This is a genomic window from Stappia indica (genome assembly GCF_001696535.1).
In the GTDB taxonomy this organism is placed as follows: domain Bacteria; phylum Pseudomonadota; class Alphaproteobacteria; order Rhizobiales; family Stappiaceae; genus Stappia; species Stappia indica.
In genome coordinates this window covers 1-54,930 of sequence record NZ_MBQE01000001.1, presented here as the reverse complement: position 1 = coordinate 54,930, position 54,930 = coordinate 1, and the positions used below count along the sequence as shown (strand labels likewise).

Annotated in this window: 60 protein-coding genes (1 of these 60 only partly in view); 30 read left to right on the top strand and 30 right to left on the bottom strand. The window is 65.8% G+C overall.

Annotated features, from left to right (window positions below; translation table 11 throughout):
• From BBX35_RS00290 to BBX35_RS00275, 4 genes are all read left to right on the top strand, one after another.
• Positions 1 to 448 carry the 3' portion of a YceI family protein gene (locus BBX35_RS00290; protein ID WP_067214709.1) on the top strand. It extends 119 nt beyond the left edge of the window, so the window shows 448 of its 567 coding nt (coding positions 120–567); the start codon falls outside the window, past its left edge; its stop codon occupies positions 446 to 448.
• A gap of 143 nt (positions 449 to 591) precedes the next feature.
• Positions 592 to 2,226 carry a fumarate hydratase gene (locus tag BBX35_RS00285; RefSeq protein ID WP_067214708.1) on the top strand — a complete coding sequence of 545 codons (1,635 nt, stop codon included), beginning with the start codon at positions 592 to 594 and terminating at the stop codon, positions 2,224 to 2,226.
• Between the two features lie 324 nt (positions 2,227 to 2,550).
• Complete coding sequence (locus BBX35_RS00280; protein WP_244271542.1) at positions 2,551 to 3,141, top strand: L,D-transpeptidase; 591 nt, start codon at positions 2,551 to 2,553, stop codon at positions 3,139 to 3,141.
• Positions 3,142 to 3,273: 132 nt separating this feature from the next.
• On the top strand, positions 3,274 to 3,735 hold the full coding sequence (locus BBX35_RS00275; protein WP_067214705.1) for a hypothetical protein: 462 nt from the start codon (positions 3,274 to 3,276) through the stop codon (positions 3,733 to 3,735).
• Between the two features lie 2 nt (positions 3,736 to 3,737).
• Here the strand turns inward: BBX35_RS00275 and BBX35_RS00270 are convergent, their stop codons facing one another.
• Both BBX35_RS00270 and BBX35_RS00265 read right to left on the bottom strand, forming a co-directional pair.
• On the bottom strand, positions 3,738 to 4,451 hold the full coding sequence (locus BBX35_RS00270; protein WP_244271541.1) for a L,D-transpeptidase: 714 nt from the start codon (positions 4,449 to 4,451) through the stop codon (positions 3,738 to 3,740).
• A gap of 73 nt (positions 4,452 to 4,524) precedes the next feature.
• Positions 4,525 to 4,896 (bottom strand): gamma-butyrobetaine hydroxylase family protein, encoded by a 372-nt coding sequence (locus BBX35_RS00265; RefSeq protein ID WP_067214685.1) that lies wholly within the window; start codon positions 4,894 to 4,896, stop codon positions 4,525 to 4,527.
• A gap of 225 nt (positions 4,897 to 5,121) precedes the next feature.
• Between BBX35_RS00265 and moaA the strand changes: the two genes are divergently transcribed.
• Together moaA and BBX35_RS00255 are read left to right on the top strand one after the other, a co-directional pair.
• Positions 5,122 to 6,123, top strand: coding sequence for a GTP 3',8-cyclase MoaA (gene moaA, locus BBX35_RS00260; RefSeq protein WP_067214684.1), 1,002 nt, complete (start codon positions 5,122 to 5,124; stop codon positions 6,121 to 6,123).
• 1 nt (position 6,124) lies between these two features.
• Positions 6,125 to 6,463 carry a hypothetical protein gene (locus tag BBX35_RS00255; protein ID WP_067214681.1) on the top strand — a complete coding sequence of 113 codons (339 nt, stop codon included), beginning with the start codon at positions 6,125 to 6,127 and terminating at the stop codon, positions 6,461 to 6,463.
• 20 nt (positions 6,464 to 6,483) lie between these two features.
• On the opposite strand, the gene BBX35_RS00250 is transcribed toward BBX35_RS00255, so the two are convergent.
• Positions 6,484 to 7,236, bottom strand: a complete 753-nt coding sequence (locus BBX35_RS00250) for a DUF3306 domain-containing protein (protein WP_067214678.1) — start codon at positions 7,234 to 7,236, stop codon at positions 6,484 to 6,486.
• Positions 7,233 to 7,769: a DUF3305 domain-containing protein gene (locus tag BBX35_RS00245; protein ID WP_171900661.1), complete on the bottom strand. Its 537-nt coding sequence runs from the start codon at positions 7,767 to 7,769 to the stop codon at positions 7,233 to 7,235. The genes BBX35_RS00250 and BBX35_RS00245 overlap by 4 nt, the downstream gene beginning before the upstream one ends.
• 249 nt (positions 7,770 to 8,018) lie before the next feature.
• On the opposite strand from BBX35_RS00245, the gene BBX35_RS00240 reads away from it, so the two are divergent.
• Entirely contained in the window at positions 8,019 to 10,058 is a 2,040-nt protein-coding gene (locus BBX35_RS00240; RefSeq protein ID WP_067214673.1) for a 4Fe-4S dicluster domain-containing protein, read from the top strand.
• A gap of 49 nt (positions 10,059 to 10,107) precedes the next feature.
• On the opposite strand, the gene BBX35_RS00235 is transcribed toward BBX35_RS00240, so the two are convergent.
• From BBX35_RS00235 to BBX35_RS00160, 18 genes are all read right to left on the bottom strand, one after another.
• Positions 10,108 to 10,410: a DUF3144 domain-containing protein gene (locus BBX35_RS00235; protein ID WP_067214670.1), complete on the bottom strand. Its 303-nt coding sequence runs from the start codon at positions 10,408 to 10,410 to the stop codon at positions 10,108 to 10,110.
• Between the two features lie 58 nt (positions 10,411 to 10,468).
• Positions 10,469 to 11,770 carry a multicopper oxidase family protein gene (locus tag BBX35_RS00230; protein WP_208979728.1) on the bottom strand — a complete coding sequence of 434 codons (1,302 nt, stop codon included), beginning with the start codon at positions 11,768 to 11,770 and terminating at the stop codon, positions 10,469 to 10,471.
• A gap of 226 nt (positions 11,771 to 11,996) precedes the next feature.
• Positions 11,997 to 13,220: a multidrug effflux MFS transporter gene (locus BBX35_RS00225; RefSeq protein ID WP_067214663.1), complete on the bottom strand. Its 1,224-nt coding sequence runs from the start codon at positions 13,218 to 13,220 to the stop codon at positions 11,997 to 11,999.
• A 57-nt stretch (positions 13,221 to 13,277) separates the two neighbouring features.
• On the bottom strand, positions 13,278 to 14,180 hold the full coding sequence (locus BBX35_RS00220; protein WP_067214662.1) for a DMT family transporter: 903 nt from the start codon (positions 14,178 to 14,180) through the stop codon (positions 13,278 to 13,280).
• 44 nt (positions 14,181 to 14,224) lie between these two features.
• Positions 14,225 to 15,238 (bottom strand): DUF6352 family protein, encoded by a 1,014-nt coding sequence (locus tag BBX35_RS00215; RefSeq protein WP_067214659.1) that lies wholly within the window; start codon positions 15,236 to 15,238, stop codon positions 14,225 to 14,227.
• Positions 15,238 to 15,726 (bottom strand): DUF6505 family protein, encoded by a 489-nt coding sequence (locus tag BBX35_RS00210; protein WP_067214657.1) that lies wholly within the window; start codon positions 15,724 to 15,726, stop codon positions 15,238 to 15,240. Before BBX35_RS00210 ends, BBX35_RS00215 begins: the two co-directional genes overlap by 1 nt.
• Positions 15,723 to 16,538: a biotin/lipoate--protein ligase family protein gene (locus tag BBX35_RS00205; RefSeq protein ID WP_083205942.1), complete on the bottom strand. Its 816-nt coding sequence runs from the start codon at positions 16,536 to 16,538 to the stop codon at positions 15,723 to 15,725. Before BBX35_RS00205 ends, BBX35_RS00210 begins: the two co-directional genes overlap by 4 nt.
• A 58-nt stretch (positions 16,539 to 16,596) precedes the next feature.
• Complete coding sequence (locus BBX35_RS00200; RefSeq protein WP_067214654.1) at positions 16,597 to 16,788, bottom strand: DUF6494 family protein; 192 nt, start codon at positions 16,786 to 16,788, stop codon at positions 16,597 to 16,599.
• Positions 16,789 to 16,879: 91 nt separating this feature from the next.
• Positions 16,880 to 17,800 carry a S1C family serine protease gene (locus BBX35_RS00195; protein WP_067214652.1) on the bottom strand — a complete coding sequence of 307 codons (921 nt, stop codon included), beginning with the start codon at positions 17,798 to 17,800 and terminating at the stop codon, positions 16,880 to 16,882.
• Entirely contained in the window at positions 17,797 to 17,961 is a 165-nt protein-coding gene (locus tag BBX35_RS23535) for a hypothetical protein (protein ID WP_171900659.1), read from the bottom strand. Before BBX35_RS23535 ends, BBX35_RS00195 begins: the two co-directional genes overlap by 4 nt.
• A complete protein-coding gene (locus BBX35_RS00190) occupies positions 17,958 to 19,346 on the bottom strand; it encodes a c-type cytochrome (RefSeq protein WP_208979727.1) in 1,389 nt (462 codons plus the stop codon). Before BBX35_RS00190 ends, BBX35_RS23535 begins: the two co-directional genes overlap by 4 nt.
• Before the next feature lie 13 nt (positions 19,347 to 19,359).
• Positions 19,360 to 20,520 carry a formate dehydrogenase subunit gamma gene (locus BBX35_RS00185; RefSeq protein ID WP_244271540.1) on the bottom strand — a complete coding sequence of 387 codons (1,161 nt, stop codon included), beginning with the start codon at positions 20,518 to 20,520 and terminating at the stop codon, positions 19,360 to 19,362.
• Between the two features lie 55 nt (positions 20,521 to 20,575).
• Positions 20,576 to 20,746 (bottom strand): hypothetical protein, encoded by a 171-nt coding sequence (locus tag BBX35_RS23265; protein ID WP_171901362.1) that lies wholly within the window; start codon positions 20,744 to 20,746, stop codon positions 20,576 to 20,578.
• Between the two features lie 131 nt (positions 20,747 to 20,877).
• Positions 20,878 to 21,477, bottom strand: coding sequence for a formate dehydrogenase FDH3 subunit beta (gene fdh3B, locus BBX35_RS00180; protein WP_067214644.1), 600 nt, complete (start codon positions 21,475 to 21,477; stop codon positions 20,878 to 20,880).
• Between the two features lie 12 nt (positions 21,478 to 21,489).
• Entirely contained in the window at positions 21,490 to 24,471 is a 2,982-nt protein-coding gene (locus BBX35_RS00175; protein ID WP_067214641.1) for a formate dehydrogenase subunit alpha, read from the bottom strand.
• Between the two features lie 119 nt (positions 24,472 to 24,590).
• On the bottom strand, positions 24,591 to 24,782 hold the full coding sequence (locus tag BBX35_RS00170) for a twin-arginine translocation signal domain-containing protein (RefSeq protein ID WP_067214637.1): 192 nt from the start codon (positions 24,780 to 24,782) through the stop codon (positions 24,591 to 24,593).
• Positions 24,783 to 24,862: 80 nt separating this feature from the next.
• Positions 24,863 to 25,534 (bottom strand): TorD/DmsD family molecular chaperone, encoded by a 672-nt coding sequence (locus BBX35_RS00165; RefSeq protein WP_244271539.1) that lies wholly within the window; start codon positions 25,532 to 25,534, stop codon positions 24,863 to 24,865.
• Between the two features lie 452 nt (positions 25,535 to 25,986).
• Positions 25,987 to 27,168 carry an Mrp/NBP35 family ATP-binding protein gene (locus BBX35_RS00160; protein ID WP_067214634.1) on the bottom strand — a complete coding sequence of 394 codons (1,182 nt, stop codon included), beginning with the start codon at positions 27,166 to 27,168 and terminating at the stop codon, positions 25,987 to 25,989.
• Between the two features lie 205 nt (positions 27,169 to 27,373).
• Here BBX35_RS00160 and BBX35_RS00155 point away from each other — a divergent pair, with 205 nt between their 5' ends.
• The 10 genes from BBX35_RS00155 to BBX35_RS00110 all read left to right on the top strand — a co-directional run bounded on the left by BBX35_RS00155 (position 27,374) and on the right by BBX35_RS00110 (position 35,819).
• Positions 27,374 to 27,895: a BLUF domain-containing protein gene (locus BBX35_RS00155; protein ID WP_141687786.1), complete on the top strand. Its 522-nt coding sequence runs from the start codon at positions 27,374 to 27,376 to the stop codon at positions 27,893 to 27,895.
• 132 nt (positions 27,896 to 28,027) lie between these two features.
• Positions 28,028 to 28,486 carry a BLUF domain-containing protein gene (locus BBX35_RS00150; RefSeq protein ID WP_067214629.1) on the top strand — a complete coding sequence of 153 codons (459 nt, stop codon included), beginning with the start codon at positions 28,028 to 28,030 and terminating at the stop codon, positions 28,484 to 28,486.
• A gap of 128 nt (positions 28,487 to 28,614) precedes the next feature.
• Complete coding sequence (gene fdhD / locus BBX35_RS00145; RefSeq protein ID WP_067214626.1) at positions 28,615 to 29,535, top strand: formate dehydrogenase accessory sulfurtransferase FdhD; 921 nt, start codon at positions 28,615 to 28,617, stop codon at positions 29,533 to 29,535.
• A complete protein-coding gene (gene mobA / locus BBX35_RS00140; RefSeq protein WP_067214625.1) occupies positions 29,532 to 30,158 on the top strand; it encodes a molybdenum cofactor guanylyltransferase MobA in 627 nt (208 codons plus the stop codon). The genes fdhD and mobA overlap by 4 nt, the downstream gene beginning before the upstream one ends.
• Positions 30,155 to 30,709 carry a molybdopterin-guanine dinucleotide biosynthesis protein B gene (gene mobB / locus BBX35_RS00135; protein ID WP_067214623.1) on the top strand — a complete coding sequence of 185 codons (555 nt, stop codon included), beginning with the start codon at positions 30,155 to 30,157 and terminating at the stop codon, positions 30,707 to 30,709. Before mobA ends, mobB begins: the two co-directional genes overlap by 4 nt.
• Entirely contained in the window at positions 30,684 to 31,973 is a 1,290-nt protein-coding gene (locus tag BBX35_RS00130) for a molybdopterin molybdotransferase MoeA (protein ID WP_067214622.1), read from the top strand. The genes mobB and BBX35_RS00130 overlap by 26 nt, the downstream gene beginning before the upstream one ends.
• 197 nt (positions 31,974 to 32,170) lie before the next feature.
• The gene (locus BBX35_RS00125; protein ID WP_067217955.1) at positions 32,171 to 32,947 is read left to right on the top strand and encodes an ABC transporter substrate-binding protein; all 777 of its coding nucleotides are present in this window, start codon (positions 32,171 to 32,173) and stop codon (positions 32,945 to 32,947) included.
• A 64-nt stretch (positions 32,948 to 33,011) separates the two neighbouring features.
• A complete protein-coding gene (locus BBX35_RS00120) occupies positions 33,012 to 33,725 on the top strand; it encodes an ABC transporter permease (protein ID WP_067214619.1) in 714 nt (237 codons plus the stop codon).
• Positions 33,722 to 34,558: an ABC transporter permease gene (locus BBX35_RS00115; protein WP_067214616.1), complete on the top strand. Its 837-nt coding sequence runs from the start codon at positions 33,722 to 33,724 to the stop codon at positions 34,556 to 34,558. Before BBX35_RS00120 ends, BBX35_RS00115 begins: the two co-directional genes overlap by 4 nt.
• Positions 34,559 to 34,655: 97 nt before the next feature.
• A complete protein-coding gene (locus BBX35_RS00110; protein ID WP_067214608.1) occupies positions 34,656 to 35,819 on the top strand; it encodes a trans-sulfuration enzyme family protein in 1,164 nt (387 codons plus the stop codon).
• Here BBX35_RS00110 and BBX35_RS00105 read toward each other — a convergent pair.
• Positions 35,816 to 36,691 carry a LysR substrate-binding domain-containing protein gene (locus BBX35_RS00105; RefSeq protein ID WP_208979726.1) on the bottom strand — a complete coding sequence of 292 codons (876 nt, stop codon included), beginning with the start codon at positions 36,689 to 36,691 and terminating at the stop codon, positions 35,816 to 35,818. The two genes, BBX35_RS00110 and BBX35_RS00105, sit on opposite strands and share 4 nt — an antisense overlap.
• A 115-nt stretch (positions 36,692 to 36,806) precedes the next feature.
• Here BBX35_RS00105 and BBX35_RS23530 point away from each other — a divergent pair, with 115 nt between their 5' ends.
• The 4 genes from BBX35_RS23530 (at position 36,807) to BBX35_RS00085 (ending at position 39,565) form a co-directional block, all read left to right on the top strand.
• Positions 36,807 to 36,950 carry a hypothetical protein gene (locus BBX35_RS23530; RefSeq protein ID WP_171901361.1) on the top strand — a complete coding sequence of 48 codons (144 nt, stop codon included), beginning with the start codon at positions 36,807 to 36,809 and terminating at the stop codon, positions 36,948 to 36,950.
• A 169-nt stretch (positions 36,951 to 37,119) separates the two neighbouring features.
• Positions 37,120 to 37,998, top strand: coding sequence for an NAD(P)-dependent oxidoreductase (locus BBX35_RS00095; RefSeq protein ID WP_067214589.1), 879 nt, complete (start codon positions 37,120 to 37,122; stop codon positions 37,996 to 37,998).
• A gap of 130 nt (positions 37,999 to 38,128) precedes the next feature.
• Complete coding sequence (locus BBX35_RS00090) at positions 38,129 to 39,073, top strand: helix-turn-helix domain-containing protein (protein ID WP_083205940.1); 945 nt, start codon at positions 38,129 to 38,131, stop codon at positions 39,071 to 39,073.
• A 72-nt stretch (positions 39,074 to 39,145) separates the two neighbouring features.
• Complete coding sequence (locus BBX35_RS00085) at positions 39,146 to 39,565, top strand: VOC family protein (protein WP_067214587.1); 420 nt, start codon at positions 39,146 to 39,148, stop codon at positions 39,563 to 39,565.
• Positions 39,566 to 39,577: 12 nt separating this feature from the next.
• Here the strand turns inward: BBX35_RS00085 and BBX35_RS00080 are convergent, their stop codons facing one another.
• Positions 39,578 to 40,009, bottom strand: a complete 432-nt coding sequence (locus BBX35_RS00080) for a DUF302 domain-containing protein (RefSeq protein ID WP_208979725.1) — start codon at positions 40,007 to 40,009, stop codon at positions 39,578 to 39,580.
• A 97-nt stretch (positions 40,010 to 40,106) separates the two neighbouring features.
• Positions 40,107 to 40,601 carry an Lrp/AsnC family transcriptional regulator gene (locus tag BBX35_RS00075; RefSeq protein ID WP_067217950.1) on the bottom strand — a complete coding sequence of 165 codons (495 nt, stop codon included), beginning with the start codon at positions 40,599 to 40,601 and terminating at the stop codon, positions 40,107 to 40,109.
• Between the two features lie 228 nt (positions 40,602 to 40,829).
• On the opposite strand from BBX35_RS00075, the gene BBX35_RS00070 reads away from it, so the two are divergent.
• On the top strand, positions 40,830 to 41,804 hold the full coding sequence (locus BBX35_RS00070) for a sulfurtransferase (protein WP_067214581.1): 975 nt from the start codon (positions 40,830 to 40,832) through the stop codon (positions 41,802 to 41,804).
• A gap of 106 nt (positions 41,805 to 41,910) precedes the next feature.
• Here the strand turns inward: BBX35_RS00070 and BBX35_RS00065 are convergent, their stop codons facing one another.
• Complete coding sequence (locus BBX35_RS00065; RefSeq protein WP_067214578.1) at positions 41,911 to 42,546, bottom strand: uracil-DNA glycosylase family protein; 636 nt, start codon at positions 42,544 to 42,546, stop codon at positions 41,911 to 41,913.
• A 158-nt stretch (positions 42,547 to 42,704) separates the two neighbouring features.
• Between BBX35_RS00065 and BBX35_RS00060 the strand changes: the two genes are divergently transcribed.
• Positions 42,705 to 44,273 carry a sensor histidine kinase gene (locus BBX35_RS00060; protein ID WP_067214575.1) on the top strand — a complete coding sequence of 523 codons (1,569 nt, stop codon included), beginning with the start codon at positions 42,705 to 42,707 and terminating at the stop codon, positions 44,271 to 44,273.
• 35 nt (positions 44,274 to 44,308) lie between these two features.
• Here the strand turns inward: BBX35_RS00060 and BBX35_RS00055 are convergent, their stop codons facing one another.
• Entirely contained in the window at positions 44,309 to 45,355 is a 1,047-nt protein-coding gene (locus BBX35_RS00055; RefSeq protein ID WP_067214572.1) for an alpha/beta hydrolase family protein, read from the bottom strand.
• Between the two features lie 148 nt (positions 45,356 to 45,503).
• Here BBX35_RS00055 and BBX35_RS00050 point away from each other — a divergent pair, with 148 nt between their 5' ends.
• Positions 45,504 to 46,532, top strand: coding sequence for an AraC family transcriptional regulator (locus BBX35_RS00050; protein WP_067214571.1), 1,029 nt, complete (start codon positions 45,504 to 45,506; stop codon positions 46,530 to 46,532).
• Between the two features lie 12 nt (positions 46,533 to 46,544).
• Here BBX35_RS00050 and cobT read toward each other — a convergent pair whose 3' ends face one another.
• Positions 46,545 to 47,567, bottom strand: coding sequence for a nicotinate-nucleotide--dimethylbenzimidazole phosphoribosyltransferase (gene cobT, locus BBX35_RS00045; RefSeq protein WP_067214568.1), 1,023 nt, complete (start codon positions 47,565 to 47,567; stop codon positions 46,545 to 46,547).
• A gap of 107 nt (positions 47,568 to 47,674) precedes the next feature.
• Here cobT and cobS point away from each other — a divergent pair, with 107 nt between their 5' ends.
• The 4 genes from cobS (at position 47,675) to BBX35_RS00025 (ending at position 50,713) form a co-directional block, all read left to right on the top strand.
• On the top strand, positions 47,675 to 48,502 hold the full coding sequence (gene cobS / locus BBX35_RS00040; protein WP_067214566.1) for an adenosylcobinamide-GDP ribazoletransferase: 828 nt from the start codon (positions 47,675 to 47,677) through the stop codon (positions 48,500 to 48,502).
• 130 nt (positions 48,503 to 48,632) lie between these two features.
• Complete coding sequence (locus BBX35_RS00035) at positions 48,633 to 49,763, top strand: alpha/beta hydrolase (RefSeq protein WP_067214563.1); 1,131 nt, start codon at positions 48,633 to 48,635, stop codon at positions 49,761 to 49,763.
• 51 nt (positions 49,764 to 49,814) lie between these two features.
• Positions 49,815 to 49,997 carry a DUF1289 domain-containing protein gene (locus BBX35_RS00030; RefSeq protein ID WP_067214562.1) on the top strand — a complete coding sequence of 61 codons (183 nt, stop codon included), beginning with the start codon at positions 49,815 to 49,817 and terminating at the stop codon, positions 49,995 to 49,997.
• A complete protein-coding gene (locus BBX35_RS00025; protein WP_067214559.1) occupies positions 49,997 to 50,713 on the top strand; it encodes a retropepsin-like aspartic protease family protein in 717 nt (238 codons plus the stop codon). Before BBX35_RS00030 ends, BBX35_RS00025 begins: the two co-directional genes overlap by 1 nt.
• Before the next feature lie 6 nt (positions 50,714 to 50,719).
• Here BBX35_RS00025 and BBX35_RS00020 read toward each other — a convergent pair whose 3' ends face one another.
• Together BBX35_RS00020 and dusA are read right to left on the bottom strand one after the other, a co-directional pair.
• On the bottom strand, positions 50,720 to 51,550 hold the full coding sequence (locus BBX35_RS00020) for a sulfite exporter TauE/SafE family protein (RefSeq protein ID WP_067214558.1): 831 nt from the start codon (positions 51,548 to 51,550) through the stop codon (positions 50,720 to 50,722).
• A gap of 66 nt (positions 51,551 to 51,616) precedes the next feature.
• A complete protein-coding gene (gene dusA, locus BBX35_RS00015; RefSeq protein WP_067214556.1) occupies positions 51,617 to 52,636 on the bottom strand; it encodes a tRNA dihydrouridine(20/20a) synthase DusA in 1,020 nt (339 codons plus the stop codon).
• Between the two features lie 346 nt (positions 52,637 to 52,982).
• Between dusA and BBX35_RS00010 the strand changes: the two genes are divergently transcribed.
• Both BBX35_RS00010 and BBX35_RS00005 read left to right on the top strand, forming a co-directional pair.
• The gene (locus tag BBX35_RS00010; RefSeq protein WP_067214549.1) at positions 52,983 to 53,813 is read left to right on the top strand and encodes a phage tail protein; all 831 of its coding nucleotides are present in this window, start codon (positions 52,983 to 52,985) and stop codon (positions 53,811 to 53,813) included.
• A 243-nt stretch (positions 53,814 to 54,056) separates the two neighbouring features.
• On the top strand, positions 54,057 to 54,930 hold an 874-nt coding region (locus BBX35_RS00005), incomplete at its 3' end, for an Ig domain-containing protein (RefSeq protein ID WP_171901360.1).

The window sequence follows — 54,930 nt, the reverse complement described above, 5'->3', positions numbered from 1 at the left end:
CTTCGTCGCCACACAGAACGGCAGCCCGGTGGAAGGTCGGTTCGAGAACTGGACGGCCGAGATCTCGCTGGCCCCGGAGAATGTCGCAGATGCCCGCATCCGCGCCGTCATCGACACCGCGACGGCCGGCACCGGTCAGCCGCAGATCGACCAGACCCTGTCGAGTGCCTCCTGGTTCGACCCGTCCAGCCATCCGCAGGCGGTCTTCGAATCCTCGCAGATCACCGCACTTGGCGACGGACGCTTCGAGGCCGCCGGGGAGCTGTCGATCAAGGGCAAGGCCGTCCCGCTCACCCTGCCCTTCACGCTTGAAGTCGAGAACGACACCGCCCGCGCCCAGGCCGAGGTACCGTTGATGCGACTGGTCTTCGGCATCGGCTCCGACATCCCGGCCTCGACGGTCGGCGACGAGGTCGCAGTGAAGATCGACATCACAGCGAAGCGGTAAGGCCGACAGGCCGAGAGAGGAGCACCAACACCTGCGCTCCTCTTCCGCGCCGCCTCCGGCGCAAGTCGACTTGGCGGGCGGCAAGGTGATGGCGTAAAAGGCATCCAAACCTATCCACCTCAGCTTCCAGCCAAGGCAGACCGATGTCCGAGACCACGCCTCCCGACTATCGCCACTCCACGCTGTTTCCCCTGGGCGCAGACCCCACACCCTATCGCAAGCTCACCTCCGATTACGTCTCGACCGCGACGTTCCAGGGCGAGGAGGTGCTGGTGGTGGAGCCGGAGGGCCTGCGCATCCTGGCCGAGGAAGCGTTTGCCGATATCAACCACTACCTTCGCCCCGGGCACCTGGAGCAGCTGCGCAAGATCCTCGACGACCCCGAGGCGACCGAGAACGACAAGTTCGTGGCGTTCGACCTGCTGAAGAATGCCAACATTTCTGCCCATGGCGTGCTGCCGATGTGCCAGGACACCGGCACCGCCATCATCATGGGCAAGAAGGGTCGCCGCGTGTGGACCGACGGCAGCGACGAGGCCAAGCTCGCCGAGGGCGCGCGCGACGCGTATTTCAAGAAGAACCTGCGCTATTCGCAGCTCACCCCGCTATCGATGTTCGAGGAGAAGAATACCTCCAACAACATGCCGGCGCAGGTCGAGCTCTATAGCGAGGGCGACGACGCCTACAAGTTCCTGTTCATGGCCAAGGGCGGCGGCTCGGCCAACAAGACCTTCCTCTACCAGGGCACCCCGTCGCTGCTGACGCCGGATCGGCTCGTCGAGTTCATCAAGGAGAAGATCCTGACGCTCGGCACGGCCGCCTGCCCGCCCTATCACCTTGCCATCGTCATCGGCGGCACTTCGGCCGAGACCACGCTCAAGACGGTCAAGCTCGCCTCCGCCCGCTACCTCGACCAGCTGCCGACGACAGGCTCGGAACTCGGGCATGCCTTCCGCGACCTGGAGATGGAAGAGCAGATCCACAAGCTGACCCAGGCGACCGGTGTCGGAGCGCAGTTCGGCGGCAAGTATTTCTGCCACGACGTGCGCGTCATCCGCCTGCCCCGTCACGGCGCCTCGCTGCCCATCGGCATCGGCGTCTCGTGCTCGGCAGACCGGCAGGCGCTGGGCAAGATCACCCGCGACGGCATCTATCTGGAGCAGCTGGAGCGCGAGCCGCACAAGTACATGCCCGAGGTGACGGACGACACCCTGTCCGATCACGTCGTCAAGGTCGACCTGACCCGGCCGATGCCGGAGATCCTGGCCGAGCTGACCCGGCATCCGATCAAGACCCGCCTGTCGCTGAGCGGACCGCTTATCGTGGCGCGCGACCTTGCCCATGCCAAGCTGCGCGAGCGGCTGGAGAAGGGCGAACCGCTTCCCGACTATTTCAAGAACCATCCGATCTATTACGCCGGCCCGGCGAAGACGCCGGAGGGCTATGCTTCCGGTTCCTTCGGCCCGACCACGGCCGGGCGCATGGATGCCTATGTCGACCAGTTCCAGGCAGCCGGCGGATCGATGGTGATGCTCGCAAAGGGCAACCGCTCCGCACAGGTGCGCCGCGCCTGCCAGGCGCATGGCGGCTTCTATCTCGGCTCCATCGGCGGCCCGGCCGCCCGTCTTGCCCAGGACTGCATCAAGAAGGTCGAGGTCGTGGAGTTCGCCGAACTCGGCATGGAGGCGATCTGGCGCATCGAAGTCGAGGACTTCCCGGCCTTCATCGTCATCGACGACAAGGGCAACGACTTCTTCAAGGAGCTCAACCTCGGCTGACGGCCGAGCCCTACCTGCGGACGTGACGGCGGATCGACGCCACCCTCGGGCGGCGAACTCACGATCATGTGACCGTCGTCACGCCAACCATTTTTCGAATATGGCAGTTTCCTGTCTGTCGAGACCTTTGCATTAACCGCATCGCAAGGGACAATGGGAAGTATCGTTTCCGAGCCAGATCGTTAAACAGCGCCACGCGAGCCACGCACCGGAGCACTCTCCGCAGCATCGCCTCTCTCGAGACGAGTTGCCATTCGAGTTTCATCGCGTTGTCGCTTGGGTTCAGAGGATGGTTCGGACGACCACCGGATGGGGAAACTGGATATGCGCCTTTTCAACCTGATTGCCGCAACGCTCGTTGCTGCGACCATCGCGACGCCTGCGGCCGCGAACAGCTTCTTTGATCCTGCTACCCGCAAGTGGGTGGACTTCAGCAACCACGGCGCACCGAGCGGCAAGTCGCCGATCCGCCGCGAGACCGTGCGTTACGATGGCCCCTATGCGCCTGGCACGATCATCATCGATACCGGCGAGCGCCGCCTCTACCACGTCCAGGAAAATGGCCGGGCGATGAAGTACGGCATCGGCGTCGGCCGCGAAGGCTTCCAGTGGGCCGGCACCCAGCGCATCAGCCGCAAGGCCGAGTGGCCGGGCTGGACCCCGCCGCCGCAGATGCGTGCCCGCGAGCGCGCCAAGGGCCGCGTGCTGCCCGCGCATATGCCGGGCGGACCGAACAACCCGCTGGGCGCGCGCGCCATGTATCTCGGCAACACGCTGTACCGCATCCACGGCTCCAACGAGCCCTGGACCATCGGCACCGCCGTCTCGTCAGGCTGCATCCGCATGGCCAATGACGACGTTGTGCATCTCTACGACCGCGTCGATGTCGGCGCGCGCGTGGTGGTCAAGCGCTGAGTCTTCGGCTCACACGGCAAGACTTCCCGAAATGACGAAGGGCCGGCGAATTCGCCGGCCCTTTTTCGTTGATCCGCCTGCACTGCCGCGTAATCCTTGATCTGTTCACGCGCGCACAGGGAGGCCGCAGGGATGGCCGGGCACGAGACGCAGACGCAGTGGAAGACCGCCACCTCACGCGAACTGACACTGACAACGATCGCTGCCGGAACCCTGATCACACTCGGGCTCGTCCTTGGACTTCTTGCGCCCGAGCAGGCCCTTGGCCAGTCATCGGACGATGCGCTGGCGCAGCGCGGCAAGGCTGTGGCGCAGCTGCATTGCGCGCGCTGTCACGTGGTATCGCCGGAGAACCGGATGACCGGCATCTCCTCCACCCCGTCCTTCATGATCATGGTCTCAGCACTGGAAGACTGGCACGACCGGTTCGCGACTTTTCTCGCGCGCCGTCCTCACCCTGCGCATCTGCGGTTCGAAAACGAACCGCCGCGCCCGCAGGACAGCCCTGCCACGCTGGCCGAGGTCGTCCTGTCACAGGACGACCTCGAAGCGATCCTCGCCTATGCCGAAAAGCTGGCGGCTACCGCACGCTGATCTCAGCCGAGCACGACCACCTTGGCGCCGACCTCGACCCGGTCGTAGAGGTCGATGATATCCTGGTGCCACATGCGGATGCAGCCCGAGGATGCATTCGTGCCGATGGAACGCGGCTGATTAGTCCCGTGAATGCGGTAGAGCGTGTCGACATTGCCCTGCCAGAGGTAGAGCCCGCGCGCGCCGATAGGATTGCGGGGGCCGCCATCCTGTCCGTCGCGGTACTTTTCAAGAGACGGATCGCGGTCGATCATCTCCGCCGGCGGGAACCACTTCGGCCATTCGCGTTTGAAGCGGATCGTCGCATCGCCAGACCAGGCGAAACCGGCACGGCCGACACCGATGCCGTAGCGGATCGCCTTGCCGCCCGGCTGGATCAGATAGAGAAACTTGGCATGCGGATCGACGACCACGGTGCCCGGCTCGTGGCGGCTCATGTAGCGGACCGACTGGCGGAGGTAGCGCGGATCGAACTCCTTCCACGGGATCGCCGGGATATTGAAGCCGCCGTCGCGCCGCGCGGCATAGGCCAACGCGTAATTCGGGGTGCCTTCCGTCGTAACCTCGAGACCGGCATTCTTGATCGCGCCGCTCTTGGTCTGGCATGCCGCAAGCAGCAGGGGCAGACCAGCCAGAAGCGTCCGGCGGCTCAACCCACTCGCATGGCCCGGGTTCTGCTGTCCGGCAGACCGGACTGTCGCTTCATCACCGCTCACGATTCGCACTCTCCGAAGTGATTCCATCCGTCGCAACTATGCAGACGATTCCAGACAGCTGTCGACGGCAGTTTCAGCGGCGCGGCTCGCGGGAAAGCCCTTTTTCTTCCATTTCGCGAAGATAGCCGCCCCACAGTTCCTCGCGCTCGTTCGCCAGCTTGACGAAATAGTCCCAGGAAAAGATCCCGGTGTTGTGAAGGTCGTCGAAATGGATGCGCACCGCATAGTTGCCGACCGGATCGAGCTGCAGGATCCCGACCTCCATCTTGCCGGGCACCGTCTTGCGCTGCGCCGGCGAGTGGCCCTGCACTTCGGCGGAGGGAGAACAGACGCGCAGATACTCGGCGGAGTACTCGTGCGCCTCGCCAGTGTCGAAGGTGACGGTCAGCCGCTTGCGGTCCTTGCTGAGGCGGAGTTCCGTCGGCCAGGGCTTGCTGTCGGTCACGTTGCCAATCCTTCCAGGTTGCGTTGCATCGATTGCCGGCGACGATAGTAGGGCTGCGCCAAACTGCAAGCGCGACCGCGGCCGGTGATGTCTCCTCCCTGCGCACAATTGACGCAAGGCTTCTTTCCGCTACCTTCATACCCAAATGGAGGGAGCCCGGAGGCGGCAGGCGTCCGGCGTCCGCATATCAAGGGGCCGCACAGGCGGCCGAGCAAGGAACACACGATGTCCCAGCAGATGATCGACCCCTTCGGGCGAACCGTCAGCTATCTCCGCGTTTCCGTTACTGATCGTTGCGATTTCCGTTGCGTCTATTGCATGGCCGAAGACATGACCTTCCTGCCCAAGCGGGAAGTCCTCAGTCTCGAGGAGCTCGATCGGCTGTGCTCCGCCTTCATCGTCAAGGGCGTGCGCAAGCTGCGCCTGACCGGCGGCGAGCCGCTCGTGCGAAAGAACATCATGAGCCTGATCCGCTCGCTCTCGCGCCATATCGACAGCGGCGATCTGGAGGAGCTGACGATCACCACCAACGGGTCGCAGCTCGCTCGGTATGCGTCCGAGCTCTACGACTGCGGCGTCCGGCGGATCAACGTGTCCATCGACACGCTGGACCCTGCGCGGTTCCGCGCCATCACCCGCTGGGGCGATCTTGCCAAGGTGATGGACGGGATCCGAGCGGCGACGGAAGCCGGCCTCTCGGTGAAGATCAACATGGTCGCCCTAAAAGGCGTCAACGAGCACGAGATCGTGCAGATGCTCGAATGGTGCCACGGCAACGGCTACGATCTGACGCTGATCGAGACCATGCCGCTCGGCGAGATCGAGGAAGACCGGACGGACCAATACCTGCCGCTTTCGCTCGTGCGGGCCAACCTGGCCGAGCGCCTGACGCTTGAGGACATTCCCTACAAGACGGGAGGCCCGGCCCGCTACGTGCGCATCGCGGAAACCGGTGGGCGGCTCGGCTTCATCACTCCGATGACCCACAATTTCTGCGAGAGCTGCAACCGCGTCCGCGTGACCTGCACCGGCATGCTCTACATGTGCCTCGGTCAAGACGACAGCGCCGACCTTCGTGCCGCGCTGCGCGCTTCGGAAAGCGACGAGCTGTTGTACAACGCCATCGACGAGGCGATCGGACGCAAGCCGAAGGGCCATGACTTCATCATCGACCGGCGCACGCGCCAACCGGCGGTATCCCGCCACATGAGCGTGACGGGCGGCTGACATGACGGAGGCTCCCGTCTCCCGCTCCCCTCGCCCGCGTGCCATCGACGGCGCCGGTGCGCGCATCGCTGCGCTCGCGATTGCCGCGGGACTGGCGGGAGCCATGGTCTGGATCGGGAAGGTCGGCTTCGCAGGCGTCGCCATGACGCCGTTCGAGAGTTCCGGCACCGTCAGTGCCGGCATGACCTCCTCGGGCAATCCGCAGCTCGACGCCTGTCTCGCAGAGCGTGTCGGTGCCGTCGACAAGATGCGCGAGGAAGGGCTGGTGGATGCAGCGCGCTACGATACGTTCCGTTCGCGCGCGGTCAGTTATTGCGAGAGCCAGTTTCCGGCGCAATAAGCGCGCAGCTGGCTGTCTTTTCAGGTAAAGCGCACCCGCCTGCGGGTAGGCCGAACAGGCTCTTCAACGGACGGCACGCGGCGTGGCCGAACCATGTCGTCGTCGTTCACTATCGGCGCGGCAAGCGACAGGACTTCTTCCTCCTGAACTGCCTCTGCCGGATCCCCCGCGAGGACAGGTTCCTCGTCGCCCGGCGTCTCTGCGAGATCGCAGTCCTTATCCTCAAGACTGTCGGGGGCATCCGGTTCTGTCCCTCCGGAAGCAGGTTCGGCAACGTGGTCCGAAGCAGGCTGCAGATCGACCGCATCCGCCACCGCCTCCAGCCTTTCCTCCACTTCGGACATCCAGCTGTAGCCCTTGCCGACCTGCCAGGACGAGCGGATCCCATCGGCAAAGGTTTCGACCGTGCGATAGTCGTCGTCGTAATCGTTGAGGCCATCGACACAGGCCAGAACCGGGTTGGAGCGCCAGAGCTTGCGCAGCGCCGCGTTCTTCAGCTGGGTGGACACGCCGTCCTTGAGGAACAGCGAGAAATCGGAGTCGAAGCCGAGTGTCTCGAGATCGACAGCCTCCGCTGCCGCCTGGTTGGCCTTGGCGATTTCCTCGCGCGTCGGCTTCTCCTGTCCGGCAGCGCCTCCCGGCTCGCCGTCGACAGGCTCGGCAGTCACGCCATCGCGAGGTGCGTGCTCACGGTCTGCGTCGCCCTGCTGGCGCGCCGCCTGCTTGCGCTGCGACCAGCGCGAGAGAAAGCCGCGGTCGGTCTCGGTGCTCACGGTTCGCGCTCCTCTCGGCGGCCGAGCGGCGAGAAGATCGGCTCCTTGCCGAAGATCTGCTTCTCGGTCTCGACCCGGTCGCGGCGACGCTTGCGGAAGGCAGGCGCCTCCGGCAGCGAGGCGAGATACTGTGCCATCCAGGCAACCGTTTCGCGCGGCATTGCCAACCGCTCCACCAGCCCTGCCGCACTGTCGAGGACACCCTGCGCCTCGTAAGGATCGGCCGTGATGCCGCGCACCCTGTAAGGCGGCATCTGCGGAGTGACCTCGTCGTCCAACATCGCCCAGATCGACGGTGAGCCGGTCTCGATATTCGCGTCGTAGGCCTCCACCATCTTGTGGTGCAGAACAAGCATATGCGGTGCGGAGAGATAGCGGGTCACGCCATCGCCGTCATGGATGACCGCCCATCCGTCCGTTGCCGGCGCGTCTGGGATCACTTCCGCGATCCTCCACGACCAGTCCGCCCATTTCGAAGGGGACGGGCGGCGCTCCAGCACGATGCCGAACGGCGCAATCACTTCCCTTTGCACGTGAAATCCTCCCCGCGAGGCGCGGTCCGATAGTGTCGTATCTGCGTAATTCTGGGGCACACGAGAGGGAAAGGCAATGCGGCCCGGCCGCATGGAGGCCTCGCCAGAGTGCTGCTGCCGAGAAGGACGCGAACAAGTGCAGTCAGGTAACGAAAATCGTCACGAATTGCGCTAGTGTCAGGGCAAATCGAATATGAGCGGCCCGCCGGCGTTTCAATGCAGGACGGGCACGCGCCACGGAGGAACGACATGGCGTCGAGCAAACCCCGGGTCATGCTGTGCAACTGCGAAAAGACCATGCGTCTCGACGCAGGCCGGATTGCAGGACTGGACAAGGACCACACCGTTCACACCCAGCTGTGCCGTGCGCAGATGGCCTCGTTCGAAAAGGCGCTGGCGACCGGCGAACCGCTGCTGATCGCCTGCACGCAGGAAGCGCCGCTGTTCCAGGAAGTCGCAGAGGAGCGCGGCGCCGATCAGGAGCTCTCCTTCGTCAATATCCGCGAGCGCGCCGGCTGGTGCGCAACCTCGACCGACCCGCATCCCAAGATCTCCGCCCTGCTCGCCGAGGCGCTGGCACCTTCAGCCCCGGCAGCCCTTCACTCGATCGAGTCCGATGGGGTCTGCCTCGTCTATGGTGCCGGCCAGCAGGCGCTCGATGCGGCGCGAGCTCTTGAAGGACGTCTGTCGGTCTCGCTGCTGCTCAGCGACGTTTCGGATCTCATCCTGCCCGCCACGCTGGAAATTCCGGTTCATGCCGGGCGTATCCGTACGCTCAAGGGATCGCTGGGCGATTTCGAGGTGACGGTCGACGGCTATGCCCAGATGCTGCCGTCCTCGCGCGGGGCTCCCTCCTTCGCCCTCGCCCGTGACGGCGCGCGCGCCAATTGCAGCCTGATCCTCGACCTGTCCGGCGAAACGCCGTTGGTCAGCGCCCCCTCCAAGCGTGATGGCTACATGCGCGTCGATCCGGGCAACCCGGCCGCGGTGGCGCGAGCGATGTTCGATATGGCCGACATGGTCGGCACGTTCGAAAAACCGCTCTATGTCACCTACGACGCCTCGATCTGCGCCCATGGCCGTTCGGGCAAGACCGGCTGCACCAACTGTCTGGACGCCTGCCCCGCCGGCGCGATCTCCAGCACGGGGCGCGAGATCGCCATCGATCCCGGCATTTGCGGAGGCTGCGGCTCGTGCGCGGCGCACTGCCCCACGGGCGCGGTCAGCTATCGCTACCCGGAGCGCGGCAGCCAGATCCGCAAGCTGCAGGCATTGCTCGGCACCTATCGCGAGGCGGGCGGCAAGGATGCCGTCCTTCTCGTCCACGAGAGTCAGCACGGCGGCGACATCATCACCGCGCTCGCCCGGCTCGGCGAAGGCCTGCCCGGCAACGTGCTACCGCACGGCGCCCATTCGGTCACCAGCTTTGGCCATGACGCGATGCTTGCCGCCGTGCTCGCCGGCGCCCGGCGCATCGTGTTCCTGTGTCCGCCGTCCAAGGCGCACGAACTCGATGCCCTGCGCATGGAAATCGAGCTGAGCGAGAGCCTGCTTGCCGGCATGGGCCACCAGGCCGATGGCGCCTTCGCCATCGCCGTCGAAGACGATCCCGACGCAGTGACCGGATACTTCGGTCTTCAGCCGAAGGCTCTCGCCGTCCGCGCCGCAAGTTTCGACCCGGTCGGCACCAAGCGCGATGTCGCCCGCAGCGCCATCGCCCGGCTGCTGGACGGTGCCCCGGCACCACAGGAGATGATCGCCCTACCGGCGCACGCGCCCTATGGCCGCATCCAGATCGCCTCCGACGGCTGCACGCTCTGTCTCGCCTGCGTCTCCGCCTGCCCGACGGCAGCGCTTTCCGACAATCCGGACAAGCCCCAGGTCAGCATCACGGAAGCGGCCTGCGTGCAGTGCGGTCTGTGTGCCAATACCTGCCCGGAGCAGGTCATCACGCTGGACGCGCGCTACAACGCCGCTCCGAGCGCCATGCGGCCAGAGGTCCTGCACGAGGAAGAGCCGGCGACCTGCGTTTCCTGCGGCAAGGCCTTCGGCACGCGCTCATCCATTGCTCGCATCCGCGAAAAGCTGTCCGGCAAGCACTGGATGTTCCAGCGTGCCGACCAGATAGCCCTGATCGAGATGTGCGACGACTGCCGGATCTCGGCCCAGTGGGAGATGGACGATACGCCGCTGCGCGGCGGCGCGAGGCCGCGGATCGTCACGACCGACGATTATCTGGCGATGGAAAAAGGCTCGCTGACCGCGGACGACTTCCTGAAGGACAACTGAGATCGACCGGTCGCCGTCCTGCGGCGACCGGTCCTCGTCCAAAAGGACTTCAGGCGCTCCCCGCAGGCGGATCGAGCTCCGGATCGGCGAGGTTCTGCCGCAGCATTTCGCGGTAGCTCTCGACCATCTGCGTCACGAAATCCTCGTGATCCTCGACGCCGACCACCGCCTTTGCCACATGCGCGTTGTAGCGGGCCGCCGCCCAGAGGAAGGCCATCTGCAGGTCCGTCGCCGGGATCTTGCGGTTCTCGCGGTTCGCAACGTCGATGAACTTGCCCGCGACCTGCAGGAAACCGGTCGTATCGAGCGTCCCTGATGCGCGTCCTGCGCGTCGCTCCTGTCTGTTGGCCATGCGAGAAACGTTCCTCTCCTGTTGATATTGTCGTGACCCGTTCGGCCCTTGGCCAGGGTCAGCTTACCTCGAACCAGCTCATCATGCCGGCCGCCTGATGCTCGAGCATATGGCAGTGGAGCATCCACTTTCCGGGATTGTCGGCAACGAAGGCGATCTCGACACGTTCGCCCGGCGCGGTCAGAACCGTGTCGCGCCACTCTTCCCGTGCAACCGGTGCGCCGTTCCGGCTGAGAACCTTGAAGTGATGTCCGTGCAGATGGATCGCATGCGGCCAGCGCGTGTCGTTGACGATGGGCATGCGCACCGTGCGGCCGAGCGCGGTCGAGAACAATGCCGGGTCGTGATGGCTGCCGGCGATGCCGTTGAAGCTCCAGACCTTGCCCGCCTCCATGAGGTCGCGCATGCCCTTCCTTTCACCGTGCAGCATCGCGGCGCCCATGCGGCCCATCGCCCCTCCCTCCATCAGGAGATCGACCGAAAGCGCGCCTTCGAGATCGAGCGCGCTCGCCAGCGGGTTCTCCGGCAGCCGCAAAGTCTCGGGCAGCGGTGCCGTGCGAGCGATGGGCTCGCCTTCGGCGCGCAGCTCGCAGGCCGCGAAGGGATCGCGCGAGACTTCCTCGACCTTGAACACGCCCGCCTCGCCCGGCATGTCGATCATCAGGTCGCAGCGCTGCGCCGGAGCGATCTCCAGAATCTCGTCTGCCAGCGGATAGGGCTCGACCGGTTGCCCATCCAGCGCCAGGACGACCGGCGCAAGCCCGGCAAAGCGGAGCTGGAGCACGCGCGCATTGGCGGTGTTGAGGACGCGCAAGCGCAGGCGTTCGCCGGGCGTGACGGTCTGCTTCAGATAGGGCTGGCCATTGACTGTGAGCACATTGCCGAGGCGCCCCGCATGGGCCCAGTCATGCAGCATGCCGAGGCTCGCCACATCAATCTGCCGCGCCTCGTCGAGCCGCCAGTCGTCGAACACCATGACGAGGTCGCGGTCGACCGCGACGGGTTCGCTCTCCTCCACGATCAGGACGCCATAGAGACCGCGCGCCATCTGTTCCCAGCTTCTGTTGTGCGGATGGTACCAGAATGTGCCTGCGTCAGGCGCCTTGACGAGATACTCGAAGGTCTCGCCGGGCTCGACGGACTCCTGCGTCAGGCCGGCAACGCCGTCATAGGCGTTGTCGATGCGGATGCCGTGCCAGTGAATGGTCGACGGCTGGTCAAGCTCGTTGCGGAAGTTGACGCGTAGGGTTTCGCCCTGCCGCATCCGCAGAACCGGCCCGGGCACGCCGCCGTCGTAGCCCCAGATATCCGCAAGCGGTCCGCCCTCTTCCCAAAGCGAGGCCTTTCCCGGTTTGGCCACCAGCTCCGTCGGCGCAGATGCGCTCGCCAGAGAGATGCGCGGAAGGAAAGGCAAGGCGCTTGCAACAAGCGCGGACTGGAGCAGGAAACGGCGCGACGGCCCGTGGCATGTCGTCATTGCAGGACCTCGTGTGGCTTTCGGCGTCACGAACTGCCGGTAATTGGCGCGAAGCGCGGCGCCGGCAAGCAGCCAATACGACGACGATACCGCCTCCCGCGCGCCTTGCCTATTCCGCGGCTTCAAGCAACCTCGCTGCAACACCGGCCGCAACGGCCACGCAGCAGCTGACGGCCATCACCAGCACGAGCGGCCAGATCGTGCCGGGCCACAGGACGCCCGTCAACAGCCAGCCGACCAGTGCAGAGGTGATCGCACCTGCGCCGATCTGCATGCTGCCCGTGAAGCCCGAGGCCGCACCGGCAAGATCCGGGCGGACGCTGACGGCGCCGGCGATGGCGTTGGGCAGCGACATGCCGTTGCCGACGCCGACGATGAACATCGGCCCGAACAGCGACAGAGGATGCAGGTGGCCCATCCCGAAGGCGGCCGCGATGGCGATCACCGCAAGCGTGAGGATGATGTTGCCCCCGTTGATCATGCGGCCGATGCCGATCCGCGCGGAAAAGCGCCCGGACGTCCAGTTGCCGACGATGTAGCCGGCCGCGACCAGCATGAAATAGAGCCCATAGGTGGAGGGCGTCATGTTCATCAGCTTCGCCGCGATGAAGGGTGCACCGCCGAGGAAGGAGAAAAACACGGCGGAGGTGAAGGCAGAGGTCAGCGCATAGCTGAGGAACAGCGGCGAGCGGGCGAGCACGCCGTAGCTTCGCACCAGCCCCCGCAGCCCGCCGCCGCCTGGCGCCCGGTTGTGATTGGTCTCGTGCAGCTCGAACCAGGCCCAGACGAAGACGATGATGCCGAGAACGACCATCAGGTAGGAACTGGTGCGCCAGCCGAAATTCTCGTCGAGCGCGCCGCCGATGGCCGGCCCGATCATCGGCGCAACGGCAAGGCCCATCGTGACGTAACCGATCATGCTGGCCGCCTGGCTGCGGTCGAACAGGTCGCGCACGATGGCGCGCCCGAGCACGATGCCCGCGCAGCCACCGGCGGCCTGCAGCACGCGGCCGATCAGCATCGTCTCGATCGTGTCGGCGAGCACGCAGACCACGCTGCCGATGATGAAGATGCCGAGGCCCCACATCAGCACCGGACGCCGCCCGTGCCGGTCGGACAGCGGGCCGATGCCGATCTGCGCGATCGCCACGGCGGCGAGGTAGAGCGACAGCGTCAGCTGCACCATGCCCGCGGTCGTATCGAAGATGTCCACCAGCGTCGGCATCGACGGCAGGTAGATATTCAGCGCCAGAGGATTGACGGCGGAGACGGCAACAAGGAGCGCGATGGTGGGGCGCCGCTCCGGCACTGCCGAAGGGAGGGAATTTGTCATGCAATCTGCTTTATGGCGTGCGGTGGCACGTTGGCAAGTCTTGGCAAACGGCTTCGCTTAGCCCGGCAAGTCGGCCGTAGCGGCAGGTCCGGCCTCCGCCAGCCTCTTGCGCTCTCGCATCAGGCTGTAGAGACCAGTGGCAACGACGATGGCGATTCCGGCGAGCGTCGGCAGGTCGGGAATATCCCCCCACACGAAATAGCCGATGATGATCGCCCAGACGATGATCGAATAGCGGAAGGGGGCGACCAGAGAGATGTCGCCGATGCGCATCGCGTTGATGATGCAGACAAAGCCGATCAGGATGAAACAGGCGGCTGCCGCCAGGAACGACAGGTCGAGGAGCGACGGCATCGTCCAAACTTCGCCGAGAGACAGCGCAAGACCGGTCACGGTCACGCCGACGAGGGTGGCAAATGTCACACCGAGCGTCGGCACGTTCTTCGGCAGGACGTTGGTCGTGAGATCGCGCAGCGCCATGAAGAGGACACCGGCAAGCGCCATCAGCGCCCACGCATTGAAACCCTCCATGCCGGGACGCACGATCAACAGGACACCGCAGAAGCCGACAGCAACGGCCGTCCAGCGGCGCCAGCCGACCGGAGCACCCAGGAACACGGCAGCGCCCGCGGTGACCAGCAGCGGCAGCGCCTGCAGGATCGCCGTCGCGTTGGCGATCTCCATGTTGAAGAGCGCAGTCAGGTAGAGAACCGTCGCCGTCACCTCGGCAAAGACGCGCTGACCGACCAGCCGGTTCATCAAGAGATGGAAGCGCCTCACCTCGCCGTTGAACACGCCGAGCCCGAGCACCAGCACCAACGCCATCACGCCACGCACGAACATGATCTCGCCAAGCGGCAGTCGCTCGGAAACCAGCTTCACGAAGCTGTCGTTCACGATGAAGCCGGCCATGGCCAACATCATGAACAGGATGGCGCGGCCGTTTTCCGAGGTGAACATGGCGATGTCCGATTGCTTGCGGACAGGGGCCGCGGGCGGGACGTTCAGTTTCGATGCCGAACGGGCAGGTTTGTCAACAGGTTCTGGGGTTTCATGCGCACGATATTGTCGGCGCCCATCGCCAGTCCCATCCAGACCGGCTTGCCGCGCATGCTCTCGACGGCATCGCTGCGGTTGTCGAAGTCCATGCGGAACAGGGCAACGATACGGCCGAGCTCCGTCTCTCCCACCTGCTTGCCCTCATAGAGCGCATTGAGAATGCGGGTCGCCTCCGCATCGAGCCCGACGTGCCAGGACCAGCGCTCGTCGCGGATCGACTGCTGCGGCTGAATGCGCACAGACACGCCGTGGAAATGGCCGATCCAGCTTTCCAGCACCCGGGCGAAAGCATCCAGCGCCGGTTCGGTAAAGCGGAAGTCGATGGCCGTATCGAACCGGTCCGACCGGTCCCAGTAGATCGACGCATTCTCTTCGGTCAGCACATCGAGCGAAACCGATGGCATGGGCGTTCCCGCTTCGGCCAGCAGTGCACCGAGACCGCCAAGCCCGCCTGTCCGCGAATAGGTTTCCACCATCTCCGCGTCGGCCAGCATCAGTTGCCCGTCCGCGGTGGTCACGGCTTGTTCGCGGAACAGGAGCTCGCCGGCACGAACCCGCATCGGGTCTGCCACCTTGCGAAGCACATTGTGGGCAATCAGATGCACGAGCTGGTCGATGAACATCGGCGGAATGTCGATGCCATTACCCTTGAACAGAGCTGCATAGCCGCCCTCGATGCTGCCATGGGCGACCAGATGGTCGCGGAAGCGCAGGACGATGCGGTAATTGTCGGCCGCATCCGGATCGGCGATGGCAGCGAGTTCCTGTTCATCCACGGCAACGAACGGGTCGGTCATCAGCCTTTCGAACAGCCGGTGCTCGGCCTCGCAGGACTCCTCCACGGGATGGATCTCGGGCCGCGTGAAATAGGCACGCAGGAAGTCCGGGGTCACCTCGAGGTAACCGTTCGCATCGCGGTTCAGCAGATGCGCGCCCGACGATTTCCAGAACTGCGGCATCACTCGTCCTCGGTCACGTCCCAGATGCGGGTGTGAGGCGCATCGCCCGGAGGCGTCACAAGATGGAAGCTCTCGCGAATTGTGCCGTCGTCCTCATCGATCTCCCGGCTGATCGCCAGCAGCGCGTTGAGGTCGAGCTCGGACGCGATCTCGGCCGTATCGTTGAGCTCCGCCTCCGCGACGGGACGCGCGGCCTCGATGGACGGGGCGCCATGCTCCTCCACGAAATGCTCACAAAGCTTCGTCAGCAGCCTCTCCCGGTCCTCGTCAGAGATTTCGGCCGGGGTCGCAAGCGTCGACCAGCCGAAATTCTCCAGCGACAGGAAACCGGAGACGAACGCCTGCCGCAGCTTGCCGGTCAGTCCCTCGTCGGTATAGGCGCGGAACGCGAACGTGCCGGGGATGACCCAGTCTCCGGCCTCCGCCGCCAGCGGAAACACCTTGGTGTCCGATACGTCGAGCCGGATCGCCTTCAGCAGTCGTGTCATTGGTCAGTTCCCGTGTTGTGCAACGCCAGGGTCGGGTCCTCGCTGTCGCGCCGGTCGAGATGCGCCAGATGTTCTCCGAGCGGCAGTGCGACAGAGGGGCCACCTTCCGCAGGCTTCAGCAAAAGGCCGCCAGCCTCGTCCAGCCCCAGAAACAGCCCCCGCTGTTCCCCTTGCGGCCCGGGTACCACGATCTCCTGCTTATAGCCATCGGCGCGGAACAGCCAGTTGTCGAGCACCGGCGCGAAGCCGTCGACATCCCAGGAGTGAATCCAGGTCAGCATATGCCGCGAGAGAGACTCGATCGCGAGCGTGTGCTCGAGTTCCGCCCCGCCCTCGTCTGCAAGGCTGGTGAGATGAGGCATTTCGCCGGGCTCCATCGTCCCGTCGAGGGGTGCGAGACGCAGCTCGATGCCGACCACCAGCCACAGCGGCGAACCGTCTTCGCCGGTTTCGTCCGCCTGCGCGAACCGGGCGCGGCCCACCCTTGCGCCATTCGCCCGCAGCACGGCCGGCCATTCGTAGGTCAGGGCGATTTCCGGCGGGATCAGCGCACCGATGGCATCGGTCGTGGCGACCATGGCGAGAAACAACATCTCGACCCCGCGCGCAGGCGCCACGTCCGGTTCCAGCACCAACGCGATACGAACATGCGCGGGATCAGACGACCACAACAGATCTCCGGCCGAGTAGTGCCCTGCGTCGGCGCCGGTTACGGCCGCCTCGAACGGGCGGGCGCCGCCATCCAGCCTGTATCCCTTAAGCAGCGGCGGGAAAACCGGTTCACGGAGTTCGTTCATGTTGTTTTCCAGCAAGGTGACAGCATTCCCTCAAAAACCGAATCCGGCGGCGCCGAGCGTCACCAGCCCAAGTTCACCCCAAATCGATCTTGCCGGTGACCACGTGCTCGAACTCCTGCCCCTCCAGGGTCAGAACAACCTTCGCCGTGAGCGTGCCATCGCTCAGCCCTGCGGTACGAACATGAGTCTCGAGAGCCTGTTGCGAGGTCACGCCGACCTGCTTGAGGAACTTCCTGAGGGACATGTTGAAGGTTTCGTCGTTCATGAACCAGTCCTTTCGACATCGAAGCGGCGGCAGGCCTCTGCCGCAGGAAAATTTTCAGAAAGAGAATCCGGAAACGCCGGCAAGTCCCTGATCAGTCGGCAAGATCGAGCTGGACTTCAGAAACTGATTCACCGCGGCGCAACGTCAGAACGCCGCCAGCATCCGCCCGCTCCAGCCGGCCACGCAACAGCGCGACGCTGGCAACCGGCCAGTCATCGACCGCCAGGATGACGTCGCCCCCACGCATCCCCGCCTGTGCGGCAGGGCTTTGCTCACGCACCGACAGCACCTCCAGCCCCGCAGCAAGCGGACCAGGGCGCGTCGGTCGCAGGCTCGCTCCGAGTGACCGGCGCGGTGAGCGCCCGTCTGCCGCCGCTTGCAGAACCCGCCGGGCCAAGGCCGAAGACACGGCGAAGTTGACGCCGATGTCCCCATCACCGGACTTGGTGTAGATCGCCGACAGGATGCCGACGAGGCGCCCCTGCGCGTCCACCAGCGCCCCGCCGGAGGCACCCGGATTGACGGCGGTGTCGGTTTGCAGGAAATCCTCGACAGCGTTGAACCCGATGCCGCCACGGCCGGTCGCCGAAACAACGCCGCAGGTCACCGAGACGCCGAGACCGAAGGCATTGCCGAACGCGCAGACGGAGGTTGCCGGCTCCGGCTCCGGCGCCATCTCGAGCACCGGCAGATCGATATTCGCGCGCAGGACGGCAAGATCCGTCTCCTGATCGCGATAGGCGATTTCGGCCGTATGCACGCTGCCGTCTCCAAGACGAATGCGGGCGGTTTTCGCGGCGCCGATCACATGATCGGCGGTCAGCATCAAACCACCCTCGCCCACCACGACGGCCGACCCTTCAGGCTCTTCCGTCCGCTGCTGATCGGCGGGCCAATCCGGCAACAGCGCCACGACGGAGCGCAACGCAGCGGCACTGCCTGCGGTTTCCGCAACCGCGGCGGGCGCGGCAACGAGAGCCAACGCCAGGACAGCCGCGGCCTGCCGGATCATTCGCCCGGACGCTTGCCGGAATCGGGCGACAACCGGACCGCACCCGGATTGTGAGACGAATAGACCGACGCGGACGAGTAATCGAGTTCGCGGGTCAGGTAGGCCCAAGCCCCGGTCCCGATCACCGCGAGCGCCACAATCGCGCTCAGGAACGCCTTCATTGCTTCTGTTCTCCCTGGCTCTCCGCACGGCCGTCGGCAGGTGCGGTCGCACGTTTCAGATAGGCCACCAGCGCATCACGCTCTTCGTCGCTCCGCAGACGCTGGATCGGCATCTTGGAGCCCGGCGTCACTACGTCGGGGCCATGGTCGAAAAGGTCGGAGATCGTCTGTTCGTTCCAGACGAAGTCGAGACGCTTCAGCGCCTCGGAATAGGGATAGCCCGGCAGGGTGCCGACCCGCCGCCCGAATACGCCGTAAAGCGTCGGTCCGGCCCGGTTGCCACCGTCGGGCGTCAGCGTGTGACAGACCGAGCATTTGCGCGCGAACTGCCTCTGGCCGAGATCGTCATCCGCCGACACCTGGAAGCGCCGGGGGAAGTGGCTGTCGACCGGCTCGAACGGCTTGCGCGGCGCCACCTGCCAGATGTTCACGTGATCGTCGAGACCCGTATAGAGCGCAACAGCACCGCCTTTCGGCAACGCCAGACCCCAGACCGGGCCGTAGGGATTTTCGAACTCTTCGAGCAACCCCCACTCGCCCGTATCGTAGACACGAATGCGCCCGTCGCCTCCGCCGCTGGCGAGCCGGCTGCCGTCGCGCGACAACGCAAGCGACAGGACGGGTCGCTCATGGCCGGCGAGTTGCTTGAAAACCGTCCCTTGCGCGATGTCGATCACGGCGACCGCGCCATCGGTGGCGCCGAAGGCCAGACGCCTCTCATCGGGCAGCAGTCGCATCACGTTGACGCCCCAGCCGTGCGAGTAGACCTCGCGCAGCATCTCGCCCGTCTCGCGGTCGAACACGCGGATGGTGCCGTCATAGGAGGCGGTGAAGACCCGAGTTGCGTCTTGCGAGAAGGCGACGGAGTTGACGTTGCCGCGATGCCCTTCCAGCACCGCACGCGGAGAGAGCCTGTCTCCTTCCAGCGCATAGACCCTGGCGGTGCGATCCCAGGAGGCCGTTACCGCGAAGCGTCCATCGGCACTGACGGAAACCGCCAGCGTCTTGTCGTCGCCGGTATCGACCCGGTCGAGCATCGCCCCATCGGTGAGGTTCCACAAGATGATCGCGCCGTCGTCTCCGACGGATACGGCACGTCGGTCGCCGACAAAAGACGCGTCGTTGGCTGCGGCTTCGTGCCCGATCATCCGGTGAACGACGTGCCCCGCACCGGGCTCGAACGTCCACAGGATGACGGAATAGTCGAAGGACGTGGTCAGCGCCCGCGCGTCTTCCCCGTCCAGCGCGACGGAGCGCACCGGGCCGCCATGGCCCTGTAACCGCTCCGGCCAGACCTGCGCGGAGGCGTCATCGGCGGCGGCCGCATGGCCGCCTGCCAACATCAGAACCAGCGAAACGACGAAGGCTCTCAACACCGCCGACACGTCGTCCTCTCGGCTATTCTGCAGGCTGGATCTTTGCCGAGCCCTTGTGTTCCGCCTCGCGGGCCATCACCTCGTCGACCCAGATCGAATGGTGCTCCTTCGCCCAGTTGAGATCGACCTCACCCGAGCCCATGGCGTCGAAGGCGCCTTCCATACCGATGGTGCCGATATAGATGTGGGCGATGATCACGCAGATCAGGAACACGCTCATGATCGCATGCCACAGGGATGCGAGTTGCTGCTCCTGCAGCGGCGACAGCGGCGTCGGAAGGGCAGTTCCGAACACGGTGTTCACCAGCTCGAACGTGCCACTGAAGAAATGAGTGGTGTACGGAAAGAGCAGCGTCCAGCCCGACAGCGAGATCGAAAGGCCGCCGAGGATCGTCAGCCAGAAAATTACCTTCTGGCCGGCGTTGAACTTCTTTGCCGGCGGATGGAGCTTGCGCGAGAAGATGCCCCCGCCCTGCAGGACCCACTTGATGTCGGTCTTGTGCGGCAGGTTATGGCTCACCCACATCACGAAGATGATGACGAGACCAGCCATGAAGGCGAAGGCGAGATAATTGTGCAGATACTTGCCGAAGATCGTCAGCGAGCCGAACGCTTCAGGGCCGATCACCGGCAGCAGAACATAGCGGCCGTACATGACGTTGAGGCCGGTCAGCGCCAGGATGATGAAGGACGAGGCCAGCAACCAGTGGCCGAAGCGCTCGAAGGCGGCAAAGCGGGTGATCGTCTTGTCGGAGCGGCCATGCTCGATGCGGATCCGCCCGCGGATCGCGAAAAACAGGCTCAGCATCACGACCATCGCCAGCATGGCCCAGCTTGCATAAAGCGCCAGCGGGCCGTTGCGGATGGAGCGCCACAGCTCGCCTTCCGACTGGACGAGGGTTGCCGCGTTCTTGTCCGGGATCGAGACCTGGCCGGCAACGCCCTGACGCACTGCGCGCCACATCTCGGTATCGGAGTCCGTGCCGAGCGTATTGCCCGGCACCTGTCCCTGGACAGGCGAGGTCGCAGCCGGCTCGTTGTCGACCGGCTGCTGTGCCAGCGCCGGTTCCTGAACCGCGATTGCGAGGAACAACGCAGCGACAATTGCAACGAGTGCGATGCGAAGCCGCCAGACAACACCATTCGACATGAATGCGGGGCGCGCGGTTCCCGTGTCGTTCATCCTAGTCCCTCCCCTGTTCCGTCCGCAGGTTTGATCTTGAGGTTGCCGCCGCGCCTCAAAAGCGCTGCCGGTTTCCGCGTTCCTGCAACGCGCGGCGCTCTTCCTCGGTCAGCGGAGCATCGTCCGCGCCCTGGTAGACGCCCTTTTCGAGATGAAGCGGACGATTTTGCTCATCGTCCCGGCACCCCGGAACAAGCGCCAGCAGCGCTCCGGCGACGGCCAACATGCCCCAGGTGGCTGATCCCGATTTCACGTCACTCACTCCTCGATCGGATTGCGGCGGGCGCCCTGCCCCGCCGACGCAACAGAGGCGGCCGCAGGCCGCCCCTGTCGTTTTTCAACGGTCGGAACGACCGATCAGAAGCTGCCGGCTTTCTGCTCGTAAGCCGTGCCCCAACCCCAGGCTCCGGAGCCGAAGCCGCGGGCCACGACGCGCTCGCGATAGATCGACGAGACCACATCGCCGTCGCCGGCCAGCAGAGCCTTGGTCGAGCACATCTCCGCGCAGAGCGGGAGCTTGCCCTCGGCCAGACGATTGCGGCCGTACTTGGCGTATTCGGCCGAGGAATTGTCAGCCTCGGGACCGCCGGCGCAGAAGGTGCACTTGTCCATCTTGCCGCGCGAGCCGAAGTTGCCGGCCTGCGGATACTGCGGCGCGCCGAAGGGGCACGCATAGAAACAGTAGCCGCAGCCGATGCACAGGTCCTTGGAGTGAAGGACCACGCCTTCGTCGGTCTGGTAGAAGCAATCGACCGGGCAGACCGCCATGCAGGGCGCGTCGGAGCAGTGCATGCAGGCGACGGAGATCGAGCGCTCGCCCGGCTTGCCGTCCTGAATGGTCACCACGCGGCGACGATTGATGCCCCACGGCACCTCGTGCTCGTTCTTGCAGGCGGTGACGCAGGCGTTGCACTCGATGCAGCGCTCGGCGTCGCAGAGGAATTTCATCCGTGCCATGGTTTTTCCCCCTTACGCCACGCGCTCGATGCGGCACAGCGTGGCCTTGGTTTCTTGCATCTGGGTGACGCTGTCATAGCCGTAGGTCTGGGCCGTGTTGGTCGCTTCGCCGAGCACATAAGGATCCGAACCGGTCGGATACTTGTGCCTCTGGTCCTCGCCCTGGAAGTGACCGCCGAAGTGGAAGGGCATGAAGGCCACGCCCACGCCGACACGTTCGGTCACCATGGCCATCACCTTGACCTTGCCGCCTTCCGGACCGTGCACCCAGACCATTTCCCTGTCACGCACGCCAAGGTCGTTGGCATCGCGCGGGTTGACCTCGATGAACATGTCCTGCTGCAGCTCGGCGAGCCACGGGTTGGAGCGGGTCTCGTCGCCGCCGCCCTCGTATTCCACCAGACGACCCGAAGTCAGGATGATCGGGAAGTCCTTGGAATAGTCGTTCTCCTGAATCGACTTGTAGCGGGTGGGGACGCGCCAGAAGGTCTTGTCCTCATAGGTCGCATACTTGTCGAGCAGGTCGCGACGGCTGGTGTAGAGCGGCTCGCGGTGCAGCGGCACCGGATCCGGGAAGGTCCACACAACGGCGCGGGCCTTGGCGTTGCCGTAGGGTGCGCAGCCATGCTTGATCGCAACGCGCTGGATGCCGCCGGACAGGTCCGTCTTCCAGTTCACGCCGCCGACCTTGTCGTTGTAGTCGGACGGGATCTCGCCGGTATGCGAGGTCTCTCCGACCTCTTCCGCCGACGGCATGGCATCGACCATGCCGGCCACCCATTCGATCATCCGCCGCTCGTAAGGCGTCAGATCCTTGTCCCAGCCCAGCTTGATCAGCATGGCCATGGTGAACTCGGGATAGCCGTCCTGGATCTCCGAGCCGACCGGCCAGGAGCCTTCGGCCAGCAGATTGTCGCCATCCTTCTCGACGCCGAAACGGGCGCGGAAGCCCATGCCGCCCTCGGCGACCGGCAGCGACGTGTCGTAAAGCACCGCCGAGCCGGGATGATTCATCTCAGCGGTTCCCCAGCACGGCCAGGGCATGCCGTAGAAGTCGCCATCCGCCGGGCCGCCATTGGCGCGCAGGGTCGTGCGGTCGAACGTATGCTGGTTCTGCATGTGCAGCTTCAGCCGCTCCGGCGACTGGCCGGTGTAGCCGACAGTCCACATGCCGCGGTTGAATTCGCGAGTGACGTCCTCGATAAGCGGCTCCTCGCCGTTCACCTCGATGTTCTTGAACATGTCCTCGGCGAAGCCGAACTTCTTCGCGAAGAGATACGCGATGGCGTGGTCGGTCTTGGACTCGAACAGCGGGTCGATGACCTTCTCGCGCCACTGCAGCGAACGGTTGGAGGCCGTCACCGAGCCGTAGGTCTCGAACTGGGTGGTGGCGGGCAGCAGGTAGACGCCGTCCTTGCGGTCATGCATCACCGCCGACATGGTCGGGAACGGATCGATGATGACCAGCAGGTCGAGCTTCTCCATCGCCCGCTTCATGTCCGGCAGACGGGTCTGCGAGTTCGGAGCATGGCCCCAGAAGACCATGGCGCGGGTGTTGTCCGGCTGGACGAGGTTCGCCTTGTCTTCCAGGACGCCGTCGATCCAGCGCGACACCGTGATGCCGCTCTCGAAAATCATCGGCTTGTCCTTGCCGTCGGCGCCCTTCATCGTCGCAAAGCGCTCGGCAAGACTGTCGTAGGACACGCCCCACACGCGCGCCCAGTGGCGCCAGGAGCCTTCCGCCAGGCCGTAGTAACCCGGCAGCGTATCGGCAAGAACGCCAAGGTCCGTCGCACCCTGCACATTGTCATGGCCGCGGAAGATGTTGGTGCCGCCGCCGGCCTTGCCCATGTTGCCGAGTGCGAGCTGAAGCGCGCAGTAGGCACGGGTGTTGTTGTTGCCGTTCGTGTGCTGGGTACCGCCCATGCACCAGATGACCGTGCCCGGACGGTTGTTCGCCAGGGTGCGGGCGACACGCTTGAGCTGCGATCCCGGAACGCCGGTAACGCGCTCGGTCTCTTCCGGCGTCCACTTGGCCACTTCGGTCTTGATCTGGTCCATGCCCCAGACGCGCTGGCGCAGGAACTCCTTGTCTTCCCAGCCGTTCTCGAAGATGTGCCAGAGGATGCCCCAGACCAGCGCAACGTCGGAACCCGGACGGAAGCGGACATACTCCGAAGCGTGAGCCGCGGTGCGGGTGAAGCGCGGATCGCAGACGATCAGCGGCGCCGCGTTCTCTTCCTTCGCCTTCAGCACGTGAAGCAGGGAGACCGGATGCGCCTCGGCGGGGTTGCCGCCGATGATGAAGATCGCCTTGGAATTGTGGATGTCGTTGTACGAGTTCGTCATCGCGCCGTAGCCCCAGGTGTTCGCGACACCTGCGACCGTGGTGGAGTGACAGATACGCGCCTGGTGGTCGACGTTGTTCGTGCCCCAGAAGGCCGCGAACTTACGCACCAGATAGGCCTGCTCGTTGCTGTGCTTGGCCGAGCCGAGCCAGTAGACGCTGTCCGGACCGCTCTCGTCCCGGATCTTCATCATCTGGTCGCCGATCTCGTTGATCGCCTGATCCCAGGAAATGCGCTCCCACTTTCCGCCGACCAGCTTGGTCGGGTACTTCAGGCGGCGCTCGCCATGGGCGTGCTCACGCACCGAAGCGCCCTTGGCGCAGTGCGAGCCGAGGTTGAACGGGCTGTCGAAGCCAGGCTCCTGACCGGTCCACACACCGTCCTGCACTTCCGCCAGTACGGTGCAGCCCACCGAGCAGTGCGTGCAGACGGTCTTCTTGATGTCCACCTTGGCATTGGTCGGCCCGGCCGCCTCGGCCTTGCGCACCATGCCACCGGTAAGTGCCCCGGCCGCAGCGAGTCCGCCCGCAGCAAGACCCGACCTGCGCAGGAACGAACGACGATCCATCGCGCTGGCGCCGATCGCCTCGATCGCGGAAGCCAGGCTGGAACGACGCGCAGTCCCGCTCGTCTTCTTCCTCAGCATCACGTTTCTCCCTCGATTGCGCAGGTCCGCTTCGCTGCGGCTCGTTCTGCGCATGCCCCTTCCCGCCTGTGGCGCGGGGCGCTGATTTCGACTTCAGACCGTCCGGTGTCCGTAAAGGATCAGAACCGGGCCGTGTCGTAGAAGGTCTTCACATGCTCGGTCTCGCGGTAGCCGCTGCCGGTCGCCTTGTCGGCCTCGACCGCCTCGGCCTCGCCGGTCACGAGCGTCGCGCCGCTGGCAACGGCACCGAGCCCTGCCAGCTTCAGGAAGCTCCGACGATCTGCCTCAATCGCTGTGTCCTTGCGTCTCATGACACCCTCTCGCTTCATCACCATTGCCCTGAGCAGCAGTTTCGCCGCCCGCCCTGCCCGGCCGTCGCCGGGCCAGATACTCAACTCGCCTTGCGGCGCTCCGCAAAAAGCCTGTCCGCCTCGACTTCGACCGCAATGAACGCCTGCCCCAGACGCCCGAGCGCCGGATAGAGCTCGCCCGTCGTGGACGCGGCCAGATCCTTGAAGAAATACGGCGCCCAAACGGCAAGGTGAGCCCGGAAGAAGGCGGAAGCCTCTTCCTCGTCACCCTCGCCGAAGCTGCCGTCGATCAGTCCGGCCATCATCGCGCAAATCGCTGCGATGTGATCCTCCGGCTCGTGAATGTCCGGATCGCGCTCGATCCCGAGCCTGCGCATGTCCTGCCGCAGCAGCGCCAGCGGCTTCTCGTTGAGAAACCCTGTCAGGTAGTAGGAGGCGTAAGGTACGAACTCACCCCGGCCGACGCCGATGAACAGGTCGTGATATTCGCGCCGCAACGTCTCGGGATCAGCCGTCGCCGCGATGCGGGAGAGCTCGGCCAGCGGAACGCCGATATCGCCGTCAAGACGCGGCAACGCAGCCACCGCGGCCAGCCAGCCACGATCCGCCGCCTGCTCCAGGCCGCTTGCCAGAATGCCGTAGAGGATGGCCCGCTCCCGATCCTCGGGGGCGACCATCACTTTTCCAGCAGACTGCGTATCCGACGTCCCGGTTTCCGCAGTTGCGGCACCGGAATCCGGCTTGTTGATCATTCAATCAATCTCCCTCACTTCGCAGATTGTCATTTTGAACGGGTGCGCGCAAACGCTTTCGGTTTTGCGTTGCGTGCGGGTTATTCATGCATTTCATGCACTTACAGAGATTTTTTGGTATAGAAAAACATCAAACGACACAGAATGCATATCAGCAACCGGACGTCGCATTGTGCATTGCACAAAATTTCCGGAATTCACGCTTCACCCTGCGACAAAAATATCGGACCGCAGAGGCGTTTTTCCTCGAAATAAAAGATAACCGTAATAGTCATATTTTCAGGATGGTGGCGCCAGGCAGTCGAACGGCCTGCCGCCAGCGTTCTTCCCAAGATCAGACGCCGATCCCGGCAGACTGCGATTCGCCAGAGACGCAAAGGGCTTCGCAGCATCTGCCGCGAAGCCCTCTTCTCAACACTGTCGACTTGCGTTCCCGGGCCTTGGCCCCGAACTCAGCTTTCGATGACGATGCGTGGTGCAGCGCGTTGGCCGTCCTCGCGGTTGCGCTGCACCTCCGCCCAGACCTTCGTGGCGATGTCGCGATAGATCGCAGCGTGGGCGCCGTCCGGATCGGTGACAGTCACCGGCGTACCGGCGTCGGAATTCACGCGGATCGCCATGTCCAGCGGCACCTCGCCGAGGAACGGCACGCCGAGCTTCTCGGCTTCCGCGCGTGCTCCGCCGTGGCCGAAGATGTCGTGGCGACCGCCGCAGTCCGGACACAGGAAGTAGCTCATGTTCTCCACGATGCCGAGCAGCGGCACATCCACGCGGCGGAACATGTTGAGCCCCTTTCGGGCATCGATCAGAGCCAGGTCCTGCGGCGTCGAGACGATCACGGCGCCGGCAAGTGGCACGTTCTGAGCCATGGTCAGCTGCGCGTCGCCCGTGCCGGGAGGCATGTCGACCACCAGCACGTCCAGCTCGCCCCACGCGACCTCGCGCAGCATCTGGGTGATCGCCGAAATCACCATCGGCCCGCGCCAGATCATCGGGGTTTCCTCCTCCACGAGGAAGCCCATCGACATGACCTTGATGCCGTAGCCTTCCAGCGGCTTGAGGATACGGCCAGAAACCGGCTCCGGCCGCCCCGAAACTCGGAACAGCCGCGGGATCGACGGGCCGTAGATATCCGCATCGAGCACGCCGACCTTCAGCCCGTTCGCCTGCAGCGCCAGCGCCAGGTTGCAGGTCGTGGTGGACTTGCCGACGCCGCCCTTGCCGGAGGCAACCGCGATGATCGCCTTGACGCCCGGCACACCCGGCTTCGCCGACTGCTCAGGTGCGGCCGGCACTGCGCGGCGCTGCATCGGCGGCGGGACGGAACCCATGTCGACTGCCGCAGGCGCCGGCCTGACCGGCGGAGGGGCCTTGGCTCCTGCCCCGCCCTGCCGCTCGGAAGTCAGGGCCGCCAGCACCTTCTCGACGCCAGGCAGCTTGCCGACGACCTTCTCGGCCGCCTGCCGCATCGGCTCCAGCTCCTGCGCCCGTTCCGCCGGAACGGTGATGGAAAAGATCACCCTGCCGTCGGAGATGAAAACGTCCGAGACAAGGCCGAGCGATACGATATCCCCCTGGAGATCCGGTCCCTTGACCTTTGACAGTTCGGCCAGGACCTCTTCGCGCGTCGGCATTGCATCCCTCTTTTTCTTCCAGAACATCACGGTTCCCGTGCCCGATCACATGCGCGGAACGTAAGGCCGCGCCCGAAAACGTCAATTGCTTTCCCGTCGCAGTCCTCGGCAACGGCCATGGCACCAGACGCGATAGGACGGCAAATACGCCAGAAACCTGCGGCAGGGGTCAATTTTAGTGACCCGATCGACCTCTCCTTAACCATTGGTCGAGACCTTGCGCGGCAAACTGCTGGAGCGGCTGGGGACACCGCGAGCAAGGATCGGAAAAATGGTACTGAGTGCGATCTGCTACAGGGCCCGTATCGACGGCAGCTCCCTTGACGGCCTGCCTTGCGCAGAAGTCGACCAGCTCCTCGACCGTACGCGCCGCCTCAACCGGCTCAACGGCGTCACGGGTATTCTCCTGCGACAGGGAGATCATGTTCTTCTCTGGCTGGAAGGTGAAGCGTCGGGTCTTGCCGACAGCCGCGCCTGCGCGGAAGGCGATCTTCGGCTTTCCCAGGTCGAGGTTCTCAGCGAAGGCACGCTCGACGCACGCCTCTTCCCGCATTGCTGGCTGTGCCTCGCCAACAACCGGGACGACCGCATGGAAATTCCAGTCAAGGTTGCCGAAGTCTTGACCGCCTCCGCATCGACGGAACTGACCGCGGTTCGCGATGCGGTTCAATGCCTTGCGCGCCGGATCGAGGATTGCCGCTATACCCGGGCAGCGCTCCTCGTCTGAGCCCGCAGATCGGCGATCCTGCTTGCTTGCCAGCAGGTTAATGGCCACAGGCAAGACTTCGGTTTTCCACTTACGGAACACGAAGGGGTTGTCACTAGACTGCGTGCCATGACAGACGCATCGAGGCAGTCCATGAGCATCACCCGGCTGAGCTACCGGAGCAGGATCAACTTCAGCGATATGACCTTGTCGCTCGACGAGGAGGTCGATCGGTTGCTCGCGGTCGCGCGCCGCAACAACATCCGCGACGGCCTCACGGGTGCGCTCCTGCTCGCCGGCAACACCTTCTTCCAGGTGCTCGAAGGCGAGTGCGGCGCGGTCGAAAGCACTTTCGCGCGCATCGTCGACGACACACGGCATATCGGATGCCAGGTCATCGACCGGCGCGACGATACGGCGCGCCTTCTGCCCGGCATGCCCATGTTCTTCGCCGACGCGCTCGATTCGCACGACGGAGTGCTGTCGAACCTCTACATCCCGATCTGCCAGGCGCCGGATCTTGCGAGCTATGACGACCTTGCCTCTGCGGTGATCTTCAGCGCCGCGCGTCAGGCGCGCCTCGACACACAGCCCCGTGCCATCTCGGCCTGAGACCGGGCCGCGCGCTCCCGCCCTTGCCAGCCTTGCCCCTCCTTCCCTAGTTTGTGCCGTAACAGACACCGTGCACCGAGCGCCCTGCGGTCAGGACGCGCGCCGGCCGGCACGGCAGGGAGGACAGCTTGCAGACCCCTCGACAGGACGCCGTTCCGGAAGCCCTTCCGGATTTTCTCGTTCGGCCCGACCCGCAGGACGAACGCCTTTCAACGCCCGTCACCGGCATCGACCAGACGGGCCGAGAGGTGGAGATCCGCGTCGTCACCGAACGGGCGCTGACGCTCTATCTGAACTCGCAGGAGATCGTCACCATGATGACGATCGGCGACCGGCCTGACCTGCTCGCGGTCGGCTATCTGCTGAACCAGAACATGCTGCGGCCGGACGACCGCATCACCGGCATCGACTATGACGATGACCTCGAAGTCGTGGTCGTGCGCACCGAGCGCGAGACCGACTACGAGGAGAAGATGAAGAAGAAGGTGCGCACCTCGGGCTGTGCGCAAGGCACCGTCTTCGGCGACGTGATGGAGCGCTTTGACGAGATATCGCTCGATCCTCAGGCCCGCCTGCGCACCTCCTGGCTCCACGCCCTCACCCGCAAGATCAACACCCAGCCCTCTCTCTATCTGGAGGCCGGCGCGATCCACGGCTGCGTGCTGTGCCAGGAAGACCGGGCTGTCGCGTATATGGAAGACGTCGGGCGGCACAACGCCGTCGACAAGATCGCCGGCTGGATGTGGCTTAACAACGTCCCGCCGCAGGACAAGATCTTCTACACCACCGGCCGGCTGACCTCCGAGATGGTCATCAAGACCGCGATGATGGGCATCCCCATCCTCGTCTCGCGCTCCGGCTTCACCGCCTGGGGCGTCGAGCTTGCCCGGCGCGTCGGACTGACGCTGGTCGGCCGCGCGCGCGGCCAGCGCTTCGTCGTGCTGTCCGGTGCCGAACGGGTGGAATACGACGCCGTTCCCGAGGCGGGCGACCGCGAGGACCCGCGCCATGCCCGCAAGGGCTCGCGCAGCGAGGACGACGCTGCATGACCACGCCCGCTCTCGCAGGATGCATTCTGGCCGGCGGCCTTGCCCGCCGCATGGGCGGCGGCGACAAGCCGCTGCTGACCCTGGGCGGCGAAACCATGCTCGCCCGGGTCATCGCGCGGCTTCGCCCGCAGGTCGGCCCTCTCGTGCTGAATGCCAACGGTGAGGCCGGACGCTTCGCCGATTTCGGACTGCCGGTTGCGCCCGATCCGGTCGAGGGCTTTGCCGGGCCGCTGGCCGGCGTGCTGGCCGGTCTCCGCTGGGCGCAGATTCATGCGCCGCAAGCGGAAGGGATCATCTCGGTCGCCGGCGACACGCCGTTCTACCCGACCGACCTTGCTGTTCGCCTGATGGCCGCACGCGGCGAGGATCCCCACCGGATCGTCCTCGCCCGGGCTGGTGGGTACATGCATCCCGTCTTCGGCTACTGGCCAGTCTCGGCGGCGGACTCGCTCGAGACCTTCCTGCGCGAGGGTACGACCCGCAAGGTGCTCGCCTTCGTCGACATGCACCCCAATGCCAGCGCCGACTTCACTCCGCCCCCAGGTGCGCCCGATCCGTTCTTCAACGTCAACACGCCGGAAGACCTTGCCGCAGCCGAAGAGCTGCTGAAGGCCGAAGCATGAGCGACAGCGGGCGCCCCGCGCCGGCGTTCGGCATCGCCGGGTGGAAGAACAGCGGCAAGACCACGATGACCGAGCGCCTCGTTGCGGCGATCACGGCGCGCGGCTTTCGCGTTGCCACGGTCAAACACGCGCATCACGCCTTCGATATCGACCAGGAGGGCACGGACAGCCATCGCCACCGCACGGCCGGCACCGTCGAGACGGCGCTGGTATCGGGCCGGCGGTGGGCGTTGATGCACGAGCTGCGCGAGGAGGCCGAACCGTCGCTCGCCGAGATCCTCGCCCGCCTGTCGCCCTGCGACCTGGTGCTCGTCGAAGGCTACAAGCGCGAGCCCCTGCCCAAACTCGAGCTGCGCCGGACTGCTGCCGCGCGCGGCGAGCCGTTGTCCCCGGGCGATCCGCATGTGGCGGCGATCGCCTCGGACGGCACCGTGGCGGATACGGCCCTGCCGGTCTACCATCTCGACGATATCGACGGCATCGCCGACTTCATCCTGTCCACCTGCGGACTTTCCGGAAACCGACATGGCTCCGACCAGACGACTGCTTGACGACTGTTTCCTGCACGACCGCGACCGCCTGCGCCATGCCGAGGCACTGGCGATCCTGCGCGAGCGGATCGTTCCGGTGGCGGGACAGGAGAGCGTCGCGCTCGGAGAAGCGCATGCACGCATTCTTGCGCGCTCCGTCGCGGCGTCGCAGAACGTGCCGCTTGCCGACAATTCCGCCGTGGATGGCTATGCCTTCCTGCATGAGCGCTACCTGTCGGCCGGCGACGGGCTGCTGCCGGTCTCCGCACGCATCGCCGCCGGTCATCCGCTGGAGGCACCGCTCGCCGCCGGCAGCGCGGCACGGATCTTCACCGGCGCCCTGATGCCGGAAGGAGCCGACACGGTCGCCATGCAGGAGGACTGCGAGGTCACCGAGCGCGACGGGCGGACTTTCGTGCATATTCCGCCCGGCCTGAAACCCGGCGCCAACCGGCGCAGGGCCGGCGAGGACCTGAAGGCCGGCGAGATGCTGGTGGCAGCCGGCACCCGGCTACGGCCGCAGGACATCGCGGCAATCGCCTCCACTGGCACGGACCGTGTCGAGGTGTTCCGAAAGCTGCGCGTGGCGCTGGTCTCAAGCGGCGACGAGCTGCGCCGGCCGGGAGTGCCGCTGCCCGCGGGTGGCGTCTATGACAGCAACCACTTCCTGCTCTCCGGCCTCGTTGCCGCAAGCGGCGTCGAGGTCAGCGACCTCGGCATCCTGCCCGACCGGGCCGAGGCGGTGCAGACCGCCCTGTCGGCCGCCGCCCTCACCCATGACGTTATCGTCACGACGGGCGGCGCCTCGCGCGGTGAGGAAGATCATTTTGTCTCCGCCATCGACGAACTCGGCAGCCGGCACATGTGGCAACTGGCGATCAAGCCGGGCCGCCCGATGAATTTCGGCCGCATCGGCGACTGCGTCACGCTGGGCTTGCCGGGCAATCCGGTCGCCGCCATGGTCTGCGGCCTTCTCTATGTGCTGCCGGTCCTGTCGGCGCTCGGCGGCGGTGCTTTCTTCGAGCCGGTGCGCTACCAGATACCCGCCGCCTTCTCCGTGCCGAAGAAGAAGCCGGATCGCCGCGAATTCTATCGCGGCATCCTGGACCGCGACGCCAACGGGCGCACCGTCGTGCGCAAATTCGCCCGCGACGGCTCCGGCCTCATTACCTCGCTGCGCGAAGCCGACGGCCTCATCGAGATCCCCGAGGAGGCAACCTCAATCGCGGAAGGCCAGCCCGTCGACTTCATCAGCTTCGGCGATTACGGCCTCGCCGCACGTTAGATCAGCGGCAATTCCCTGTCACATTCCCCTACGACACCGGAAACAATAGCGGAACCACGTTCCCCCTTCTGCATGAGCGATGGGGACAATCCAGCGTAAAGCGGTTGAACTCCGGATAATTTTGGTGGGAGTATGAAATCTGACCTCGCGCCGGAAAAATGGACGCGGGCAGAAAACAGTACCGCAGGGGATACATGATGCGTTTGATGAAGATCGCGGCGGCCGCCGTGCTGGCCATTGCTACCGTGGGCGCAGCCGAGGCCAAGGACTGGACCAAGGTGCTGATCGGCACCGAGGGCGCCTACCCTCCCTTCAACAACCTGACGTCCGACGGGCAGCTCGTCGGATTCGACATCGACATCGCCAAGGCGCTCTGCACCGAGATGAAGGTGGAGTGCGAGTTCGTCGTCCAGGACTGGGACGGCATGATCCCGGCGCTGCAGGCCGGCAAGTTCGACGCGGTGATTGCGTCCATGTCGATCACCGAGGAGCGCCTGCAGAAGGTCGACTTCACCAACAAGTACTACAACACGCCGCCGGCGATCGCCGTGCCGAAGGACAGCACGATCCCGGCCGCGACCAAGGAAGCACTGGCCGGCAAGCTGCTGGGCGCGCAGTCCTCGACCACCCACTCGAACTACGCAGAGGCGAAGCTCGGCGATGCGGAGCTGAAGCTCTATCCGACGCCGGACGAGTACAAGCTGGATGTGGCCTCGGGCCGTATCGACGCGGTGATCGACGACGTGGTCGTGCTCTCGGAGTGGCTCGCCACGGAAGACGGTGCCTGCTGCAAGCTGCTCGGTACCCTGACGCCGGATCCGGTGATCAACGGCGAGGGCGCGGGCATCGCCATCCGCAAGAACGAGCCCGAGCTCAAGGAGATGTTCAACAAGGCCATCGAGGCGATCCGCGCCAACGGCACCTATGAGCAGATCCAGTCGAAGTACTTCGATTTCGACGTTTATGGCGGCTGACGACCGTTGAACCTCGCGGGGCGGCAGTCACCTGCCGTCCCGCTAAGACCAGCGGTTCCGTCGCATGAATGAAGCCCTGACCCTGATATCGTTCGGCCCGGACGGCTGGGGCGACGAGATTGCGCGCGGCGTTCTCGTCACCGTGTCGCTGGCGCTGGCCTCACTGCCCGTCGGCCTCGTGCTCGGGTTCCTGATCGCGCTGGCCAAGAACTCCGGCGAGCCTTCGCTGCGGGCGGCGGCGAATGTGTACACCACCATCTTTCGCGGCCTGCCCGAGCTGCTGACGCTGTTCCTCGTCTACTACGGGGGCCAGATGCTGCTCAACGAGATCGCGCGCATCTTCGTCACCGGCGCGACCGTGGACGTGAACTCCTTCATCGCCGGCATGGTCGCCCTGTCGCTGGTATTCTCGTCCTATGCCTCGGAGGCCTTCCTGTCGGCGTTCCGCGGGATCAAGCAAGGCCAGTACGAGGGTGGCTATGCGCTCGGCCTCAGCCGCTCGCTGACCATGCGCCTCGTCATCCTGCCGCAGCTGATCCGCCTCGCCCTGCCGGCTCTCGGCAATCTCTGGCTGATCCTGCTGAAGGAGACGGCGCTCGTCTCCGCCATCGGCCTTGAGGACCTGCTCCGCTGGGCCGGCATCGCCGCCCGCGTCACCAAGGAGCCGTTCCTGTTCTTCGGCGGCGCTTGCGTGATCTATCTGATTCTGGCGATCATCTCGTCCGCAGGCCTGACGCGGATCGAAGCCTGGACCAAGCGCGGCGAGGTATCTCGATGAGCTGGGTCAGCGATCGCACCCTCGCCCCGCAGCCCGCTCCGCCGGCGCCGCCGCGCGGCTGGACGGCATCGCGCATCGCCGGCCACGTGCTGATGGCCGTGTGGATCTTGGCCGGCGCAAACCTGCTCTACTATCTCGCCAGCAACGTGATGTCGGACTTCTTCCGCGACTACTGGGAGAAGTATCTGGACGGCATCGTCATCACGCTGCAGCTGGTCGGCCTGTCGATGGTTGCGGGCGCCGCGCTGTCGCTGCCCGTTGCGCTCGCACGCGCCTCGCGCAAACCGTTCCTCTCCGGCATAGCCTACGCCTATGTCTACTTCTTCCGCGGAACGCCGCTGCTCGCCCAGACCTTCCTGATCTATTACGCGGCCGGCAGCTTCCGTCCGTTTTTCAGCGACATTGGCCTGTGGTGGTTCTTCCGGGACGCATGGTATTGCGCGATCTTCGCCTTCACGCTCAACACGGCCGCCTATCAGGCCGAGATCCTGCGCGGCGCTGTTCAGAACGTCGACAAGGGCCAGTGGGAGGCTGCCGCCGCGCTCGGCATTCCCAAGGGTGTGACGTTCCTGAAAGTGATCCTGCCTCAGGCGCTGATCGTGGCGCTGCGCCCTTACGGCAACGAGCTGGTGCTGATGATCAAGGGTTCGGCCATCGTCTCGCTGGTGACGATCTACGACCTGATGGGCGAGACCCGCCGGGCCTATTCGCGAACCTTCGACTTCCAGGCCTATATCTGGGCGGCGGTGCTCTACCTCCTCGTCGTGGAGGCTCTGCGCCGCGTCTGGGATCAGATGGAGCTGCGCCTCACCCGGCACCTGCGGCGCAGCTGACCCGCCCCTCCCCACATGATCGCGATGCCTGCCCCATTGCGGGGCGGGCATTTCGCGGCTACCGCTTGGCGCAAGACAGTTCCACCGGAGTTCCCCCATGGCCGACACGACCGACCGCAGCCTCTCCCCCGCTTCGCTCCTGGCTCATGGCGGCGGCGGCATCGATCCGGTGAACGGCGCCGTCGTTCCGCCGATCCACACCGCCACCACCTTCGCCCGCGACACCGAGTACCGGCTGACCAGCGCGGCCCACATCTACTCGCGCGACGACAGCGACCTTGTGCGACAGATCGAAAGCCTCGTGGCGACCCTTGAGAACGGTGCGGAAAGCCGCGCCTTCGGCTCCGGCATGGCCGCGATCTCGGCCGTGCTGCGCAGCGTCCGGCCGGGCGGCACCATCGTCGCGCAATCCGGCATCTATTGGGGCACCACCTCATGGCTGCGCAAGCATTGCGCTCACGCGGGCATCGCCCTGATCGAAGCCGAGGCGGGCGACACGGAGCGCTTCTGCGAGACGCTGCGCGAGACCGGCCCCGATCTCGTCTTTATCGAGGTGCCGTCCAACCCCTGGCTGACCGTTGCCGACATCGCGCCGATCGCCGAGGCTGCCCATGCGCTCAAGGCCGTCGTCGCGGTCGACGCGACCGCCGCGACACCGCTGCTCATGAAGCCGCTGGAATTGGGCGCGGACATCGTGCTTCATTCAGCGACAAAGGCGCTGAACGGCCATTCCGACGTGCTCGCGGGCATCGTCACCTGCCGTGACGCGCATACGGATACCTGGCGTTTCATCCGCGAGGAACGACACGACGCCGGCGCGGTTCTCGGCCCCTTCGAGGCCTATCTGCTGCTGCGGGGCCTGCGCACGCTGTCGCTGCGCATGGAGCGCATGTGCGCCAATGCGCAGGCCGTCGCCGAGATGCTCAAAGCCCACCCTGCGGTGGAAGACGTGCTCTATCCGGGCCTTGCCAGCCATGCCTCGCATGTCGTTGCCGGCCGGCAGATGGCAAGCGGCGGCTACCTGATGTCGGTGCTGGTCAAGGGCGGCGCGGCGGAAGCCCTGGCCGTGGCCGGGCGGCTGAACCTGATCAAGCGGGCCACCTCGCTCGGCGGCGTGGAGAGCCTCGTCGAACATCGCCACACCATCGAGGGGGACGCCACCGGCGTGCCGGTCAACCTGCTGCGCCTGTCCATCGGCATCGAGAGCGTGGACGACCTGATTGCCGATCTTACCGCAGCTCTGTCTCCCCTGGGCCGCTAAACGGGCGGCGCGCCCTGCCCGTCCCGATGGCTTCTGAGCCACGCGATGAAGGTCTTGAGCGGCGGGCGCTGCACGCCCGGCCGCGTGACGAGGTGGTAGCCGTTGCCGCGCTCCTCGTCCTCGAACAGGACACGCAGGTGGCCTGAGCGGATCTCCGGTTCGATGAAGGCGCGCGCGGCTGCGGTCACCCCGTCGCCGCGCCGCAGGCTTTCCAGCATCATGTAGCCCGGCATGTGCAGGTTGTTGCCCTTCGATGGTGCGATGCCCTGCCGTTTCCACCAGTTGGCGCTTTCATTGGCGCCGAGTTCCTGCAACCAGGGAAAGTCCTGCAAGCGCGTCAGATCGCTGAAATCGGTGTCGCCGACGAGCGAACGCGCCGCCACGACGACGAAGCTGGTCAGCAAGAGCGGCTCAGAATTCAGCCCCTTCCACTCTCCCATGCCGAACCGGATGGCGAGGTCGACCCCGCCCGGCTCCAGCTCCACCACATCGGCAGTTGGGTTCAGCATCAGGTCGATATCGGGGTGGCGATGCCGAAAGTCGGAGATCCGCGGCATCAGCCAGCTGACGGCGAATGTCGGCGTCATGGTCACCTGAAGCGGGCGAGTGCGGTCGGCATCGGTGAGCTCCTCCACCGCCCGGTGCATCAGCGAAAATGCCTGATCGAGTTGACCGGCGAGCGCTCGCCCTTCCTGCGTCAGCACCAAGCACCGTCCTTCGCGCGCGACCAGTTCGGTCCCCAGGAACGCTTCGAGCGCTCGAACCTGCTGGCTGATGGCCGCGTGGCTGACATTCAGCGTTCGTCCCGCGCCGGCCAGCGTCCCGGCCTCCGCGACGGCGGCAAAGGCCCGCAGACTGGCGAGCGACGGCATCCGGCTCCATTCCATATGTAAGCCTCACTTACATCTTGAAGTTTTTCCTGAGTCGCACGGATGCCCGAAAACCGCAATGCTTCCCGTCAATGAAATCGACTTGATGGAGAGCGACATGATCGACGCACTTGCAAGAACCTATCTGATCGCCTTGCGGGCCGAGGACCAGGTCCTTCCCCCTCTCGAGCCGCCGCGTCGGATCTGGCGTCCGGTGAAGCGCCGGCCCGCGGCAGCGCCCGCCACAGCCCGCGACATGTGAGACGACGGCCGGAGCCGCCCAGCTCCGGCCGTCCGCTTTCGCGAAACCGCGTTCGGGATGCACTCCCTCCCTGACACTGGCAGCATGATGCGCTAAAGAGGATGCGACATCATACAATTGCCGTCCCGGCCGGGATGGCTCAGCCAAAGAACTCAGGAGGAGGGGCGCAATGGCGAAAGTTGCATTCATCGGTCTCGGCGTGATGGGTTATCCGATGGCCGGTTACCTCAAGTCGCGCGGCGGCCACGACGTGACCGTCTACAACCGCACCGCCGCCAAGGCGGAGAAATGGGCGGCGGAACATGGCGGCTCCCACGCCGCAACGCCTGCCGCGGCAGCCGAGGGTTGCGACTTCGTCTTCGCCTGCGTCGGCAACGACGACGACCTGCGGTCGGTCACCACCGGTCCGGACGGTGCCTTCCACGGCATGAAGAAGGGCGCGATCTTCATCGACAACACGACCGCCTCGGCAGAAGTCGCGCGCGAGCTCTACGAGGCCGCGAAAGCAAAGGGCTGCGGCTTCCTCGACGCGCCGGTATCCGGCGGACAGGCCGGCGCGGAAAACGGCGCGCTGACCGTCATGGTCGGCGGCGACACCGATACGTTCGAGGCCGCCCGCCCTGCCATCGAATGCTTCGCCAAGATGGTCGGCCACATGGGCCCGGCCGGCGCCGGCCAGCTCACCAAGATGGTCAACCAGATCTGCATCGCCGGCTTGGTGCAGGGCCTCTCCGAGGCCATCCACTTCGCCAAGAAGGCCGACCTGGACGTCGCCAAGGTGATCGAGGTGATCTCGAAGGGCGCGGCCCAGTCCTGGCAGATGGAAAACCGCTGGCAGACCATGCGCGACGACAAGTTCGACTTCGGCTTTGCTGTCGACTGGATGCGCAAGGATCTCGGCATCTGCCTGAAGACCGCCAACGAGACTGGCGCCCGCCTGCCGGTCACCGCACTGGTCGACCAGTTCTACGCCGAAGTGCAGGCCATGGGCGGCAACCGCTGGGACACGTCCAGCCTCATCGCCCGTCTGCAGAACGCCGGCAAGTAACTCCCCCAAAAGGCCCGGCGGCACTGCGCCGCCGGGCCGGGCCGGGGTTGCGCCCGGGCCCGGACTGCTCCACCCTTCTCCCGCGCTTCAAAGTGGCACGGCCGACAGGAAGCGGGAGCACCTTGGAAACATGAGCAAGCGCACCAGCACCCGGCGCGATCTCGCCGCTCCGGTTGTTCACCTCGCATCCGGCAGGAACCTTCCCGATCCGCATACGCCCGGCATGAACGCGCCGGCCGACTGCGGCGTCGTCTTCCTGCACAGGCCTGCCCCGCCGTCCCTGCGCCCCTTCTACACCGAACTTGCCACCTATGAGGAAACCGGCGGCTTCACGATCCGCCAGATCGAGACCGCTTCGCTCTCGGTCCCGCTCATCATCAGCTACGGCACGCCTTTCCGCATCCGTCTCGGCCAGACGCCGATCGCGGGAGATGAGCAACCGAGCTTCATCGCCGGCCTGGACACGTCCCGCGTTTTCATCGCCTCGAGCGGGCGTGCCGCCTGTCTGCAGGTCAATCTGACGCCGATCGGCGCGCAGCGCCTGCTCGGGATCCCGGCCTCCGAATTCGCCGCGCGCATGGTGTCGCTCGACGACCTTGCCCATCCGCAAATCTCCGAGCTTCGACGGCGACTGGAAGATTTCGAAGACTGGAACGCCCGGCTCGATTGCGCCGAGCGCTTCCTGGCGCGCCGTCTCGGCGCGGCCGCGGCGGAGCCTGTTTCGTCCTTGGTTGACGTCGCCTTCGGCCTCATCGCCTCGGGAGCCGTCCGCCGTATCGACGAACTTGCGACGCGGATCGGCTGGAGCCGCAAGCATCTGACCGACCGCTTTTCGCGCGAGTTCGGATTCTCGCCCAAGACCGTCGCCCGCATCGCCCGCTTCAACCGGGCGCAGGCCCTCGCCCGGGAGGCCATGCGGCCAGACTGGGCGGATATCGCCTTTGCCGGCGGCTATGCGGATCAGGCGCATATGATCCGGGAGTTCGAGGACTTCGCCGGACTGACGCCGAGCGCGTGGTGGCGGAGCCTCGACAAGCTCGGTTCGGCGACCTGGCACGACCAGCCGGCCAGGTGACATTTGTTCAATCGCCCGCCGGGTCCGGCGGCTATCCCTGTCTGCGTTCCGCAACGAGGACGAAGACAACCCATGAAGACATCCCCTGCCCCTTGCCTCTTCCCGGCCCTTCGCTTCGGCAATGCCCGCCAGATGGTGGAGTGGCTGCAACAGGCCTTCGGCTTTACCGTCCACGCCTGCCACGAGGCGCCGGACGGCACGATCGCCCATGCGGAACTGGCGCTCGGCAATTCCATTTTGATGTTGGGACAGGCGCGCGACGACGATTTTGCGCAGATCGTCGGCCAGCCGGACGGCCCGTCCGGCAAGACGCTCTACATCGCGGTCGAGAATATCGTCGCGGCCTTCGCCCGCGCGGAAGCCGCAGGCGCCATCATCGTCGAGCCACTGGTCACCCGCGACTATGGCAGCCGCGAATTCATCTGCCGCGACCCGGAAGACAATGTCTGGTGCCTCGGCACCTATTGGCCGAAAGTCGGCGGGACCGCCTGAGGCGACGCCCGCTCACTCTCCACCGGCTTCCTCGACAATGCCAGCGAGCAGCGCGTTCACATCGGCAATGGCGGCACGCGATGCCTCGCTTCCCTGTTCAGGGAGCGGGCGATAGCCGACGGAGACCTTGCCGGGTGCGTCGGGCGTCTCGTAGAGGAACACCGAATAGGGACAGAAGGCGACGTTTTCCGGCGCCGCCTCCATCGCCGCGCGCGACAGCCGGGCGGAGCAGAACAGCAGTGCTTCCGCGTTCACGAAAACCTGCGTTTCCGAGCCCACATCCGCGGCCGTACGAGCCAGCATCTCGCCGACATTGGAGATGTGATCGATCACCAGACCGCGATTGATGATCGCGTTCTCCAGATCGAAGCGCACGTCCTCATAGGACCGCTCCACCTGGCTGATCTGCGGCCCGTCGGCGGCCAGGGCCGGGGTCGCGGACACGGCATATGCCGCCAGGCATGCGGCGGTAAGCCGTCGCCATGCCGGGCCCTGTCTTTGCGAATGCTGTGCCATGTCCCGTCTCCCTTGCTGGCGCGCCCTACTGGTCGTCGCGTTCGGCGCGCGGCTTCTCCGTCTGGACATAGCTGAGCGGCAGCTGGCTTGTCGACTTGATCTGCTCCATCGCGAAGGAGGTGGAGACGTCGGAGATGTCGATCTTGGCGATCAGGCGCTTGTAGAACGCGTCATAGGCCTCGATGTCCGGCACCGCGACCCGCAGCAGGTAATCGACCTGCCCCGCCATCCGGTAGAACTCGATGACCTCCGGAAACTCGGAAATGACATCGGCGAACTTGCGCAGCCAGTCGTCGTTGTGCCGCGAGGTGGTGATCGCCACGAAGGCGGTGACCTTCACGTTGACCTTCTTCGGATCGAGGATCGCCACCCGGCGCTGGATGACCCCGTCCTCCTCCAGCTTCTGGATGCGGCGCCAGCAGGGGGTTGTGGAAAGTCCGACGCGGCGGCCGATTTCGGCGACCGGAATGGTGCAATCCTCCTGGAGGATCGAAAGGATGCGTCTGTCGATACGGTCGATCATGGGTTCCTGGCTCGGCGGCTCGAGAGGTGCACGGATTCATTTTCCAATGAATGGCACTTAGGCGACTCTCGTTTTCTTCTACTGGCGGGAGAATGGAGAATATTGGATTTTTCTTCCAATTTCCGTCTCGATTTCGCTTGCCGCGTTTTATCTCCGGTGTCAACTCCTCCCTTGAAAAGGCGCTCGCAAGGCTCGCGGGCGGCCCGCATTTCTGGAGGCAGACAGATGTTTGCGTTCTCTCGTGTTGCAGCAACCCTGCTGATCGTCGCCACCGCCTTCGCCGCACCGGCCGCTGTCGCCGCGCCCGACGTGACGCCGCTGGTCAGCCCGCAATGGCTCGCCGACAATCTCGAGCGCGACGATATCGTCGTCATCGACATCCGCTCGCCCTTCGCCGGCTCGAGCAAGGACGTTTACCTGAAGGGGCATGTTCCGGGCGCCGTGTGGAGCGAGTATCCGGGCTACTGGCGTACCGACCGCGGCGATGTGGTCGGCGTGCTGCCCTCGGTCGAGAAGCTCGAGGCGGCCTTGTCCGAGCTCGGCCTGTCCGAGGACAAGGCGCTGGTGATCGTGCCGGCCGGCGGCAACAGCTCGGAATTTTCCGCGGCAGCGCGCGTTTACTGGACCGTGAAGTATCTCGGCCACGACGCGGTCGCCATTCTCGACGGCGGCCACAAGGCATGGGTCGCAGCCGGCCATCCGGTCGAGACCGGAAACGTGACGCCCGTCGGCGACATGTTCGTTGCCGAGCCCCGCGCCGATTACCTGCTGCAAACGTCCGATGTCGCGAAGCGCCTGCAGTCGTCCGCAGTGCTGATCGACGGCCGCCCGGCCGACCAGTTCGCCGGGCTCGACAAGCACTCCAAGGCAACCCGCTTCGGCCGCATCCCGGATGCCGTCAGCCTCGACCAGGCCGTCTTCTACGACGATGCCAAGGGCCAGCTGAAGCCGCAGGCGGAGATCTCGGCCTTGGTGCCGGCGACGCTCGGCGACAAGTCGGTGGAGATCGTCTCCTACTGCAACACCGGCCACTGGGCCGCGACCAACTGGTTCGTGCTGCACGAACTGCTCGGCTACAAGAACGTGTCGCTCTACGACGACAGCATGGTCGGATGGTCGCAGGACGAGTCCCTGCCGATGACCTCCGACCGCACGGTCATCGACGAGGTCCGCACGTTCCTCAGCGACCTCTTCGGCTGACCGGCCGCACATCTTCCCTCTGGGATACTCCCCGGGGCCTTGCGCCCCGCACCTTCAGCCGGCGTTCGGGTCCTGATCCCGGGCGCCGGCTTTTTTATTGCCCCGCTCATGCAAGCAGCCGCGCCACCTCGGCACGCACCACCGGCAGGCAGTCCTCTTCGAACCAGGGATTGCGCTTCAGCCAGGCGTTGTTGCGCCAGGACGGATGCGGCAAGGCGATCGCGGCAACGCCCTCGGCCCGCGTTTCCTCCAGGATCTCCCGCCATGCGGCGACGGTCTCGCGCACGGAGCCGCGGAGATGCTCGCCAAGGTGATAGGCCTGGGCGTAGGAGCCGATGACCAGCTTCAGCCGCAGTTGCGGCATGGCGGCGAAGACGCGGTCGTGCCAGAGGCGCCGACACTCGCGGCGCGGCGGCAGATCGCCGCCCTTGGCGTCGAGGCCGGGAAAACAGAAGCCCATCGGCACGATGGCAAGCCTGGCCGGATCGTAGAAGACGTCCTCGCCGATGCCCATCCAGTCGCGCAGGCGCTCGCCGCTGGGATCGGTGAACGGCCGACCGCTGGCATGGACCCGCGTGCCCGGCGCCTGGCCGCAGACGGCGATGCGCGCGGTCGACGACATCACGCAGACAGGTCGCGGCTCGTGCGGCAAAGGCCGTCCCGCCGGCGCGGTGACGCAGGTTCGGCAGGCGCCGATCTCGCGCGCCAGCGCAGCAAGCTGCGGTCCGCTGTTCGCCGTCATGTGTTCTCCTTGCCCGCACCGTCCGGCCCTTTCCGCCCATGTAGGTTCGTGACGTTTGGTTAACCACGTCCTTGAGGCGGATATTAAGGGTTGGTCACCACACTGGTCCTGTTTCGATCCAACCGGGCAAGACCCGGGCAACCAGGTCGCAGGACTATATGGCCGCGCAGGAAACCACCAGCAGCGAGGCGAAAACGGCCCTCAACAGCGAGCGCGCCCGGAGACGGCGCGACGTTGCGAAGACCGTGCGCAATGTTCGCGAGCGGCTGTCGACCGGCGACGGCTTCACGCCGAACTTCGAATACGAGCTGCAGCTCACCTTCGCCAAGAACCGTTTGAGCGCTGCGCTCGCGCTGCCGCTTTTCGCGCTGATCGTCGGCAGCATCTCGCTGCTGTGGATGCGTGTCGATGTGGTGGTCGGCTGGATGGTTTTCACCATCATCGCCCACACGCTGCTGCTGATGGCCTGCCGCCGCTTCGAGCGCGAGGCCCCCGCCGAAGCCGACCTGCCGCGCTGGCGCCGCCAGATGATCATCGGCGACTTGCTCTACGGTCTGTCCTGGGCAGGCTTCTTCCTGCTGCAGTCGACGGCGCCCGGCCATGACGGTTCGGAGATCTTCCAGTTCGCGACGATGCTGATCGTCATCGCCATGCTGACCATGCTGTCGGCCAGCCTGCCGCGGGCCCTGCTCGCCGGTACGCTGCCGATCACGCTGGCGATCGTCGTGTCCTTCCTCAACCAGCAAACGGCAATCCACTACGCGATGATGGCGATGGCTATCGGCGCGCAGGGCTTCTTCCTGATGCTGGGCAACCAGCTGCACGTCTCGACGGTCACCATGCTGGCCTTCCGCGCGGAGAAGGACCACCTGATCTCCGAGCTGGAGCAGGCAAATGCCATCTCCGACGAGGCGCGGCGGCGCGCCGAGGAAGCCAACCTCGCCAAGTCGCGTTTCCTCGCGACCATGAGCCACGAGCTGCGTACGCCGCTCAACGCCATTCTCGGCTTCTCCGAGGTCATGAAGAACCAGCTTCTCGGCCCGATGGAGAACGACACCTACCGGGACTATTCGGCCGACATCCACAATTCCGGCCAGCATCTCCTGAACCTGATCAACGAGATCCTCGACCTGTCGCGCATCGAGGCGGGCCGCTACGAGCTCAGCGAGGAGGCCGTGCCGCTGGCCGAGCTTCTCGACGACTGCAAGCACATGATGGCGATCCGCGCGCGGAAGAAGAACATCACCATCACCGAGGCCTACGAGGTCGACCTGCCGAAGCTGTGGGTCGACGAGCGGGCCGTCCGGCAGGTGATCCTCAACCTGATATCGAACGCGGTGAAGTTCACCCCGTCCGGCGGCGAAGTGCATATCAAGGCCGGCTGGACTGCCGGCGGCGGCCAGTACATCTCCATCCGCGACAACGGCCCCGGCATTCCGGCCGAGGAAATTCCCATCGTCATGCAGGCCTTCGGCCAGGGCGCGATCGCCATCAAGAGCGCAGAGGAAGGCACTGGCCTCGGCCTGCCCATCGTCCAGGCACTGGTGCAGATGCATGGCGGCAAGTTCGAGCTGAACTCCAAGCTGCGCGAGGGCACCGAAGCCATCGTCACCTTCCCCGCCTCTCGCGTGCTGGAAGCCATGCCGGCGCTGGAAGAGGCCGCAGGAACCGGCATCGATCCCCGCCGGAGCGCTGCCCGCCGGATGATCGTGCGCAAGGCCTCCTGAGGCGGCAGCCCGCGCCGCCGCCTCCTTCCGGGATCCTATTCCCCGGACGCAAGCCCCAGAAACTCCGCCACGATCCCGGCGATCTCCTCATGCGCCTTCGCGCGGTCCGTGCCTTGCGGATCGTCGCAGATCGGATCGTCCTGCCACTTGCGCAGCAGCTCCGCGCCGCCTTCCTTGCACACGCCGAGGAACGTGAAATGGTGCGCGGGCGCAATCGCGGCGTGGCGAGCACCGGGCAGTCTGGCGGCAAAACCGCTGCCGTTCGGCCCCACATCCACCGCCGGCCAGCGGTTCTTCTCGCCCATGTTGAGGAAGAGAACCTGCGCCCGGACCCCGGCAAGGCTGTCCTCGTCGACCGCATGTGTGAAGCCGGGGTCGACGGACACGACCGCCGAGACGCGCAGGTCCCGCATGTCGGCCGAGAACGCCTCGGGCAACGCATCCAGCCGCACCCCACCCTTTGCCAGGAAGTCGCACCCCGGCGCCTCGTCCCCTGCCTGCCGGCAGTAGTCGGCGAAGGCCTCGCGGTCGAACCGCAGGCCCGCAAGCCCGAGCACCGTGGTCCCGCCAAGCGAGAAGCCAACCGCAGAGATGCGCTCGCGGTCGATATGCGGCGCGAACTGCGGATCACCCAGAACCGCTTCCAGCGCCGCCCCCAGATCGGCAGCGCGCGGGGCAAGCCGCATCGTGCGGCGGGGCGAGGAGTCGCCCGACGTCGTGCCGGGATGGTTCACCGCAAGCACGATGGCGCCACGCGCGGCAAGGCGCGACGAGAGCCACACCAGCCCATCCATTGCACCGCCGGAGCCGTGCGACAGCAGGATCAGCGGATAGCGTCCCTCGGCGACCGCTGCTCCGACCATCGCCGGCGCACCCTCGAAGAGCACACTGTCACCGATGACATTGCGATAGGTCGCCCGGCCCGCCGGATACCAGAGCGAGGCGGCAATCGGCTGGGCCCGGTGGCGGGCGGGCACGTCCATCCGGTCATAGCCGGGGATCGGCAGCGTTTCGGCACTCGCAGAGACGAAAGGTAGCAGGACCAGGGCGGATAGCAGGGCAGTAAGGGCAAGACGTTTCATCGCGGGATCTCCTGAGTGGCGACAGGATTTCGATGCCACCCGAAGCCCGCGCTTGCGTCCTGAAACCGGATCGAGGACGACTGCAACCGGATCCTGTACCAAGGATGCGCATGCCCCTGCGCCCGTTGCGATTCACCAAGGTCCTTCGATGCTCGTCCTGCCGATCCCCCTTGCCGTCGCTCTCGTGCTGGCTTTTCTGGCCTGCCGCTTCGTCCTGCTGCGGGACGGCCCCTCGCTCTTCCCGGTGCTGCTCGGGGCGGCCGCGATGCAGGGCACTCTGATCTCGCTGGTCCAGCACTACGGGGTAGCCGCGTTGCAGCCGGTGCTGCCGGTCACCGCCGCGCTGGTGCCTCCGCTCGCCTATCTCGCCTTCCGGCAAGCGGCGATCCGTGCACCCGCACTGCCCGGCGCCCTGCCCCACGCGGCAGCGCCGCTCATCGCGGCTCTAGCGGTGTTGCTCGGCCGAGGCTCGCTGCACTGGCTGCCCGACGTTGCGCTCGTCGCGTTGTATGCCGGGTATGGCACCGCAATCCTGTTTCAGGCGCGCGGCCGCGAGGACCTGCCGCTGGCGCGGCTCGAGGCCGGCCATCTGCCCCGGCGCATCTGGCAGGTGGTGGGCGCCTCGCTGCTGCTGTCGGCGGCCAGCGACACGGCCATTGCTTTCGCACTGATGTCCGGCGCGGCGTGGCTGCGCCCGCTGCTGGTCAGCCTCACCTCATCGCTGGCGCTGATGGCCGTCGGGCTGCTCGGCCTTGTCGCGGCGCGGCCGGGATCGGTGGAAGAGGACGAAGGATCGGACAGTGACGAGACCGTCCGCCCGGGAACGGACACCCAGATCGAGGCCGACAGGGAGTTGATGGCGCGCCTGGACGCGCTGCTCGACACGGGCGGCGCATGCCTCGACCCGGACCTGACGCTCGCACGCCTTGCCCGCCGCCTGCATGTTCCGATGAAACAGCTCTCGGCGGCGATCAACCGCGTGCACGGCGAGAACGTCTCGCGCCACGTCAACGGCTACCGCATCCGCCACGCCTGCAAATTGCTGGCAGACGGGCACAGCGTCACCGCCGCGATGCTCGCCAGCGGCTTCAACACCAAGTCAAATTTCAACCGCGAGTTCCTGCGCGTGACCGGCGAGACGCCGAGCGCCTTCCGGACCCGCCTCTCAGCCTCCTGAGGCGAGAAGGGGTCAGCCCTTGCCCGACACGCCGGCATCGGCAAACGTCGCCATGCCGTCATGCACCTGCGCGGCAGCACGCACGATTCCGGCCGCGAGCGCTGCGCCCGTTCCCTCGCCGAGCCGCATGCCGAGGTCGAGCAGCGGCTCCTTGCCGAGCTTTTCCAGCGCCATGCGGTGCGCCGGCTCTGCCGACACATGTGCGAAGAGGCAGTGGTCGAGCGCGCGCGGGTCCATAGCGTGCAGCACCGCGACAGCCGCGGTCGCGACAAAGCCGTCGACGATCACCGGCGTGCGCTGCAGGCGCGCGGCCAGCACGGCACCGGCCATGGCGGCAAGCTCGCGCCCGCCAAGGCGGCGCAGGATCTCGAGCGGATCGCTCGTCCCCTCGATACGGGCGACGGCCTGCTCGACGGCGGCGCGCTTGCGCGCCATGCCCTCGGCATCGACACCGGTTCCCGGACCCACCCAGTCGCCCGGCGTGCCGCCGAACAGGCCGGCCAGCAACGCGGAGGCGACAGTGGTGTTGGCGATGCCCATCTCGCCGATGCACAGGAGGTCGGTACCGCCGGCGACCGCCTCCATGCCGAAAGCCATGGTCGCGGCGCAGTTGGCCTCGTCGAAAGCGTCTTCTTCGGTAATGTCCGGCGTCGGCATGTCGAGCGCCAGGTCGAAGATCTTCAGGCCCAGATCATGGGCGATGCAGATCTGGTTGATCGCCGCGCCGCCGGCTGCGAAATTCTCCACCATCTGCCGGGTGACGCTGGCGGGAAACGCCGAGACGCCCTTGTCGGCCACGCCATGATTCGCCGCGAAGATCGCGACGACCGGCCGGCTGACCTTGGGACGGCCGCGGCCGCTCCAGCCGGCCAGCCACTCGGCGAGGTCTTCCAGCTTGCCGAGCGATCCGGCAGGCTTGGTCAGCTGCGCGTCGCGCGCGCGCACCTCCGCCACCGCATCCTCATCGGGGCCAGGCATCTGGCGGACGAGGTTGCGGATATCGTCGAAGGGAAGCGCGGACGGCGAAAGGGACATAGGCTGGAAACTCCGGCTGGCATCGGCAGTCCGCACGACCTTGGCGGCGGGCGGGCGCCGATCTATAAACCGGCGGGCGCAGGCTCGCAAAGTCGGATGAGTGAAAAATGACGCCCGAGGCCGAAGTCCCCCGCGACAGGATCGCGCACCGCGTGCCGCGCGTCCTTGCGGACCTCGCGGCCTGCCTACGGTTTTTCTCCCGCGTGCCCGTTCCGGTGGTCAATCGGCTGGACGATCCTTCCCAGCTTCCAGCCTTCTCTCGTGCTGCCTGGCTGGTGCCCGTTGCCGGCGCCCTGCTCGCGCTGCCGCCGGCCCTGATGCTTGCCCTCCTCGGCCTCACCGATCTGCCGCCGCTCGCCACGTCTCTGCTTGCCGTCGCCCTTGCCATGATGCTCACCGGCGCGCTGCACGAGGACGGTCTCGCCGATGTCGCAGACGGGTTCTTCGGCGCGAGCCGCCGCGAACGACGGCTGGAGATCATGAAGGACAGCCGCATCGGCGCCTTCGGCACGCTGGCGCTTCTCACTGGCGTCGGGCTGCGGACCGTGCTTCTCGCAGCACTCGTCGAGCGTGTCGGCGCCGTTTCGGCAGCGCTCCTGCTGATCCTCGCCGAGACCGCCTCACGCGCGGCGATGGTCGCCGTGTGGACCAGACTTCCCCCCGCCCGGCCCGACGGACTGGCGGCCGCCAGCGGACAGCCTTCCTCGCGCGCAGCAGCACTGGCGCTTGTCCTCGGCCTGGCCGCCGTGCTTTTCGCCCTTGCCCTGCTTCCGGCTTCGGCCGTGTTGGCGGCGCTCGCTCTTGCCGTAGCAGCAGCTATCGGCACCGCGCTCCTGGCGCATGCGCGCATCGGAGGCCATACCGGAGATGTGCTCGGCGCGACACAGCAGGTCGCGCTTGTCGCGCTGCTTGTCGGCTTCTGCCTTGCGCGATGACTGCATCCCGGCGCATTTGCTGGTAAGAAGGCTTGCGGCGAGGCAGGGTGTGCCAGCCGGTTTCGCGTATGAGGTCCCGAGGGTGACGAGCTCCGCTTCCCGTGACGGAAAGACTGCCTCTCCGGTGGCGATGGTCCTGCTTGTCGCCGCCCTGGTGCTTGCCGCCTGCGCCGGGCGTCCCGGCCCCGGCAGCCTGCTCGAGACCCAGGCCGATGCGCCGGGCGCGACCGCGCACGAGATCCTGATCGCCACCACCCGCAAGCGCGACACGACACGCGGAAGCCTGTTCAGCGGCGAGCGCGGCGGCGGGCTCGACCACGCGGTCGCAACTGTCTCGGTGCCTCCGGAGCACAAGCCCGGCGCCATCGAATGGCCGTCGATCCCCCCCGGCGATCCGGCCAAGGACTTCACGCTGCGGGCCGCCTCCTATCTCGACGACAAGGGGTTCATTGCAGAGCTGGAGCGGCAGCTGGCGAAGCGGCCGAAGGGCAAGCGCGAGGTCTTCGTCTTCGTCCACGGCTACAACACGCGCTTTCCCGAGGCGCTGTACCGGATGACGCAGCTCAAGCACGACAGCAACATGCCGAGCGTGCCCGTGCTGTTCACCTGGGCCTCGAGCGGCGACGTCACCGGCTATCTTTACGACACCAACAGCGCCACCATCGCGCGGGACTCGCTGGAGCGGACCTTGCGCGCCCTCGCCGCCTCCAGTGCGGACAGGATCAACGTGCTGGCCCACTCCATGGGCAACTGGGTGCTGACGGAGACCGTCCGCCAGATCCGCATTTCCGGAAAGCCGCTGCCGGCGCACAAGATCGGCCTGATGGCGATGGCCGCGCCCGATGTGGATGTCGACGTGTTCAAGGCGCAGCTGCGCCGAACCGGCAAGCCGGAGCGGCCTTATGTCATTCTCATCTCCCGCGACGACCGCGCCCTGCAGGCCTCCAGCCTGCTTGCCGGCGGCGAACGGCTCGGCGCCTATGGCGATGAGGAAGAGCTGGCAAAGCTCGGCGCCGTGGTGGTCGATCTCACCGAGGTGAAGGGGGACGACGCCGTCAATCACGGCAAGTTCGCCCAGCTGGCTCAGGTTGCCCCGGAGCTCGGCCAGGCGCTGCAGTCGCTGGAACTGCAACAGCAGTCCGGACCGACGGAAACCACGCTGGACGTGGTCGGCAATACGGTCGGAAACACCGCCAAGGCGGCCGTCACCTTCCCGCTCAAGATCCTTGCCGCGCCGATCAACATCTTGTCCGGGCGCTGAAATCTCCCACATGGGATGGATGACACCGCAACGACAGGACCCGCGAGAGACATGACAGGCAGCGACAGCCCCTGTATCCGCCTGTGCCGCATCGATCCGGCCAGCGGCCTTTGCGCCGGCTGCCTGCGCACGCTCGACGAGATCGCCGGCTGGGCCTCCTTCTCGGAAGATCAGCGCCGCGCAATCAACGCGTCTCTTGCCGGCCGCTCCACCCCTGCAGCGGAGGCACGCTGATGTTTCGCGGAAAGACTGCCGGCCTCGTCGTTCTCGGAATTCTCATCGCCGTCATCGTCACGGCCCTTGCCGCGTATCTGTTCGGCTTCGACATGCCCGGCGACGCCGGCGGCTATTCCGACACCGGACCGCGCGTCGTCGCGCTGCTTGCCCTGCTGGTTGTGATCGGCGGATCGATGCTCGCCTCCCCGCGTCAGGTCCCGGCGCTGCTGCGCAGCCTGCTCATCTGGGGTGCGCTCGGCGCGCTGCTGGTCACCGGTTACGCCTGGCGCGACGAGTTGGAGGTGGTTGCCCGCCGTGTGGTCGGAACGCTGGTTCCCGGCATGGCGATGACCGACCCGCAGACCGGCACGATCACCATCATCCGCGACGGCTCCAGCCACTATCGCATCGCCGCGCAGGTCAACGGCGCCGATGTCGACTTCCTGTTCGATACGGGCGCCTCGGCGGTGACGCTGACGGATGCGGATGCGCGTGCGGCCGGGCTCGATCCGGCGACGCTGTCCTATACGGTGCCGGTGTCGACGGCGAACGGTCGCACGCAGGTTGCGACCGTGCGGCTGGAGCAGCTGCGGATCGGCGACTTCACGCTTCGGGACCTGCGCGCCTTTGTCGCCCGGCCGGGCGCGCTGGAGACCAGCCTGCTCGGCATGTCGGCGATGGACCGGCTCCGGAGCTGGCGCGTCGAAGGCGACCGCCTGATCCTGGAGCCGTAGGCCGCGTCAGCCCCACAGGCTCCAGGCGAAGCGCGCGGCCACGGACAGCAGGAACAGTCCGAAGAAGACTTCCAGAGAGCGCCGCGGCAGCGCGTGGGCGATCTTGACGCCGAACGGCGCCGCGAAGGTGGTGATCGGAATGATCAGCGCCACGCCGAGAAGGTTGACGTAGCCGAGCGAGAATGCCGGCAGGTTCGGCTCGCCCCAGCCCGCCCAGACCATGCCGATGACGCCGGGAATGGAAATCAGCACGCCGGTGCCGGAGGAGGTCGCCACCGCCTGATGGATGGGCCGGCCATAAAGGGTCATGAAGGTGTTGTTCATGACGCCGCCACCGATACCCATCAGCGTCGAGAAGAAGCCGATCAACACGCCGCAGATCGCCCTGACCGGGTTGCCTGGAATATCGTTGCCGATCTTCCAGCTCTCTCGGTTGAACAGCATGCGCAGGCCAACGATCACGGCGATGCCGGCGAAGATGCCCTTGAGGCCGTCGCCGGAGACATAGGCCGCAACGAGGCTGGCGATCACGACGCCGACCGGCACGGGGATAAGCCAGCTCTTCAGCAGCTCCAGGTCGGCGGCACCGCGCTTCTTGTGGGCCATGAAGGAGCGGATGGAGGTCGGCACAATGATGCCGAGCGACGTCGCCACGGAGATGTGCATGCGCACCGCCTCGTCGACGCCGAGCCAGGTCAGGAACTGGTAGAGCACCGGCACCAGCACGGCCCCGCCGCCGATGCCGAACACGCCGGCCAGCAGGCCGGCGACGGCGCCCGACGCGATAAGGGCGATGACGAGGCCGATGACCTCGCCGTTGATCGACGACAAATCCATGAAAGCCCCCACTGGATGCGGCGCGGGAAGGAAGCGGGGATGGGCAGCGCGGACTCAGCTGGCCGCCTACCCCGTGGCTTCTAACTGACCCAAGGCGGACGCTTTGTCCAGTCCGGCACTGGCAATCTCGGCAAGGGCCTCGTCCAGAACCTCGATGCCGGCGCCCGGTTTTACCGCGTCCACGGTGAGGCGCCGGCGCCAGGAGCGCGCGCCCGGCACCCCATGATAGAGCCCCAGCATGTGCCGCAGCATCTGGTTCGCCCGGCCGCCTTCCTCGAGCCGCGCCAGGATATAGGGGCGGAAGGCCTCGACCGCCTCCTCGCGCGTCGCAACCGGGTTTTCCGCCCCGTGCAGACGGCGGTCGACATCAGCGAGCAGCCAGGGGTCGTGATAGGCAGCCCGGCCCAGCATCACCCCGTCGACATGCTCAAGATGCGCCTCGGCCTCGTCGAGATTTGCGATGCCGCCGTTGATGCCGATGTAGAGGTCCGGCAGGCGCTGCTTCAGCCGGTAGACGCGGTCGTAGTCGAGCGGCGGAATATCGCGGTTTTCCTTGGGCGAAAGGCCCTTCAGCCAGGCCTTGCGGGCATGCACCCACAAGGCATCGACACCGGCCGCGACGACGGCGTCGGCCAGCCGGTCGAGCGCCTCTTCCGGGTCCTGATCGTCGACGCCGATGCGGCACTTGACGGTCACCGGGATCGAAACCACCTCGCTCATCGCCGCAACGCTTTCGGCGACCAGTTCCGGCTCGCGCATCAGGCAGGCGCCGAAACGGCCGGACTGCACCCGGTCGGACGGGCAGCCGACATTGAGGTTCACCTCGTCATAGCCGTAGTCCTCGACCACGCGGGCCGCCTGCGCCAGCTCCTGCGGATCGGAGCCGCCGAGCTGGCAGGCAACGGCGTGTTCCATGGCGTTGAAGCCAAGGAGTTTTTCCCGGTCGCCATGAATGACCGCGGCCGCCGCGACCATCTCGGTATAGAGCAGCGCGTGGGAACTGAGGTGGCGGTGGAACGCACGGCAATTGCGGTCCGTCCATTCCATCATCGGCGCCACGGCCAGCTTGTTCGTTCGATAGTTCATAACTCTCCATACACGGAACGCGTCGGGAAACACATCGGAAGCGGGATCTGACCTTCATTTTAGGGCCGCTCCCTCACGATTTCGACGTCGAATTGCACCCTTGCGCCTCCTGACGCCGTCGAGCCCTCCAGACCGTCCTCCAGGACCCGGTCACTGGACGCAGGGCATCGCATCCGGTCGTCGCTCCTGGTCGCGAGCGGCATGACAACCGCGCGCTCGGAAAATACTTACCGAAGGTTGTGTAATTGCAATTTACAAACTCTTGATAGAAACGCCTTAAACCAGAAGTGGGTGATCCGGCGCGCGACACGCGAATCAGCCGCACCCAACCAGGAAGGAGACTATCATGAGGAAAATAACCCTCGCCCATCGCATCGCGACCCGCGGCCTTTCCGCGCTTGCCCTCGCCGGCACGCTCGGCCTTGGCGGCGGCGCGGTCGTTCTCGGCACCACTGCCCCGGCAATGGCCTGCAACATGGAGTCTTATATCGGCACCGTCTGCGCGTTTTCCTTCAACTGGTGCCCCCGGAACTGGCTGCCGGCCGACGGACGGTTGATCGCGATCAACGGCAACCAGGCGCTCTACAGCCTGATCGGCACGCAATACGGCGGCTCCGCGCAGAGCGGCCAGTTCGCTCTCCCCGACCTGCGCGGCCGGGCAATTCTCCACTACGGCACGGGCCCCGGCTTGCTCCCGCAGCCATTTGCCACCCTGTCCGGCACGCAGATAACGACCCTCAACGTCGCCAACCTTCCGCCGCACAACCACGCTGCGACGTTCATCGGCACCGGCGGCGGACAGCAAACAGTCAATGTCCCGGCAGATGCCGGCACGCTCGGGGTCACTGCGACGCTATCCGCCAAGGACACGGGCGGCGTCGCCGATATTGCAGCCGGTTCATTTCTCGGCAAGGGCGCATCTACGGGGGGAGGAGCGGCAACGATCTATGTGCCGGCGGCCACACCCGGAACCGAAGTGGCGCTCGGCGGCCTCGACGTGCAACTGACCGGCACGCCCGGTCACGGCGCCATCAGCTTCACCTACCAGTCCGGTATCACCGGCGGTGTGGTCACGACTGGCGATACCGGCAATGGCGCTGCCTTCTCCAACCAGTCGCCGTCGCTGGCGATGAACTACTGCATCATGATCAACGGCCTTTATCCCGACAGGCCGTAGTGTCACACCCGCCGGAAAACAGCGCGATCAGTGGTTGCACCCCATTGACCGTTCCAACGAAACACCGCAAGACACTAACTTAACGATAGGTTGTAGTCGGATTTGCGATTCACAACTCCCGGACCGGCAGCGAATGCCGGTCCGGGAGCGGTATCGCACAAGGGATTTCGATAGGCACTGCCCTTGCCCCCATTCACGGGCGCAGATCCAACGGGGCATCCTCTCAGACGGCAGGGATAAGGCATGCGGGGCACAGAAGCCGTGACGATCACGGCAGACGGGCGAAAGCCCGCGACATTTCGCGCTTTCCCGAACACCGAGACGTCATCGGGCAGCCGCCGGGGCGCGCAGGCCGTACATGCCGCCTTGGGGGCTGCGGGCCACCGGCTCGGCCAATTGGCTCTTCTGGTCCTGACCCTGTGGTTTGCCGTTTGCGCCGGCACGACCGACGCCAACGCGCTCTCCGCCTCCTGCGCACAGATCAACAGCGATTTGAGTGCCGGCGTAACTCTCGACGCGGCCTCTCTCCCAACCGGCACCAATCAGTTTTACCGAGAATATGACAGCTTGGGCGACGGCGAAACGCTGACCTGGTCGGTTACTGGCAGCGGCGTTGCGGGAAGCCAGACCTACAGCAATTTCTACGTCGGAAACTGGGACAATTGGGAGCACTACGCCGCAACGGACGCGACCGGCAGCATCTTCGACAGCGGCTCCCATGGGTTTTCGTCCGGCGATACCTTTGCTTCGATCGAACTGATTGTAAACAAGTCGGCCAACCCTACTTATGTGAATGATCCAGCCACGGTGACGCTGACGGCGAGCTGTTCGGAAGGTTCTCCGGTCACGATTTCGCTCGCCCCGGCGGCCGGCAGCCTCACCAATGGCGCGGTCGGCACCGCCTATACCCAGACCTTCACCGCGTCCGGGGGCGCTGCGCCCTACACCTATGCGGTCACCGCCGGCGCCCTGCCCGACGGCCTGACCCTTGCCTCGAACGGTGCTCTCACCGGAACGCCGACCACGGCGGAGACGGCAAACTTCACCGTCACCGCCACCGACGCCCACAACGACACCGGCAATGCCGCCTATTCGATCCAGGTCGACGTAGCCCCGG

Excerpts from the sequence above, each read along its gene's own strand:
- BBX35_RS00285 (WP_067214708.1), top strand. The coding sequence starts at position 592 with ATGTCCGAGACCACGCCTCCCGACTATCGCCACTCCACGCTGTTTCCC.
- BBX35_RS00280 (WP_244271542.1), top strand. The coding sequence starts at position 2,551 with ATGCGCCTTTTCAACCTGATTGCCGCAACGCTCGTTGCTGCGACCATC.
- BBX35_RS00275 (WP_067214705.1), top strand. The coding sequence starts at position 3,274 with ATGGCCGGGCACGAGACGCAGACGCAGTGGAAGACCGCCACCTCACGC.
- moaA (WP_067214684.1), top strand. The coding sequence starts at position 5,122 with ATGTCCCAGCAGATGATCGACCCCTTCGGGCGAACCGTCAGCTATCTC.
- BBX35_RS00255 (WP_067214681.1), top strand. The coding sequence starts at position 6,125 with ATGACGGAGGCTCCCGTCTCCCGCTCCCCTCGCCCGCGTGCCATCGAC.
- BBX35_RS00240 (WP_067214673.1), top strand. The coding sequence starts at position 8,019 with ATGGCGTCGAGCAAACCCCGGGTCATGCTGTGCAACTGCGAAAAGACC.
- BBX35_RS00235 (WP_067214670.1), bottom strand. The coding sequence starts at position 10,410 with ATGGCCAACAGACAGGAGCGACGCGCAGGACGCGCATCAGGGACGCTC.
- BBX35_RS00225 (WP_067214663.1), bottom strand. The coding sequence starts at position 13,220 with ATGACAAATTCCCTCCCTTCGGCAGTGCCGGAGCGGCGCCCCACCATC.
- BBX35_RS00220 (WP_067214662.1), bottom strand. The coding sequence starts at position 14,180 with ATGTTCACCTCGGAAAACGGCCGCGCCATCCTGTTCATGATGTTGGCC.
- BBX35_RS00215 (WP_067214659.1), bottom strand. The coding sequence starts at position 15,238 with ATGCCGCAGTTCTGGAAATCGTCGGGCGCGCATCTGCTGAACCGCGAT.
- BBX35_RS00210 (WP_067214657.1), bottom strand. The coding sequence starts at position 15,726 with ATGACACGACTGCTGAAGGCGATCCGGCTCGACGTATCGGACACCAAG.
- BBX35_RS00200 (WP_067214654.1), bottom strand. The coding sequence starts at position 16,788 with ATGAACGACGAAACCTTCAACATGTCCCTCAGGAAGTTCCTCAAGCAG.
- BBX35_RS00195 (WP_067214652.1), bottom strand. The coding sequence starts at position 17,800 with ATGATCCGGCAGGCCGCGGCTGTCCTGGCGTTGGCTCTCGTTGCCGCG.
- BBX35_RS23535 (WP_171900659.1), bottom strand. The coding sequence starts at position 17,961 with ATGAAGGCGTTCCTGAGCGCGATTGTGGCGCTCGCGGTGATCGGGACC.
- BBX35_RS00185 (WP_244271540.1), bottom strand. The coding sequence starts at position 20,520 with ATGAACGACACGGGAACCGCGCGCCCCGCATTCATGTCGAATGGTGTT.
- BBX35_RS23265 (WP_171901362.1), bottom strand. The coding sequence starts at position 20,746 with ATGTTGGCCGTCGCCGGAGCGCTGCTGGCGCTTGTTCCGGGGTGCCGG.
- fdh3B (WP_067214644.1), bottom strand. The coding sequence starts at position 21,477 with ATGGCACGGATGAAATTCCTCTGCGACGCCGAGCGCTGCATCGAGTGC.
- BBX35_RS00175 (WP_067214641.1), bottom strand. The coding sequence starts at position 24,471 with ATGCTGAGGAAGAAGACGAGCGGGACTGCGCGTCGTTCCAGCCTGGCT.
- BBX35_RS00170 (WP_067214637.1), bottom strand. The coding sequence starts at position 24,782 with ATGAGACGCAAGGACACAGCGATTGAGGCAGATCGTCGGAGCTTCCTG.
- BBX35_RS00165 (WP_244271539.1), bottom strand. The coding sequence starts at position 25,534 with ATGATCAACAAGCCGGATTCCGGTGCCGCAACTGCGGAAACCGGGACG.
- BBX35_RS00160 (WP_067214634.1), bottom strand. The coding sequence starts at position 27,168 with ATGCCGACGCGCGAAGAGGTCCTGGCCGAACTGTCAAAGGTCAAGGGA.
- BBX35_RS00150 (WP_067214629.1), top strand. The coding sequence starts at position 28,028 with ATGAGCATCACCCGGCTGAGCTACCGGAGCAGGATCAACTTCAGCGAT.
- mobA (WP_067214625.1), top strand. The coding sequence starts at position 29,532 with ATGACCACGCCCGCTCTCGCAGGATGCATTCTGGCCGGCGGCCTTGCC.
- mobB (WP_067214623.1), top strand. The coding sequence starts at position 30,155 with ATGAGCGACAGCGGGCGCCCCGCGCCGGCGTTCGGCATCGCCGGGTGG.
- BBX35_RS00130 (WP_067214622.1), top strand. The coding sequence starts at position 30,684 with ATGGCTCCGACCAGACGACTGCTTGACGACTGTTTCCTGCACGACCGC.
- BBX35_RS00125 (WP_067217955.1), top strand. The coding sequence starts at position 32,171 with ATGCGTTTGATGAAGATCGCGGCGGCCGCCGTGCTGGCCATTGCTACC.
- BBX35_RS00120 (WP_067214619.1), top strand. The coding sequence starts at position 33,012 with ATGAATGAAGCCCTGACCCTGATATCGTTCGGCCCGGACGGCTGGGGC.
- BBX35_RS00115 (WP_067214616.1), top strand. The coding sequence starts at position 33,722 with ATGAGCTGGGTCAGCGATCGCACCCTCGCCCCGCAGCCCGCTCCGCCG.
- BBX35_RS00110 (WP_067214608.1), top strand. The coding sequence starts at position 34,656 with ATGGCCGACACGACCGACCGCAGCCTCTCCCCCGCTTCGCTCCTGGCT.
- BBX35_RS00105 (WP_208979726.1), bottom strand. The coding sequence starts at position 36,691 with ATGCCGTCGCTCGCCAGTCTGCGGGCCTTTGCCGCCGTCGCGGAGGCC.
- BBX35_RS23530 (WP_171901361.1), top strand. The coding sequence starts at position 36,807 with ATGATCGACGCACTTGCAAGAACCTATCTGATCGCCTTGCGGGCCGAG.
- BBX35_RS00095 (WP_067214589.1), top strand. The coding sequence starts at position 37,120 with ATGGCGAAAGTTGCATTCATCGGTCTCGGCGTGATGGGTTATCCGATG.
- BBX35_RS00090 (WP_083205940.1), top strand. The coding sequence starts at position 38,129 with ATGAGCAAGCGCACCAGCACCCGGCGCGATCTCGCCGCTCCGGTTGTT.
- BBX35_RS00085 (WP_067214587.1), top strand. The coding sequence starts at position 39,146 with ATGAAGACATCCCCTGCCCCTTGCCTCTTCCCGGCCCTTCGCTTCGGC.
- BBX35_RS00070 (WP_067214581.1), top strand. The coding sequence starts at position 40,830 with ATGTTTGCGTTCTCTCGTGTTGCAGCAACCCTGCTGATCGTCGCCACC.
- BBX35_RS00065 (WP_067214578.1), bottom strand. The coding sequence starts at position 42,546 with ATGACGGCGAACAGCGGACCGCAGCTTGCTGCGCTGGCGCGCGAGATC.
- BBX35_RS00060 (WP_067214575.1), top strand. The coding sequence starts at position 42,705 with ATGGCCGCGCAGGAAACCACCAGCAGCGAGGCGAAAACGGCCCTCAAC.
- BBX35_RS00055 (WP_067214572.1), bottom strand. The coding sequence starts at position 45,355 with ATGAAACGTCTTGCCCTTACTGCCCTGCTATCCGCCCTGGTCCTGCTA.
- BBX35_RS00050 (WP_067214571.1), top strand. The coding sequence starts at position 45,504 with ATGCTCGTCCTGCCGATCCCCCTTGCCGTCGCTCTCGTGCTGGCTTTT.
- cobT (WP_067214568.1), bottom strand. The coding sequence starts at position 47,567 with ATGTCCCTTTCGCCGTCCGCGCTTCCCTTCGACGATATCCGCAACCTC.
- cobS (WP_067214566.1), top strand. The coding sequence starts at position 47,675 with ATGACGCCCGAGGCCGAAGTCCCCCGCGACAGGATCGCGCACCGCGTG.
- BBX35_RS00035 (WP_067214563.1), top strand. The coding sequence starts at position 48,633 with ATGGTCCTGCTTGTCGCCGCCCTGGTGCTTGCCGCCTGCGCCGGGCGT.
- BBX35_RS00030 (WP_067214562.1), top strand. The coding sequence starts at position 49,815 with ATGACAGGCAGCGACAGCCCCTGTATCCGCCTGTGCCGCATCGATCCG.
- BBX35_RS00025 (WP_067214559.1), top strand. The coding sequence starts at position 49,997 with ATGTTTCGCGGAAAGACTGCCGGCCTCGTCGTTCTCGGAATTCTCATC.
- BBX35_RS00020 (WP_067214558.1), bottom strand. The coding sequence starts at position 51,550 with ATGGATTTGTCGTCGATCAACGGCGAGGTCATCGGCCTCGTCATCGCC.
- dusA (WP_067214556.1), bottom strand. The coding sequence starts at position 52,636 with ATGAACTATCGAACGAACAAGCTGGCCGTGGCGCCGATGATGGAATGG.
- BBX35_RS00010 (WP_067214549.1), top strand. The coding sequence starts at position 52,983 with ATGAGGAAAATAACCCTCGCCCATCGCATCGCGACCCGCGGCCTTTCC.